The sequence below is a fragment of the Hydrogenophaga sp. genome, from assembly GCF_018780385.1.
In the GTDB taxonomy this organism is placed as follows: Bacteria; Pseudomonadota; Gammaproteobacteria; order Burkholderiales; family Burkholderiaceae_C; genus Hydrogenophaga.
The window spans coordinates 55080-109682 of record NZ_JADMJO010000003.1; the positions used below are offsets into that span (position 1 = coordinate 55080).

The window sequence follows — 54603 nt, forward strand, 5'->3', positions numbered from 1 at the left end:
TGGGCAACTCGGTGCTGATCATGTGTTTCGTGGTCGTCGTTATCGGTGGTATCGGTTCGGTGCGCGGCGCCCTCGTCGCGGCACTGCTCGTGGGCCTGGTGGACACGTTCGGCAAGGTGCTGGTGCCACAGATCGCTGGCATGGCGGTTTACATGCTGATGGCGGCGGTGCTGCTCTACAAGCCCGAAGGGCTCTTCAAACAATGAGCTCCCCCAAAGCCCAACTCGAAAAGCTGCCGCGCAGCATCCAGGCCATTTTGGTGCTGGGCGCCATCGCGCTCGCCGCGTTTCCGCTCATGCCGCTGACTGGGGTCGACTTCTACCTGCAGATGCTCTCGCAGATGATGATCCTGGCGATCTTCGCCATGAGCCTCGATCTGCTGCAGGGCGTGAGCGGCCTGGTGTCGCTCGGCCACGCAGCCTACTTTGGTCTGGCCGGTTATGCGCTGGCCTTCCTCACGCCGGCCGACACGCCCATCAGCCTGTGGTGGGCCCTGCCTGCATCTGCGCTGGGCGCGGGCCTGGCGGCGCTCATCATCGGCTTCTTCGTGGTGCGCACGCACGGCATCTACTTCATCATGGTCACCATGGCGTTCGCGCAGATGGTGTTCTTCCTGTTCTTCGACAACAAGGTGCTCGGTGGATCGGACGGCGTGTACGTGAACTTCCGGCCCACCGCCTCGGTATTCGGCTGGACCGGCATCGACCTGGAAAACAAAACCACCTTCTATTACTTCACGCTGCTGCTGCTCGTGCTGGTCTATGCCTTCCTGCGCCGCCTGCTGTTCTCGCCCTTCGGCCGCGTGCTCGCCGGCATCCGCGTGAACGAGCACCGCATGCGCGCGGTGGGCTATGGCACCTTTGGCTACAAGCTCGCGGCCTTCACGCTGGCCGGTGCGCTGGCCGGTGTGGCGGGCTTCCTGTGGGCCGCGCAAACGGGCTACGTGAACCCCGAGCTCATGGGTTTTCACATGAGCGCACACGCCATCATGATGGTCATCCTCGGCGGCATGGGCAACTTCGCCGGTGCCATCGTGGGGGCCTTTGCATTCGAGTACGTGATGCACTTCTTCAAGGACCTCACCAAACACTGGCAACTGCTCATGGGCAGCTTCATCGTGTTGGTGGTGGTGTTCGCGCCGCGCGGCCTGCTCGGTCTGGTTGGGCAGTTGTCGAAGAAGCGGGAGGCGCCATGAGCGAACTCATCCTCAGCGCCCGCAACCTCACCAAACGCTTCGGCGGACTGGCCGCCGTCAACGACGTGTCGGTGGATCTGCACCGCGACCGCATTCACGCCGTGATCGGCCCCAACGGCGCGGGCAAGTCCACCCTGACCAACCTGCTCTCGGGTGACCTGCCGCCCACCTCGGGCCGCATCTCGCTCAACGGCACCGAGACCGCCGGCAAGAGCCCCGAAAAAATCTCGCGCCTGGGGCTGGGACGCAGCTACCAGAAGACCAACATCTTCCTGCCCTTCACCGTGTGGGACAACGTGCGCCTGGCCGCGCAATCGCGCGAACGGCACGCGCCGTGGAACGTGCTGCGCTGGGTGTCATCGGCCAGCGCCATGGGTGCGGTGAACCAGCGCTGCGAACGTGCGCTGGAACTCGCCGGCCTCACAGCACGCGCCAACGTGGTGGCCGGCACCACCAGCCACGGCGAGCAGCGCCAGCTGGAAATCGCCATGACCCTGGCCACCGAACCCACCGTGCTGCTGCTCGACGAGCCCCTGGCCGGCATGGGCCAGGCCGAGGCCGAGAGCATGGTGGCGCTGTTGCTGCGCCTGAAGAAAGACCACGCGATGATGCTGGTGGAACACGACATGGATGCCGTCTTCACCCTGGCCGACCAGCTCACCGTGATGGTGAATGGCCAGGTGATCGCCAGCGGCACACCGACCGAGGTGCGGGCTGATGCATCGGTACAGGCCGCCTATCTGGGCGAGGAACACTGATGAGCACAACCGTATTGATCGAAGCGAAGGGCCTGAACACCCACTACGGCGCCAGCCACATCCTGCGCGGCATCGACTTCACGGTGGGCCAAGGCCAGACCATCGGTCTGATGGGCCGCAACGGCATGGGCAAGTCCACGTTGCTCAAATCCATCATGGGCATCGTCAAACCCAGTGGCGGCAAGGTGCACGTGAAGGGTCGCGACATGACCGGTGCACCCACCTTCGAGATCGCCCGCCTCGGCCTGGCCTACGTGCCCGAAGGTCGCGGCATTTTCGGCAACCTGAGCGTGAGGGAAAACCTGGTGATGTCTGCCCGCGCCGGAACCAAAGGCCAGCGCGACTGGACCTACGACCGCGTGCTGGAAACCTTCCCGCGCCTGGCCGAACGCCTGAACCACGGCGGGCAGCAACTCAGCGGCGGCGAACAGCAGATGCTCACCATCGGCCGTGCGCTCATGACCAACCCCGACCTGCTGATTCTCGACGAAGCCACCGAAGGCCTGGCGCCCCTGATCGCGCGCGAGATCTGGCGCATCTGCGGCTTGATCCGCGAAAGCGGCATCAGCAGCATCATCGTGGACAAGAACTGGAAACACGTGACCCAGATCACCGACCGCAACGTGATCCTGGTCAAGGGCGAAGTGGTGTTCGAAGGCAGCTCCGAGGAACTGCTCTCTCAGCCCGGTCTGCTGGAACAGCACCTGGGCGTCTGAGCGCTTAAAGCAGCGGCCGCAGCTCGCGCGCGGCATCCTGCAGCAACGGCAACATGTCGCGCTGGAACTGCGGCGAATCCATGCGCTCGGCGGACGACACCACGTTCAGCGCAGCCACCGCCTTGCCCTGCATGTTGCGCAGCGGCACCGCCAGCGCAAACACCCCCAGCTCGTGCTCCTCGCGTGCGATCGACACGTCGTTGCTGCGCACCTGAGCAATGACGGCCTTGAACGCTTTGTGGTCGACCGCGGTGTGCGGCGTCAACCGGGGCAGTTCGCGGCCTTTGAGCCAGGTCGCGAACTCGGATCTCGGCATGGCCGCGAGCAGCACCCGGCCGGTGGACGTGGCATGCGCGGGCAGCCGCGCACCCAGGTGCAGCCCATAGGCCATGAGCCGTTGCCCGCCGATGGACACGTTGCGCGCAACGATCACCACCTCGTCACCGTCGAGCACGGCCGCCGAAAAGGAGTCTCGCGTCAGGGCCGCGAGTCGGTTCAACGTGGGCTGCAGCAGCCGCGGCAGACGGGCCGAGGCCAGGTAGCTCCCGGAGAACCGCAGCACCTTGGCCGAGAGCCAGTAGTGGCTGCCATCGGTGTCGAGATACCCCAGGTGCGCCAGGGTGAGCAGGTGGCGCCGGGCCGCCGCGCGCGTGAGGCCGGCGCGTTCGGCCGCCTGCGTGGCGTTGAGCCGCTGGCGCTGGGTATCGAAGCTTTCCAGCACCGCCATGCCTTTGGCCATGCCTTCGATGAAATCTGCCTTGGCTATTGCGTGCTCGGGTGCGTTCATGGGCGGATTATGCGCCGGGCAACCCTTATTGCGCGGTGATCGCACAAGCTGTCCGATCATCGCGCAAGCTCGAGGGTGTGTGATTGTGTTGCAGGCACGAGGTTCCTACGCTTGGCGATTCCCATCAGGAGACAAGACATGCGAACCCAGGTCGCCATCATCGGCGCCGGCCCATCGGGCCTGCTGCTCGGTCAGTTGCTGCACAAGGCCGGCATCGACAACATCATCATCGAGCGGCAGAGCGGCGACTACGTGCTGGGCCGCATCCGCGCCGGCATCCTGGAGCAGATCACGGTGGACCTGCTGACCGAGGTGGGCGTGGGCGAGCGCGTGAAGGCCGAGGGCACGGTGCACCACAGCATCGAGCTGGTGTTTGCCAACGTCCGCCACGCGATCGACGTGCACGGCCTCACCGGCGGCAAGGTGGTCACGGCTTACGGCCAGACCGAGGTGACCCGCGACCTGATGGACGCGCGCAGCGCCGCCGGCCTGCCCACCATCTACAGCGCAGCCAACGTGACGGTGAACGACTACGACAGCGACCACCCGGTGGTGCGCTTTGAGAAAGATGGTCAGACCCACGAGCTGGCTTGCGACTTCATCGCCGGCTGCGACGGCTTTCACGGCGTGTGCCGCGCCAGCGTGCCCAAGGGCGCCATCACCGAGTACGAGAAGGTCTACCCCTTCGGCTGGCTCGGGGTGCTGGCCGACGTGCCGCCGGTGTCCACCCACGCCATCGTCTACGCCAACAGCGAGCGCGGTTTCGGCCTGTGTTCCATGCGCAGCCTCACGCGCAGCCGCTACTACGTGCAGTGCCCCATCGACGACAAGGTCGAGGCCTGGAGCGACGACCGCTTCTGGGACGAACTGCGTCGCCGGCTGGACCCCGAAATGGCCGAACGCATGATCACCGGCCCCAGCATCGAGAAGAGCATTGCGCCGCTGCGCAGCTTCGTGGCCGAGCCCATGCGTTTCGGACGTTTGTTCCTCGCAGGCGACGCGGCGCACATCGTGCCGCCCACCGGCGCCAAGGGTCTGAACCTGGCGGCCAGCGACGTGAAGTACCTCTCCAGCGCCTTCATCGACCACTACCTCGACAAGAGCAACGCCGGCATCGACAACTACTCGCAGCAGGCCCTGGCGCGCGTGTGGCGTGCCGAACGATTCTCGTGGTGGCTCACCTCGCTGATGCACCAGTTCCCCGACACCGCAGGCTTCGGCCAGAAGGTGCAGGAGGCCGAGCTTGACTACCTGGTGAATTCCGAAGCCCTGTCGCGCTCACTGGCCGAGAACTACGTCGGCCTGCCGCTGGACTTCGGGCGGCGTTGACATCGGGTCGACTCGATGGGGACGGGCGACGCTGTCGCCCGTTTGCGTTTCGGATGGCCCCTGCGGCGGTACATTGCAGCGACCTCACCCACCCGACGCGCCCATGACCGCCACCACCCGCCCTGCCCCTGCTCTCAAACCCCTGCGCGGCGTGCGCGTGCTCAGCCTTGCGCTCAACCTGCCGGGGCCGGCCGCGCTCATGCGCCTGAAAGCGATGGGTGCTACATGCCTCAAGGCCGAACCGCCCGTGCCCAAGAGCGCATCAAGCGGCGACCCCATGGGCCAGTACAACCCCAAGGCCTACGCCACGCTGCACGACGGCATCAAGACCATCACCATCGACCTCAAGACCGAGAAGGGCCAGGCCACGCTGCACAAGGCCCTGGCGCGCACCGACCTGCTGCTCACCTCGTTCCGCCCTTCCGCACTGACCAAGCTCAACCTGGGGTGGAAGGCGTTGCACAAGCAATACCCGGTGCTCAGCGTGGTGGCCATCGTGGGTGCACCGGGTGAGCGCGCGGAAGAACCCGGCCACGACCTCACCTACCTCGCCGATGCCGGCCTGGTGCCCGGCCTGGAGCTGCCCGCGACCCTGTTTGCCGACATGGGCGGCGCCCTCATGGCCAGCGAAGCGGCGCTCAAGGCGGTGATGGTGCAGAAGTCCACCGGCAAGGGCGTGTTTCAGGAGGTGGCCTTGTCGGATGCCGCAGCCTGGCTCGCCCTGCCCCGCACCTGGGGCCTGACGCAACCCACCGGCGCGGTGGGCGGTGCGCACGCGGGTTACCGCGTGTATCCCTGCAAGGACGGCCGCGTGGCTGTGGCTGCGCTGGAACCGCATTTCGCGGCCGCGCTGTGCAGCGCAGCCGGCCTGTCGGCGAGTGACATGCGCACACTGTTCAAGCCCGACACCCACGCGGCCATCGCCACCTTCCTCAAAGGCATGACGCGCAAGCAGCTCGATCAGTTGTCGGTGGCGAAAGACATTCCGCTGCACACGCTGGCCACCTGATCAAGCCGCCAGCACGGCGGCGGCCCACGCTGGCAGCTTGGCCGGAATCACGGGCGGCAAGCCTCGGCGGCAGCGAGCCACCAGCCGTGGCGGCTGGATGGCGGTGCCCGAGGTGTCGTAGAGCAAGGCCAGGTCGGCCAGGCGCACGGCGTCCTTCAAATGCCCCAGGGTGCGCGGGTAGCGCGCCAATATTCGGTCGGGTGGCACGGCGTGGCCGCCTTCGCGCACCCGCTGGGCCACACGGCGCACGAGTTGCTGCGCATCGTCCACGCACACCACCAGCAGCACCGTGCGAAACCCCGCGGCCCGGGCAGCGCCCATGAGTTGCAGTTTGGAGGGGTGGGAAAACACGGTTTCGCTCACGAACGAGTGGCCCGCGGCCAGCAGCGTGGCGCGGCGCTGGTCTGCCCATGCTCTGGCCTGTTCGGAGCGCGCTTTCGGGTCGATCACCTGCGCCAGGTGGGTCGCCTCAAACAGGTCGGCGTTGACGAATTCCAGTTGGGTCGGGATCAGCCCCTCTGTCACGGCGGCGCGATACAGCGTGGATTTGCCGGCTCCGTTGGGCCCGGCCAGCAGGTAAAAAACCGGTGGCGTCACGCAGCGCGGCGGGCGGCGGGTGCCTTGCTGCGGTTGTCCTGCACGGTCTGGCGCACGGCCTGGGCCAGACGGCCGCTGGATTCGGCGGCGAGAAAGCGGGCTTCGATGGCGTCCAGCGGATCGGCCGGCACCGCGTGCCGCGCAGCCGCGTCGTAGCGGGCAATGGCCTCGCGGGCTTCCTGCACCGTGAGGCCGGTTTCTTCGGCAATGCGCCCGAGCGTGGCCCAGTACTCGATTTGCCCGGCGACCGAGCGCCGCTGTGGCTGCGCAGCCTCACGCGCCTGCTGAACCAGCCCGGCGGGCAACTTGACAGAGGAAAATGCGGAAGCGGTGGCGGACATGAAACATCTCCTGTTTGGCGCATTTTGCGCCATTCGGGACAGCATGGCAAGCCACCCTCTCCGTCCATCGACCCATCACTCAACATCATGCGAAAACAGGGAATCGTGGTGCGCTGGGATCCAGCCAAGGCGTTCGGCTTCATCCGCAGCGAACAGACCGTTGCCGACATCTTTTTCCACATGCGGGATTTCAGCGGTCACCAGCCGCCCAGCGAAGGCCTGCCGGTCACGTTCCAGGAAATCCATGTGGGTGGCAAGGGGCCACGCGCCCTGTCGGTGGAGCCGCTGCGCAACGAGGTGAAAGCGCCGTTCGAGACGCCCAAGGCGGTCGTGCCGCCCGAGGCCGAGTTGTTGCCTCGCACCGCGCCCGCCAGACGATCTCCCTCTGCGCGCAAGAAGCGCCGCGAAGAGCTGCCGCTGTGGATCGGCCTGGGGCTGATCGCCTTCTGGTTGCTGCTGTGGCTGGTGGGCATCGGGCTGGGCCGCTTTCCGTGGGTGATCCTCACCGCAGTGGTGTTGATCAACCTGGGCACCTTCTACATGTACTGGCGCGACAAGGACGCCGCGATCAGCGAAACCCAGCGCACGCCCGAAGACCAGCTGCACGCGCTGGCGCTGGTGGGCGGCTGGCCGGGCGCCTGGTTTGCGCAGCAGATCCTGCGCCACAAGACGAGCAAGCAGCCGTTTCGGATGTACTACTGGATCACCGTGGCGGTAAACACCTCAGCCCTGCTTGGCTGGATTGCCTGGCCAGCTTTCGCGGGATGAGGCCAGCGATCAGCGCGGCTTGCGCTTGGGGCCGGGCGCGGAACCCGTGACACGCGGCGGCAAGCCGGTGTGCTGCGTGAGCAGGCGGCCCGCAACGGGTTGCACCGCCTTGCCCACGGGCGTGCTGTTCTTGCGGCGCGCACTCTGGTAACTGCCATCCGTCATCGGCTGGAAGGTGGGGATCAGGTGATGCTTGCCGTTGCCGATCAAATCCGCGCGGCCCATGGTTTTCAGCGCCTCGCGCAGCAGCGGCCAGTTGTTCGAATCGTGGTAACGCAGGAAGGCCTTGTGCAGGCGGCGGCGCTTGTCGCCGCGCACGATGTCCACCCGCTCGGCGCGCTGCGCGTCTCGGCTGATGCCCTTGAGCGGGTTCAGGTTGGTGTGGTACATCGCCGTGGCCGTGGCCATGGGGCTGGGGTAGAAGGTCTGCACCTGGTCGGCACGGAACCCGCTCTTCTTGAGCCAGATCGCCAGGTTCATCATGTCTTCGTCGCTGGTGCCTGGGTGGGCGGCAATGAAGTACGGAATGAGGTACTGCTTCTTGCCGGCTTCTTCGCTGTACTTCTCGAACAGCTGCTTGAACTTGTCGTAGCTGCCGATGCCCGGCTTCATCATCTTGGACAGCGGGCCGCCCTCGGTGTGCTCGGGCGCGATCTTCAAGTAACCACCCACGTGGTGCTGCACCAGTTCCTTCACGTACTCCGGGCTCTTGATGGCGAGGTCGTAGCGCAGGCCGGAACCGATCAGCACCTTCTTGATGCCGCGCAGTTCGCGTGCCCGCTTGTAGATCTTGATCAGCGGGCCGTGGTCGGTGGTGAGGTTGGAGCAGATGCCGGGGTAGACGCAGCTGGGCTTGCGGCACGCCGCTTCGATCTCGGGCGTCTTGCAGCCCAGGCGGTACATGTTGGCCGTGGGGCCGCCGAGGTCGGACACCACGCCGGTGAAACCTTCCACCTTGTCGCGGATGTCTTCCACTTCCTTGATGATGGATTCTTCCGAGCGGCTCTGGATGATGCGGCCCTCGTGCTCGGTGATCGAGCAGAAGGTGCAGCCGCCGAAGCAGCCGCGCATGATGTTCACGCTGAAGCGGATCATTTCCCAGGCCGGGATCTTGGTCGCGCCATCGTGCTTGCCGTGTTCGTCGGCGTAGACGGGATGCGGGCTGCGCGCATACGGCAAATCAAACACGAAATCCATCTCGGCCGTGGTCAGCGGGATCGGCGGCGGGTTGATCCACACATCGCGGGAGGTCGCGCCTTCGCCATGCGCCTGCACCAGCGCGCGGGCGTTGCCCGGGTTGGTTTCCAGATGCAGCACGCGGTTGGCATGGGCATACAGCACGGCGTCGCTCTTGACCTGCTCGTAGCTGGGCAAGCGGATCACGCTGCGGTCGCGTGCCGGTGGTTTGCGTTTGCTTTGCAGGGCGGGGTTGGGCATGAACTTCAGCGGCTGGATGGCTGGGTTGGCCGCCGCTGGCTCGGCATCGCCCTCTTCCTTCGAACAGGTTGCCCCCTGTGCCTGGGCCTGCTCGCTCGTGGTCAGGTAGGGGTTGATGTGGTCTTCCACCCGGCCCGGCATGTCGACCTCGGTCGAATCGATCTCGATCCAGCCCTCGGCCGTGGGATCGTGCGGGCGGCGCACGAAAGCGGTGCCGCGCACATCGGTGATGTGTTCGATCGGCTCGCGCGCCGCGATGCGGTGCGCCACCTCGACCAGCGCGCGCTCGGCGTTGCCGTAGAGCAGCAGGTCGCACTTGCTGTCCACCACGATCGAGCGGCGCACCTTGTCGCTCCAGTAGTCGTAGTGGGCAATGCGGCGCAGGCTGCCTTCGATGCCGCCGAGCACGATGGGCACCTCCTTGAAGGCTTCGCGGCAGCGCTGGCTGTAGACGATGGCCGCGCGGTCGGGCCGTTTGCCGCCCACGTCGCCCGGTGTGTAGGCGTCGTCGCTGCGGATCTTGCGGTCCGCGGTGTAGCGGTTGATCATCGAATCCATGTTCCCGGCGGTCACGCCCCAGAACAGGTTGGGCTTGCCCAGGGCCTTGAAGGCCTCGGCGCTTTGCCAGTCGGGCTGGGCGATGATGCCCACCCGAAAGCCCTGCGCTTCCAGCACACGCCCGACCACGGCCATGCCGAAGCTGGGGTGGTCCACATAGGCATCACCGGTCACCAGAATGATGTCGCAGCTGTCCCAGCCGAGCTTCTCCATCTCGGCGCGGCTCATCGGCAGCGTTGGGGCCACGCCGAACCGCTTGGCCCAGTACGGCCGGTAGCTGGTGATCGGCTTCGCGGCGCGCGCGAAGAAGGAGACGTCGATGGGGGCGTTCATGGGGTGACACGGACCCGGAGCGCGGGTGGGTGGAAAACCCTCGATTTTACGGGTTACCTCTGATTTCAGGGGTTTGCAGGGCTACTGGGCTCCTCCGCCCCCCAGACGGTCGTCCGCGTGGGCAATCAGGCGGTCGAACAGGCCCTCCAATTGGCGCTGCTCGGTGCTGGTGAGGCAACCAAATATGTCCGCGTTGCGCTGCTCGATCAGCCGCATCACCCGCTTCCACAACGGCCGGCCGGTGCGCGTGAGCGTGAGCACCACGCCGCGCGCATCGGTTTCGCTGGCCGACTTCAACACCAGAGCGCGGTCCACCAGCATCTGCGCGGCGCGGCTGGCCTGGGCCTTGTCCAGGTTGGCCCGGGCCGCGAGATCTTTCACCGACAGCGGGGCGAACTGCCCGATGGCGGCCAGACACCGCGCCTCGCCCACCCCCAACCCGAAGACCTGGGCGTAGGCGTCGATGCTTTGTCGGTCGGTGAGTTTGGCGAGCCGGTGCAGCCGGTAGGTCAGGAAGTCCTGCAACGCAGGCGGGGTGGTGTCAGTGGCCATCACCGGCTCCTGGCGCGCACTGGCGCTCGGCGTGGACCAACAAGGGCAGCACGTCTTCGGCCTGCTGCAGGTGGCTGATCAGCGAGAGGCACAGCATGGAAAGGAACAGCGGGGCCTTGTCTTCTCCCACGCGGGTAAGGGTTTCGCACAGGGCGCTGTAGCTGCGGTCCAGATCGGCGTCGGTCATGAGAGCACTCCTGTGGTAGCGAGGGCCTGGAATACGGGCGTTGGGTCGTGTCCGTGCCACCGGCCCATCACATAACCGTCGGGCCGCACGAGCACCAGGGCTTTGTCCTGTGCCCCAGGCAGACCGTAGCGTTGCCAGGCCTGTCCGTGGATATCCATGTCCGGATGGATGCTCAGCAGCTCCAGGTCAGGCAAGGCCGGCGTTTGCTGCCCCCCGGGACCCAACGCGAGCACGAGGAAATCCCGTCCGAAACGGCTGCTGAGGTGAAAGGCACCCCGCCCGTCCTGCAGCAAGGCTTCCGGTGCCGGGGCACCCGGCGCGGCCATGTCGTGGCTCCAGCCGCCGGTCGCGCCGGCATTCAACGGCGAGCCCACGTAGGTGATGGGCGTGGACTGGCGCGGGTTGATGAGCGATCGCACCTGCGCATCGCCCTCAGCCAGCCGCAGCGTGGCCTCGCGCATGAGCCGGTAGGCGAAGTTGGGCGGCGCCATGAATTCGGTGCTCTTGGCGCCATAGGCGATGTTCTCGCGCGCGGCGTGAACGCGCTCGATGGAGTACGAGTCCAGCAACGCTTCAGGCGATTGGCCCCGCACCACCCGGGCGAGTTTCCAGGCCAGGTTGCCGGCGTCGTCCAGCCCCGAATTGAGGCCGCGCACGCCGAAGATGGGCACCAGATGCGCCGCGTCACCCGCAAACATCACGCGCCCATGCCGGTAGCTGGGCAGCGTCAAACACTTGGCGTTGTAGATCGAAATCCACAGCGGCTCCCAGGGCTCGTCTTCGCCGATCATGGCCAGGTGGCTCTGCACGCGCGGCAACACGTTCTCGGGTTTCACCGCTTCCAGCGGATCCTCGTCGTCGCGGATCTGGTAGTCGATGCGCCAGACGTCGTCGGGCTGGCGGTGCATGAGGATGGTGGAGCCGGGGTTGGACGGTGGGTCGAACCAGGCCAGGCGCTCCACCGCGCGCCGCGTCTTCTGAACGATGTCAACGATCACGTACTTGCCGTCGTACTGCGTGCCTTCGAGTTGCAGGCCGAGCTGCTCGCGCACCGTGCTGCGGCCACCGTCACAGGCCACCAACCAGTCGGAGCGGACGGTCTGCCGCCCCTGGGGCGTGCTCACCTCCACTTCAACCCCGCCGGCCTGGGGTCTCACACCGGTCACGCGGCTGGCCCATTGCACCTGTGCCGGTTCAGCGGTGGCTTGCGCCGCCCGGTGCGCAAACTCTTCCACGTAGAACTGCTGGATGTTCACCATGGGTGCAAAGCGCTGCGTTGGCTCGCTCGGCATCTGGAAATGCAGCACTTCGTTGTGACGCCAGTAGCTGCGCCCGCCCACCCAGCTCAGCCCCTTGGCGACCAGCGCCTTGTCGGCACCCACCCAACCCAGGATCTCCTGCGAACGGCGCGACATGCAGATGGCGCGGCTGCCGCTGCAGTAGCCCTCGTCGTCCTCGATCACGAGGTTGGCAATGCCCTGGGCAGACAACAAGGCGGACAGGGTGAGACCGACGGGACCACCGCCGGCGATCAACACGGGAACATGGGAAGGCAAGGTCATGGGAGATGGCATCATTTTGGTTGCGTGCGCAACTGTATTACCAATTGGTTGTGCGCGCAACCTTTATTCAAACTGTCGAAAACGCCACTGGCTATCATCAAAAAAACAACCAGGAGACACGACATGCCCACCTACACCACTCTGCGCATCGACAAGGACGCCAACCAGCCCCGCGTGGCCCGCCTGCTGCTCAACCGCCCGGAGCGGCTCAATGCCATCAACGACGAGATGCCGCGCGAGATCCGCGCAGCGGTGGACTGGGCCAACGCGGACGACGAGGTGCACGTGATCGTGGTGGAAGGTGCCGGCAAGGGCTTCTGCGGTGGCTACGACCTCTCGCAGTTCGGCGAAGGCGAGATCGATCACCCCTGCCAGCAGGAGCGCTCACCCTGGGACCCGATGGTCGACTACGCCTACATGAAGCGCAACACCGAGGACTTCATGAGCCTGTGGCGCAGCCCCAAGCCCACCATCGCCAAGGTACATGGTGCGGCAGTAGCCGGTGGCAGCGACATCGCGCTGTGCTGCGACCTCCTGGTGATGGCCGATGACGCACGCATTGGCTACATGCCCACCCGCGTGTGGGGATGCCCCACCACGGCCATGTGGACCTACCGGCTGGGCGCCATGCGCGCCAAGGAAATGATGTTCACCGGCAATGTGATCGACGGCCGCACCGCCGCCGCCTGGGGCCTGGCCAACGAGGCGGTGCCATCGGACCGACTGGAAGCGGTCACCATGGCGCTGGCCGAACGCATCGCCGGTGTGCCGCGTTCGCATCTGGCCATGCACAAGATGGTGGTCAACCAGGTCATGCTCACCACGGGCCTGGAGCAAACCCAGATGATGGCCACGGTGTTCGACGGCATCACGCGACACAACCCCGAGGGCGTGTGGTTCCGTCGCCATGCGCAGGAAGCAGGCTTCAAGGACGCAGTGCAGTGGCGCGACAGCGGCAAACCGATTCCGGAGGGTGACGAGGCACGCGCCTTGATCCGCAAAATGGAATCGCGCAAGCCTTCCCCATCGGAGAAGTGAAACAGCGTGTACGGTTCATCTAGTTACCCCTCTTACGGAAGCTACCTGAATGTAAGCCGCACCGCACTTAGCATGACTGCTTCACTTTTTGAAGGAGCTGGCATGGCATTGCACTTTGGCAAACGCGACATCGATCAACCCAAACCCCTGAACACCGGGATGGCAACACCGCGCTACGGACAAGCCACCGGCGCTTCTGCCGCTCAGCCCCAGGCCCAGTCCACCCCTGCATCCCAGGTCACGCCCGACGTGGACCTGACGTCCAGCACCACGACCACCACGGCGAGCGCGCCGCCCGAAGGCGGCAGCAAGCTCACCGTGGGCCCGAACATCAAGCTCAAAGGCGTCGAGATCACCGATTGCGACACGTTGGTGGTCGAAGGCATGGTGGAGGCGACCATGGACTCGCGCGTGATCCAGATCGCCGAGCAGGGTGAATTCAAGGGCTCGGCCGAGATCGACATCGCAGAGATCCGCGGCGTGTTCGACGGCAACCTGACCGTGCGCAACAAGCTGGTGATCTATTCCACCGGCAAGGTGACCGGGCGCATCCGCTACGGCAAGGTGGTGATCGAGGAAGGCGGCCAACTCTCCGGCGACATCGAGTGCTCGGTGGGCGCGGGCAACAAGGTCAGCAGCAAACACGCGATGGCCCTGGCGGCCTGATTTCGCCAGCCGGCAAGGCGACGGGATCGGATGTCCCGCTGTCTTTGCCTGCGCATCGGGCGGCGGTATGCTCAAGGGCATGTACGCCGAGTTTTTCGGGCTCCAACAGAGCCCGTTTTCAATTGCTCCGGACCCGCGCTACCTCTTCATGAGCGAGCACCACCGGGAAGCCCTGGCGCATCTGCTCTACGGCGTTCGGGGCGATGGTGGTTTCGTGCTGCTCAGTGGCGAGATCGGCGCCGGCAAGACCACGGTTTGCCGCTGCTTTCTGGAGCAACTGCCCGAGAACTGCCGGGTTGCCTACATCTTCAACCCCAAGCTCACCGTCAACGACCTGCTCAAGACCATCTGCAGCGAGTTCCAGGTCGATGTGACCCACGAGGGCATCGGTTCGCCCACCATCAAGGATCACCTCGACCCGCTCAATGCCTACCTGCTGGCCAGCCACGCCCGCGGGGAGCGCAACGTGCTCATCATTGACGAAGCCCAGAACCTCACACCCCATGTGCTGGAGCAGTTGCGCCTGCTCACCAACCTGGAAACCAACGAACGCAAGCTGCTGCAGATCATCCTCATCGGCCAGCCCGAGTTGCGCACCATCCTGGCCACACCGGAGCTGGAACAGCTCGCCCAGCGGGTGATCGCGCGTTTTCATCTCGGCACCCTCGACAAGGCCGAGACCCGGAAGTACATCCAGCACCGCATGCAGGTGGCTGGACTGAGCGGGCCACTGCCCTTTTCCAAGCAGGCTGTGGCACGCATCCACGCGCTGGCCCGAGGCGTGCCCCGGCGCATCAATCTGCTCTGCGACCGCGCGCTGCTGGGCGCATACGCCAGTGGTGTGTCTCACCTGACGGCGGCCGTGGTCAACAAGGCCGCGCGCGAGGTGTTCGAGAGCGACGCGGCCCGCCCCGCTGCACTTGCCGCACTGCGGTGGCCGGCGTGGCTGGGCACGCTGGGCATGGGCGCGTTGGGCGGCGCCTTGGTGGCTGGCGCGTTGTTTTGGTGGTTGAGCATCACGCGGCCAACCACGCGACCCACCGCGCAGCCCACGGAGCCGCCCGCAGTCGCTGCGGTGGTTGCGCCTGCGCAAGTGCCCGCCCCTGCCCCTGTGGAACCACCAGCCTCGCCGCTGGCAACGGCCCTGATGGAGTCGGACGCCGTACCCGACCTCGAGACACTCATCGACAACGAGGCCTTGGCCTGGCGCGAACTCGGGCCCCTCTGGGGCCAACCGCTTGCCGACGGGGAAGCCTGCGCGACTGCCTTGCAACACCAACTCCAGTGTTATCGCACCGACCGCATGACGATCCACGGCCTGCGTCAGCTCAACCGCCCGGGCATCCTCACTCTGCGGCTGCGTGGGCAAGGCACTGCGCGGGCCCTGCTCACCGCCATGACGGACGACAGTGCCACGCTGCAGTCGGGTGAGCAGCGCTGGCGACTGCCGCTCTCGACCCTGAACGACATCTGGCAGGGTGAGTTCGCCACCCTGTGGCGAACACCACCGGGTCACGCAGGCAGACTGGTGGATGGGCGCGCGGGGCCCACAGCCGACTGGCTGGACAAGCGAATCGCCGAATTGCAGGACCATGGACACGTTCCAACGTCAGCCAGCAACCTCAACGCACGTATCCAGGCGTTTCAACGATCACGAGGTGTGGACGCTCTCGGCGTTGCCGGGCCGCTCACCTTCATGCAGGTGAACCTCGCCAGCGGCGTGAACGAGCCCCGGCTCGTGGCGTCACCACCCTGACGGCCGACCGCGCCCTCCCACTTCAACACCGCATGTCTTACATCCTCGACGCACTCCAACGGGCCGAAGCCGAGCGCGATCGCGGCCGCGTACCCGGGCTCACGAGTCAGCGCGTTCCGGCCCATCTGGTGGCGCGCGAGCGCGCCGCAGCCCCGCGCCTCTGGCGCACCGTGGTGGGACTGATCGTCACCCTCGCCGCCGTGGCGGCTTGGTGGTGGGCGGCTGGCCCTCGCGAGCCTCAGACCCGGCCCATCAGCGCGCCGGCGCCGCTGGCGGCGCCCCAGACAACCAGCCAGTTCGCGGCCGAGCCCCCGGTACCAGCGCGTGCGCCCGAACAAGCCGCCGCACCCGCACTGCCCATACTCGCACCCGTTCGACCGCCCACCACACCGCCCGCCGTCGAACCCGCCGTCCGCGCGGACGTTCCCACCTTCGGCGAACTCTCGCCCGAGGCCCGTGCACAACTCCCCGGCGTCAATGTGAGCGGTTCCACCTGGTCAAAAAACCCGGCGCTGCGCACCCTGATCGCCAACGGCAAGGTGGTGCAGGAAGGCCAGGACATCGCACCCGGTTTGCGCCTGGAGGCCATCGGCCCGCGCAACGCCGTGCTCAACCACCAGGGCCTGCGCTACAGCATCGGCTACTGAACAATGGCATTCACCACCAACGTCCCCGTGCTGGAAGTCACCGGCCTGCATTTCGGCTGGCCCGGCAATCCCCTGTTTCAAGACCTGAGCCTGCAGCTGCCCGCCGGCGTCTCGGTGGTGCACGGTGAAGAAAGCAGCGGCAAGACCACGCTCCTGAAACTGCTGGCAGGCGACCTGCGCGCCGACAGGGGGGCCTTCGTGCTGCGCAACACCCACCTGCAAACGCACGCTGATGCCTACCGGGCGCAGGTGTTTCGCACCGAGCCGCGCAGCGATGCGCTCGATGCCATCAGCGCGCAGGCGTGGTTCGCCACACTGGTATCGCGCTACCCCCGCTTCAACCTGGACACCGCGCAAGAACTCGCACGAGGCTTCGCGCTGGATGCCCACATCGACAAGCCGATGTACATGCTGTCGGCCGGCAGCAAACGCAAGGTGTGGCTGAGCGCAGCTTTTGCGGCAGGCACGCCCCTCACACTGATCGACGAGCCTTTCGCGGCACTGGACATGCGCTCCATCCGCTTTCTCCACGCGTTGCTGCAGGAGGCTTCGGAGCACACCGATCGCGCCTGGGTGCTGGCCGACCACGCACCTCCCGAGGGCCTTGCGCTGAAGATCCAACTGGCGCTCGGCGCCTCCTGATCCGGCTTTTTCGGGCTGCGCGATTGATTTTCGCTATTCATTTCTCCGAAAGCGCTAAGGTTATCTTCGAAATGGACGCCTGAGCCACACGCTCCTAAATTCCTCCCATCGACAACGCAGTCAACGGAGGAAGTTCATGACGCAGCAACACCAGGACCAACCGCGCGGCGCTCAACGCCTGCTCGCACAACCCTCTTTCTCGCATTTCGATCCACTCCCCGGCTCGGCAAGACAGGTCAACCACGCCCTCCACACCGGCTTTCGCGAATGGCTCAGAAAGATCACCTCCAGCGAGCACGGTTCGATGCAGCTGGCGTGCGAGCACATCCGGCTCGAACAACTCAAGAGGCTGCTGGGATCGATGTTCGGTGCGCACATCGCGGGCATGTCCCGCCGCGACCTTCGGCTCTACCTGAAGGTCATCTCAGCGTCGCAACTCGCCACCATTCGCGACATGCGCTTCGAGTGCTTTGACATGATGTGCAGAAAGATCAGTGAACCTGTCGCCGTGCAAAAACTGCGCGAGATGGATGCGCTTCTGGGGTGATGACGGCCCTTGCAAACCGCGCATTCGAAGCGCCTCACGGGGCGCGGGAGATGATCCCTCGGCTGGCGACAGGCGCGCCCTCCTCCGAACCACTCGCGAGGTACTCGCGCAACTGCAAGCGCATCCACCGATGGGGTTTGCTGTTGTGGGTGCGCTGGTGCCAGATCATGTTGACGGGCATGGTGGGCCAGTCGAAGTCGGTGGGCAGGGGAATGCACCGGATCTTCGGATTACCCCGCACCAGGTGCCGGGCCTGTTGCGGGCTGGTGGTCACCAGCCGGTCGGTGCGCCCCAGCAACTCCGAGCACAGGTGCCAGGAGTTCACGATGGTCGTCCTTCGTGCCGCATAACCCCGCGCTTCAAGTGCCAGGTCGATGGGACTGCGGCGCCCGCCGTGGCGCTTGAGGAAGGTGATCAACAGGTGCTCCTCGGCCTGGTATTGATCCAGCGTGAGCGCGTCACCGATGCGCGGATGGTCAACGTTGACGCAACAGTGCGTGATCTCGAAGTGCTTGACGGTTTCCACATACAGATCGCGCGCATCGCCAGGCGGCTCGTAGTGGCTGCAGACCACGTCCACATCGCCGGCGCGCAAGGCCTCCACGTCCTGAGGTCCGTTGGCGGGCGCGTGAATGTCCAGGCTCAGGCTGGGCGCCTTGCGCAGGATGCTTCGGTACAGCTCGGCCAGCTCGGTTTCACCGAAGGCGTCATAGCACGACATGATGATGTGCGCATCGCATTGCAACGGGTCAAACGCCCAGGCGCCGTTGCTCACGTCCTTCCACAGACCGACCATTTGCTGGAACACGGCAAATGCGCCATCGGCATAGGGCGTCAGCTGGTATCGGTTTTTTTCGCGCACGCACAAGTCGTCGTTGAGCACATTGCGCAGGCGGGTGAGCGCCTGGCTGGCGGCCGACGGCGTGATGTTCATGCGCGCGGCCGCCTCCGTCAGGCTCTGACTCTCGATGAGTTCGCAGAACAGCGCCAGTTGTTTGATGTCGACGTTTTTCACTTTCCACCCTCCCCAGTACAAAAACCGAAGCAATCATACTTTTTAACTACAAATCATGGGTTGGCGAGAGCAGATTCAGTGCGAAATATTTCCGACGATCGATGTAAGGAGCACGGTGAAGCGGCGACTACCGCACAGGTGGTTGCAAGGTGCACCACCGTTGTCACACACGCTGAAAGGCTCTCCACGATGAAACCCCTGTTTCTTGCCGCTGCCGCATCTGCCGCCCTGGGCAGCTCCTTCCTGGCGCCCGCTGCCTTCGCACAAACGTCGCTTGCCGAGTCCCAAGTCAACGCCCTTGAGGGACTTGCTGGCCCGCAACCGGGCTCACGCCGCTCAGGCGCCAAGGGCATCTGCGCCAGCGGCCACTTTGTCGGCAACGCTGCCGGCCGCGAGCTCACTCGCGCCGCGGTGTTCAAGGGCGACAGAATTCCCGTGGTGGCACGCTTCTCGGTCGGTGGCGGCAGCCCCAAGGCCAGCGACAAGGGCAAGACCGTGCGGGGTTTGGCGCTGGCTTTCCAGTTGCCCGGCGGCGAGCAGTGGCAGATGGCCAACATCTCGGCACCGGTGTTCTTCGTGAGCAAGCCGGAACAGTTCGTGCCCTTCGTGCAGGCCCGCACCGCCGACCCGGCCACCGGCAAGGCCGATCCCGAAAAGATCAAGGCCTTCAGCGCGGCCAACCCCGACACCACCCGCCAGGGCGCCTACCTCGCTCAAGCGCCGGTGCCGGCCAGCTACGGCACGGTGAACTACTGGGGCGTGAACGCGTTCGAGTTTGAATCGGCGCCCGGCAAGAGCCGCTTCGCGCGCTGGCAGTTCGTGCCCGAGACCGGTGTGCTGAGCCTGACCGAAGACCAGTTGAAGACCATGGGCGACGAGTTCCTGGCGGGCGAGTTGCGCGAGCGTGTGGCCAAGGCGCCAGTGTCGTTCGACTTCCGCCTGCAACTGGCCGAGGCTGGTGACAACCTGACCGACCCGACGCTGACCTGGCCCGATGCGCGCCAGGTGGTCTCGGCCGGCAAGCTCGTGATCGACAAGGTGGCCGACGGCATGGGTGGCGCCTGCGACGCGATGACCTTCAACCCGCTGGTGCTGCCCGCAGGCATCAAGCCCTCGGCCGACCCGGTGCTCAACGCGCGCGCCGCGCCTTACGCAATCTCACTGGGCCGCCGCCTGAGCGAAAAGGCCAAGCAATAAACCCGGTGGGCAGCGGGCGGGTGCTCAGCGCCCGCTCAAGCCCATCCCCCGAGAGATCACCTCTTTCATGATCTCGTTGGTGCCGCCATAGATGCGCTGCACGCGCGCATCGGCGTAGGCTCGGGTGATGGGGTATTCCCACATGTAGCCATAGCCACCGAACAGCTGCAGACACTCGTCCATCACCTTGCACTGCAGATCGGAGCACCAGTACTTGGCCATGCTGGCGGTGGCGGTGTCGAGCTTGTCCACGCTCACCAGTTCGCAGCATTTGTCGACGAACACACGCGCCACCTGCACCTCGGTTTGCAGCTCGGCGAGCTTGTAGCGCGTGTTCTGGAACGCGGCCACCGGCTGGCCAAACACCTTGCGGTCTTTCGTGTAGTCCACCGTCCAGTCGATCGCAGCCTGGGCGGCCGCCACCGCGCCAATGGCGATCTGCAGCCGCTCCCAGGGCAACTGCTCCATGAGGCAGATGAAGCCGCGGTTTTCATGCGCCGCACCGCCCAGCAGGTTCTCGGCCGGCACCTTCACGTTGTCGAAGAACAGCTCCGAGGTGTCCTGCGCTTTCATGCCCAGCTTCTTGAGGCGCTTGCCCTTTTCGAAGCCTGGCATGCCGCGCTCCACCAGCAGCAGGCTCGTGCCCTTGGCCCCGGCGCTCGGGTCGGTCTTGGCGACCACGATCACCAGATCCGCGTGCCAGCCGTTGGTGATGAAGGTCTTGCTGCCGTTGAGCAGGTAGCTGCCATCGGGCTGTTTGATGGCCGTGGACTTCACGCCCTGGAGGTCACTGCCGGCGGCGGGCTCGCTCATCGCGATGGCACCCAGCATCTCGCCGCTGGCCAGCTTGGGCAGGTATTTCTGCTTCTGCGCCTCGGTGCCGTAGTGCAGGATGTAGGGCGCCACGATCTCACTGTGCAGGCCGAAGCCGATGCCGCTGAAGCCGGTGCGCGCGATCTCCTCCATCTGCACCACCGAATACAGCTTGTCGGCTTCGGAGCCGCCGTAAACCTCGGGCAAGGTCATGCACAGAAAGCCGTTTTCGCCGGCCTTGCTCCACACCGCGCGGTCCACAAAGCCCTGCTCTTCCCAGGCCTCGTGGTGCGGTGCGATTTCTTTCTCGACGAACTTGCGGAAGCTGTCGCGGAAGGCCTCATGGTCGGCGTTGAACAGGGTGCGTTCGATCATGGTGTCACCTATCAGACTGGGGTCGAGAATTTGACAAAGCAAGTGCTTGGCAAAAGTCTATACTGATTCGCGGCATCCGCCTTCCCCCAGGAGACACCATGAGCGAAGCATTCCTTTTTGATGCCGTGCGCACCCCGCGCGGCAAGGGCAAGAAAGACGGCAGCCTGCACGAGGTCAAGCCGATCGATTTGCTCGCCGGCGTGTTGACCCACCTGCAGCAGCGCAACGGCTTCGACACCGCGGCGGTGGACGATGTGGTGATGGGCGTGGTCTCGCCCATCGGTGAGCAGGGCTCGGTGATCGCCAAGGTGGCCGCGCTCAAGGCCGGCTGGGACTGGCGCTGCTCGGGCGTGCAGCTCAACCGCTTCTGCGCCTCGGGCCTCGAAGCCGTGAACATGGCGGCCATGAAGGTTCGCAGCGGCTGGGAAGACCTGGTGGTGGCCGGCGGCGTGGAGAGCATGAGCCGCGTGCCCATCGGGTCGGATGGCGGCGCCTGGGCGCAGGACCCGCAAACCAACAGCGACACGCTGTTCGTGCCGCAAGGCATCGGCGCGGATTTGATCGCCACACTCGAAGGCTTCAGCCGCGACGACGTGGACGCCTTTGCGCTCGAATCGCAGAAGCGCGCGGCGGCGGCGCGCGCCGCGGGGTACTTCAATGGCTCGATCGTGCCGGTCACCGACTTCCTCGGCCAGACCATCCTGGATGAAGACGAGTTCATCAAACCGCACACCACCATGGACGGCCTGGCCGCGCTCAAGCCCGCGTTCGAGCAGCTCGGTGGCATGGGGTTTGATTCGGTGGCGCTGCAGCGCTACCCGCAGGTCGAACGCATCGACCATGTGCACCACGCGGGCAACTCCTCGGGCATCGTCGACGGCGCCACGGCCGTTCTGATCGGCAGCGAGGCCGCTGGCAAGACGCACAAGCTCACGCCGCGCGCGCGCATCGTCTCGGTGGCGCTCTCCGGCGCAGACCCCACCATCATGCTCACCGGCCCGATGCCGGCCGCGCGCAAGGCCCTGGCCAAGGCGGGCCTCACCATCGACCAGATCGACCTGTTTGAAGTGAACGAGGCCTTTGCCGCCGTGCCCATGAAGTTCATGAAGGAACTGGGCGTGCCGCACGAAAAAGTGAACGTCAACGGCGGCGCGATCGCCATGGGCCATCCACTCGGTGCCACCGGCGCCATGATCCTGGGCACGCTGGTGGACGAATTGCACCGCCGCCAGCTGCGTTATGGACTGGCCACGCTTTGTGTCGGCGGTGGCATGGGTATTGCCACGATCGTTGAACGAATCTGAACAGGACGCCGAACGCCACATGAAAACCATCCGCTACGAACTGCACGACGGCATCGCCACGCTCACCTTCGACGAGCCGGGTTCGCCGGTGAACACCATGTGCGCCGACTGGCAGCGCGACCTGACCACCGCCACCGGCCTGGTGGTGCGCGACAAAGCGCTGATCCAGGGCATCCTGCTGGCGTCGGCCAAAAGCACCTTCTTCGCCGGTGCCGACCTCAAGAGCACCATGCGCCTGACACCAGCCGATGCACCACGCGTCTTCGCCGAGATCGAGCAGACCAAAAAGAACTTCCGCACGCTGGAGACCCTGGGCGTGCCGGTGGTGAGCTGCATCAATGGCGCGGCGCTCGGCGGCGGATGGGAAGTGGCGCTGGTGGGCCACCACCGCGTGGTGGTGGACAACCCCAAGATCCAGCTCGGCCTGCCCGAGATCACGCTCGGCCTGATCCCCGGCGCCACCGGCATCACCAAGATGACGCGCCTGCTCGGCCTGATGGGCGCGCAGCCTTTCATTCTGGAGAGCAAGCTGTTCAATCCGCGCGAAGCCCTGGAACTGGGCCTGGTGCACCAGCTGGTACCCGCCAACGGCGACGATGTGGCAGCCTCCCTGCGCACCGCAGCTCTGTTGTGGATCACGGCCAACCCCAAGGCACAACACCCCTGGGACGCCAAGGACTACAAGATCCCCGGTGGCACGCCCGCCAATCCCAAGATCGCCGGCATGCTGACCGTGGCACCGGCCATGCTCAAGCAGAAGACACGCGGTCTGTACCCCGCGCCCGAAGCCGCGCTGGCGGCCATGGCCGAAGGCGCGATGGTGGACTACGACACCGCCACGCGCATCGAGAGCCGCTACCTCGCCAAGCTCATCGTGAGTCCAGTGGCGCGGAACATGATCAACACCTTCTTCTTCAACATGAACGCGATCAAGAGCGGGCAGTCGCGTCCGAAAGATGTGCCGCGCTACAGACCGAAGAAGGTCGGCATCCTCGGCGCCGGCATGATGGGCGCGGGCATCGCCTACACCCAGGCCAGCCGCGGCATCGACACCGTGCTGGAAGACGTGAGCCTGGAAAACGCCCAGCGCGGCAAGCTGTACAGCGCACGGCTCACACAGACGCGCGTGGACCAGGGGCGCATGAACCCGCAAGACCAGCAATCGCTGCTCGAACGCATCAGACCCACCGCGTACCCGTCCGACCTGCAGGGCTGCGACCTCATCATTGAAGCGGTGTTCGAGAACCGCGAACTCAAGGCCACCGTCACGCACGAAGCCGAGCCCTTGCTCGCCGAGGGTGGCTTCTTCGCCAGCAACACCTCCACACTGCCCATCTCGGGGCTGGCCCAGGCCAGCATCAACCCGGCCAAGTTCATCGGCATCCATTTCTTCAGCCCGGTGGACAAGATGAGACTGGTGGAGATCATCCGCGGAAAGGAAACGGACGACGAGACGGTGGCGCGCGCCTACGACTACGTGCAGGCGCTGGGCAAGCTGCCGATCGTGGTGAACGACTCGCGCGGTTTCTACACCAGCCGCACCTTCGGCACCTTCGTGATGGAGGGCGCGGCCATGTTGGGCGAAGGCATTCCCGCGCCGGTGATTGAAAACGCGTCCATGCAAGCCGGCATGCCGGTGGGGCCGCTGGCCGTGCTGGACGAGACCGCGCTCTCGCTCTCGGTCCACGTGCTGGACCAGACCCGCGCCGACTTTGCCGCGGAGGGCAAGGCCTACACCGCCACACCGGGCGAACTGCTGGTCGAGCGCATGGTCAAGGAACTCAACCGCGCAGGCCGCGCGGCCGGTGCTGGTTTTTACGATTACCCGGCAGGACAAAAGAAGACGCTCTGGCCGGAACTCAAGCCCCTGTTCGAAAAGCCCGGGCACGCCTGGGAGCTGCAGGACGTGAAAGACCGCCTGCTCTACCGCCAGGCCGTGGAAACCGCGCGCTGCCTGGCCGAAGGTGTGCTCACCTCCGTGCACGACGGCAACATCGGCTCCCTCTTCGGCATCGGTTTCCCGGCCTGGACCGGTGGGGCGCTGCAGTTCATCTACGGCATGGGCATCGACACCTTCGAGCGGCGCTGCGCCGGGCTGGCCGCCCGGCATGGCCCTGGCTTCGAGCTTGACGAGGCCACCCTGCGCGTCATCCGCCATCACCAACCCGTGTACTGAGCGCCCTCACCCCTCCCGCCGGCGGTGTACCCGCCGGCTTTTTTTTGACCCACCCCTCACCCATCCCACATGAAACGTCTCGAAGGAAAAATCAGCCTCATCACTGGCGCTGCGCAGGGCATCGGCCTGGCCACCGCGATCAAGTTCGCGCAGGAAGGCGCCGTGGTGATCGTGTGCGACTTGAAGCAGGTGGCGGTGGACGAAGCCGTGCGGCAGTGCGAAGCGCTCGGCGCCCAGGCGGCGGGTTTCGTGATGGACGTGACGCAGCGCGAGATGGTGGACGCAGTGGTGGCGCGGGTGGTGGCGCGATTCGGGCGCATCGACGTGTTGGTGAACAATGCCGGCATCACACAGGACGCGCGGCTGCAGAAGATGACGCTGGAGCAGTTCGACCGGGTGATCGACGTGAACCTGCGTGGCGTGTTCCATTGCGCCCAGGCCGTGACTGAGCAAATGACTGCACAGGGCGGCGGTGTGATCCTCAATGCCTCGTCGGTGGTGGGCATCTACGGCAACTTCGGCCAGACCAACTACGCTGCAGCCAAGTTCGGCGTGATCGGCTTCACCAAGACCTGGAGCCGCGAACTCGGCCCCAAGGGCATTCGCGTCAACGCCGTGGCACCCGGCTTCATCGTGACCCCCATCCTCAGCACGATTCCTGAGAAGGTCATTGCCGAGATGGAGCATCGCGTGCCCTTGCGCCGCCTCGGTCAGCCTGAAGAGATCGCCAACGTGTACGCCTTTCTCGCCAGCGACGAGGCTAGCTACGTCAACGGCGCCGTCATCGAGGTTTCGGGCGGCATGTCGGTTTAACCGGTGCGCACGGCTTGCCCGTGCGCGCCTGGGGTGCGTGTCGAAGTGGACGGGAGCCGCTGTATCGCTGCTCAAAACGCACGCTGCGCAGGGGGCTGTGTTACAAAATGACGTCACCCGAGACGTGCACCATGCAGACTTCCCCGATCCCCACCAATGAGGCACAACGCCTGGCCCGACTCCACGGTCTGGGCATCCTCGACACCCTGCCGCAAAAGGCATTCGACGACATCTCCGCGCTGGCCCAACTGATCTGCGGCACACCGGTGGCGCTCATCACGCTCATCGACCAGGACCGCCAGTGGTTCAAGTCGCGCATCGGTGTTGAAGAGCAGGAAACACCGCGGGAGGTCGCCTTTTGCTCATACGCCATCATGGATCCCGAGCAGGTGATGGTGGTCGAAGATCTGCAACAGGACCCTCGTTTCAGCAGCAACCCGTTTGTGACCGGCCCCACCAATGCGCGCTTTTATGCCGGCGCCCCCATCGTCACCCAGGACGGCTTCGCACTGGGCACGGTGTGCGTTATTGACCTGAAAGCCCGCTCGCTTCAACCCGACCAACTGGACGCCCTGCGCCGCCTCGGCAGCCTCGTCACCAGCTTGCTGGAACACGAGTCGGTGCGCCTCGAAGAAGCCCGGCTGCAGCACGAGCAGCTCACCGCCATGGCGATTTCCGGTCTGGACCTGCAGGTCTACATCGACACACAGCACGTCTATCAACACGTCAACGACACGTTCCTGGCGTACTGGGGTTGTACCCGCGAGCAGATCATCGGGCGCAGGGTCGCGGAGCACGTGGGTGAAGACGCGTTTCGCACGATCATCCAACCCCAGCTGGTCCGCGCACTGGCGGGGGAGCCCGGTTTCTACACCCGCAAGACCGATTTTCCCGCGCGCGGTCCCCGCCATGTCGAAGTGGCCTTGCTGCCGGTGCGCAACGCCCGGGGCGAGATCACCGGCGCCGTGATGCGGGCACAGGATGTGCACGAAACCAGGGCGCGCGAAGCGCAGTTGCAGCAAACGGTGGCACTGCTGGAACAAAAAACCCTGGAGCAGGACCGCTTCATCCACATCGTTTCTCACGATCTGCGCGAACCGATCAACACGGTCAACAACTTCACCTCGCTGCTGGTCACCGATCACGCGGAAGAACTCACACCCACGGCACAACGTTTCCTCTCCTTCGTGCAATCGGGCGGCCAGCGCATGCGTTTTTTGCTCGACGACCTGCTGCATTTCGTGCGGCTGGGCGGCCATGCCGTGCAGCTTCGCCCGGTGGACGTCTCCCGTTTGATGCACCAGCTTCAGGACGATCTGGCCCCACTGCTTCAACGCACCGGCGGGCGCGTCGAATGCGCACCACAAGCGCCCGTGATGGCCGACGAACCGCTGCTGCGCATCGTGCTGAAGAACCTCGCCTCCAACGGCTTGAAATTTTCTCGCCGAGACGTGCCGCCCGTGGTGCGCGTCACGGTCGAAGGGGACGATGGCGGTCACCGGATTCACGTGCACGACAACGGCATCGGCGTTGCGGACGAACACCAGCACGACATCTTTGACATGTTCAAGCGCTTGCACACGCGCAAGCACTTTGAAGGCTCCGGTCTGGGTCTGTCCGTCTGCCGCCGCGTCGCGCAGCTGCACGGCGGCAGCATCAGCGTGCAGTCCACACCCGGCGAAGGCAGTCGTTTCACGCTCCATCTGCCCCCAGCCCCCACGACACCCCACATCGAATGACCATGGCCGCACCCGAGCGTTTCATCCTGATCGACGACAACGAAGCCGACAACGTCTTCCACGAGATCATGATCCGGCGCGCCGGGTTCACGGGCGACATTCTGGTGTTCGAAAGCGGCATCGAGGCACTGAACTATCTCAGTACCGATCCCCTCGTCATTCCGACCTGCATCTATCTCGACATCAACATGCCGCTGATGGACGGCTTCGAGTTCGCGCTCCAAGCCACGCCCCTGCTGATGGGCAAGCCCGCTGTGGTGGTGATGATGCTGACCTCATCGGACGCGCCACAGGATCGCGAGAAGGCCTCGCAAACGCCGCTGATCCAAGGCTTCGTGACGAAGCCGCTCACGCGCGAAAGGGTGCGCGAAATTCTGCAACCGGGTCCAACTTTTAACTGACAACAGCAAGCATTTAATTGCCATAGTCAACAATATGCCCGACACTCGTGGGCATGCATGAAGTTGACCCCAGCCAGGTGCGTGCGCTGCGCGCCTTCAACCGCTTCTACACCCAGCGCACGGGCCTGCTCGACCCCTACCTGGGAAGTGCGTTCTCGCTCACCGAGGTCCGGGTGCTCTACGAGTTGGCGCACCACGCGCCCTGCACCGCCAGTGAGCTCGGACGCCGCCTGCTGCTCGATGCGGGCTACCTCAGCCGCATCGTGCGCCGCTTCACCGACGCGGGCTGGATCACGCGCACCCCCTCGCCCACCGACGCCCGCCAGCACGCGCTGAGCCTCACGCCCGAAGGCCGTGGCGCGTTCGACCCCCTGCAACAGCGTTCGCGCGACGAAGCTGCGCGTCTGCTGGCCCCGCTCCCGCCCGATCAGCGAGACACCCTGGTGGCCTCGCTGGCGCGCGTGCAGGCCCTGCTCGACCCGAACGCCGGCCAGCCCTCGCGCACCGCTGTGCTGCGCGACGTGCGCGCCGGCGACATGGGCTGGGTGGTGCAGCAGCACGGCGAGATCTACGCCCGCGAGTACGGCTGGAACAGCGAGTTCGAAGCCCTGGTGGCCGAGATCGTGGCCGGCATGATCCGCCGCCACGACCCGCAGTGGGAGCGCGGCTGGATCGCCGAGCTCGATGGCGAGCGCGTGGGCTCGGTGTTCGTGGTGCGCAAGAGCGAAACCGAAGCGCAGCTGCGGCTGTTGATCCTCAGCCCGGCCGCGCGCGGCCTCGGCCTGGGTGCGCGCCTCACGGACGAATGCCTGGCCTTCGCGCGCGCCAAGGGCTACCGCAAGATGGTGCTGTGGACCAACAGCGGCCTGACCGCCGCGCGCGCCATCTACGCGCAGCGCGGCTTTGCGCTGGTGCACAGCGAGGCTCATCACAGCTACGGGCACGATCTGGTGGGTGAGACCTGGGAACTGGCCTTGTGAGGGCCGGGGCACGCAACTCCGCAAGAAATGTCAGCCCGGGGCGGCTAGATTGAAGGCCTTGAACACCAACCTCAGGAGCCTTCCATGCAGATCGTCCAGCAAGACACCGCCCTGCACATCATGGGCATCGAACTCAGGACCTCCAACGACGAGGCCATGCACACCATTCCGCCGCACTGGCAGCGCTTCACCGAAGAGGGCGTGCTCGCGCGCATCCCGGGCAAGCTCTCCGATGAGGTCTACGCGATCTACACGCACTTCGAGCATGCCGGCGTGGACAACCACGGCATCTACTCGCTGATCATCGGCGCGCCGGTCTCCAGTACACAAGCCGTGCCGCCGGGCATGAGCCATGCCGTGCTGCCGGCCTCGCAGCGCGCGGTGTTTCCCGTGCCGCCGGGCCGCTTCGACCAGGTGGGCGCCGTGTGGCAGGACGTCTGGCAGCGCGACGACCTGCCCAAAACCTTCGTGGCCGATTGCGAGCGCTACCGCGCCAACGGCGAAATCGACATCCTGGTGGGCGTGCGGGACGGCGCCAGCACATGAACCCGGGCCACGGCTGGACCGACTACCAGCAGCGGCTGGGCCGCGTCATCGCCTACCTGCACGACCACCTGGACGAGCCGCTCGACCTGAACCGCCTGGCCGAGGTGGCGCACCTCTCGCCCTACCACTGGCACCGCGTTTACCACGCGCTGCACGGCGAGACCATCGCGGCCACGGTGCGCCGGTTGCGGCTGCACCGGGCCACGGGCTACCTGGCCAACACCGGCCTGCCGGTGGAACAGCTCGCGCGCCGCTGCGGCTACCCCAATGCCCAGTCCTTCGCGCGCGCCTTCCGCACGGCCTATGGCATGAGCCCGCTGCAGTACCGCCAGCAAGGCGGGCACGTCGCCTTCCGCTCGGCAGAGGCGGCGCAGGCCGCACCCGCGGGCCACGAGGTGCAGGTGCGCGAGGTGCCGCGCCTGCGGCTGGCCGGCCTGGAGCACAAGGGCTCGTACATGGCGATCGGCAAGGCCTTCGAGCGCAGCTTCGTGCAGCTCGCGGCGCTCGGCCATGTGCGCGCGGATTCGCGCTGGATCGCCGAGTACCTCGACGACCCGTCGGCGGTGCCGGAAAACCAGCTCTGCTCACGCGCCGGTCTGTCCGTGCCCACGCACGCCGAGGTGGCGCCGCCGCTGGTGGCTTTCGAGGTGGGCGGTGGCCCCTGCGCCGTGCTGCGCCACCGCGGACCCTACGCGACCATGCGCGCGGCCTACCAGTGGCTGTACGGCCACTGGCTGGTGAGCAGCGGCCACGAGGTGGGCGACGCCCCGGTTTTCGAGGAGTACCTGAGCAACCCGCGCGACACCGCGCCGGCCGATCTGCTGACCGACATCTGCCTGCCGCTGGCGCGGGCACCGGCGGCCTGACAAACCCCTGAAAGCCGGTCCCCGATAATTCCGGCATGCCGCAACCCGCCCAGACATCACCTGACGCAGCCGACCTGCTGCCCTTCAACCACCCGCAGTCGAAAACCGACCTGTTCCTCTCCTTCACCTGGCTCGCCCTGCAGGGCTTTGGCGGTGTGCTGGCGGTGGTGCAGCGCGAACTGGTGGAGAAAAAACGCTGGATGACGCGTGAGCAGTTCGTCGAGGACTGGGCCGTGGCGCAAATCATGCCGGGCCCCAATGTGGTCAACCTCTCCATGATGATCGGCGGGCGCTACTTTGGCCTGCCGGGCGCCATGGCCGCGCTGGCCGGCATGCTGGCCGCGCCGCTGGTGATCGTGCTGCTGCTGGCGGTGCTGTACGGCAGCGTGGCCGACAGCGCTGTCGCGCAGAACGCGCTGCGGGGCATGGGTGCGGTCGCGGCTGGCCTGATCACCGCCACCGGCATCAAGCTGATCGCCGCGCTCGACCGCAACGCCATGGGCATGGGCGTGTGCATCGCCCTGGCGGCGCTCACCTTCGTGGCGATTGCGCTGCTGCGCTGGCCGCTGCTGTGGGTGCTGCTGGGCATCGGCGGCGGCGCCTGCGTGTGGGCCTATCAGGTGCTCAAGCGCGCCGAGGAGATCCGCACATGATGGCCATGGCACCCACCGCCGCGAACTGGCTTGATCTCTTCACCCACTTCGCCTCGCTCTCGCTGCTCGGCGTGGGCGGCGCCATCACCACCGCGCCCGACATGCACCGCTATCTGGTCTTCCAGAATGGTTGGTTGAGCGACGCGCAGTTCAGCTCGTCGATCGCGCTGTCACAGGCCGCGCCGGGGCCCAACGTGCTGTTCGTTGCCCTGCTCGGCTGGAACGTGGGCTTGAACGCGGGCGGTGGCCCGGCCGCCGGCTGGATGGCCTGGGCACTGGCCTTTCTGGGCGTGCTGGTCACCATGGTGGCCATCATGCTGCCCTCTTCCGTGCTCACCTACACCGCCACGCGCTGGGCGCACCAGAACCGCGAGCTGCGCGCGGTGCGCGCCTTCAAGACCGGCATGGCCCCGATCGTGATCGCGCTGCTGATCGCCACCGGCTGGCTGCTCACCGGCTCGCACGAGCACCCTGCGCGCGACTGGCCGCTGTGGCTGCTCACAGTCTGCGCCACCTTGCTGGTGTGGCGCACGAAGATCCACCTGCTGTGGCTGATCGGCGCGGGCGCAGTGCTGGGGGCGCTGGGCTGGGTGTGAAGCGCGCTGCCGGCTACTGGTTGGCCTGCAGCATGGCCGCCATCTTCTGGTGGATCAGGTTGATGGCCTTGAGCGGGCGGATCATCACCTTGAAGTCAGTGATGCGGCCCTCGTCGTTCCAGCGGATCATGTCGACCCCGTTGACGGTGATGCCGTCGATCTCCACCTGGAACTCCAGCACCGCGTCGCGCGGCCCGATGACCTCACGCACGTAGCGGAACGAGGCGTTGAAAAACACATGGAACGCCGCGGCCAGGTATTGCGTGGTGACCGCCTTGCCCGCCTGCGGCGTGTGCACCACCGGCGAATGGAAGACGACGTCATCGGCCAGCAGGTCCCGCAGGCCCTTGGCGTTGCGGGTCTTGACCAGTTCGTGCCATGCATCGAGGGTGGCGATCGCCATGTGTCGTCTCCTGTGAATGCCAGCGGGTGTGGCAGGGGTTGCGACAGCTTACGCCAGCAACAGCGGCAGGCACAGCGCCGCAGGTTCCTTCACGCACAACTCGGCCACGGCATCCAGCGGCGTCGCCTCGGGGTTCAAGATCACCACGCGCGCGCCGCACTGGTGGGCGGTGAGCGCGAGGCCTGCGGCGGGATAGACCTCACCCGAGGTGCCGACCACCAGCATCAGATCGCAGGTGCGTGCGGCCTGCTCCGCCGCCTCAAGTGCGGCCGCGGGCAGGTGCTCGCCGAACCAGACCACCGCCGGCCGGCGCAGGTTGCCGCAGACCGGGCAGCGTGGCGGCCGTCCCGCCTCGATGGTTTCGACGCCGCAGCATGCGCGCGGCGCGTCCAGCCACCGGTCGTCGGCGATGTTGCCGTGCAGGGCCAGGGCATCGGTGTGGCCCGCGCGCTGGTGCAGGCCGTCCACGTTCTGGGTGATGAGGGTCAGGCGGCCCGGGTGTCGCGCGGCGAAGGCGGCGAGCGCCACGTGCCCCGCGTTGGGCGCCACGCCGGAGATCATTTCACGGCGGTGGGCGTACCAGTCCCACACGCGCTGAGGGTGGGCGCGGAAGGCGGCTTCGGTGGCGAGGTCCTGCGGATTGAACTGCGACCACAGTCCGGTCTGCGCGTCGCGGAAGGTGGGCACGCCGGACTCGGCGCTCATGCCCGCGCCGGTGAGCACGGCGATGTGGCGCGCTTCGCCGATCCAGCCGCGCACCGTGTCCTGCATGCTCAGCTGCGCTGGCGCAGCGCCTCGTACAAACACACGCCGCTGGCCACCGACACGTTGAGGCTCTCCACCGCGCCGTGCATGGGAATGCTCACCAGCTCGTCGCAGGTCTTGCGCGTGAGCTGCCGCATGCCCGCGCCTTCGGCGCCGAGCACGAGCGCCACCGGACCCTTGAGGTCCACCTGGTAGAGCGTCTTGGGCGCGTCGTCGCTGGTGCCGATGATCCAGATGTTGCGTTCCTTGAGTTCACCCAGCGTGCGCGCGAGGTTGGTCACCATGAAGTACGGCATGGTCTCGGCCGCACCGCTGGCCACCTTGGCCACGGTGGCGTTGATGCCCGCAGCGTGGTCCTTGGGCGCGATCACGGCGTGCGCGCCGGCGCCGTCGGCCACGCGCAGGCAGGCACCCAGGTTGTGCGGGTCGGTGATGCCGTCGAGCACCAACAGCAAAGGGGGCACGCCGGTGGCCTCCAGCTGCTCCAGCAACTCGTCGAGCGAATGCACCTGCTTGATCTCTTCCACGCGGGCGGCCACGCCCTGGTGGCCGTGGCTGCCCGCCAGCTTGGCGATGCGCAGGCCGTCGGCCTCGATCAGGCGGGCGTTGGCCTCGCGGGCCTTGTCGAGGAACTGGCGCATGCGCGCATCACGGCGCGTGGGCTCGTAGTAGATCTCGATGATGGATTGCGGCGCGGTTTTCAGGCGCACGCCCACGGCGTGAAAGCCGAAAAGCACTTTGGGGGAAGACATGCCCGGATTATCCCCTCCGGGCCAACGCAAGCTCAGGCGATGGCCACCGGCTCTTTGACTTCAGGCACCACCTGCCCGGCCTCGATGGTGATGCGCCGCTCGCAGCGTTGTGCGATCGCACGGTCGTGCGTGACCAGCACGAGCGTGGTGCCTTGTTCCCGGTTGAGGTCGAACATGAGTTCCATGATCTTGCCGCCGGTGGCGAAATCCAGGCTGCCGGTGGGTTCGTCGGCCAGCAACACGGCGGGCTGCACCACGAAGGCCCGTGCCAGCGCCACACGTTGCTGTTCTCCGCCCGAGAGCACCTTGGGGTAGCTCGAGAGGCGCTCGCCGAGGCCCACGCGCTGCAGCATCTGCGTGGCGGTTGCGCGCGCATCGCGCCTGCCGGCCAGCTCCAACGGCAGCATCACGTTTTCCAGTGCGGTGAGGTTGCCCAGCAACTGGAAGCTCTGGAACACGAAACCGACCTTTTGCGAACGCAGCGCGGCGCGCTGGTCTTCGTCCATCGCAAACAAATCGACGCCATCGATGTGAACTGTGCCGCTGGTGGGTGTATCCAAGCCCGCAACGATCGACAGCAGCGTGCTCTTGCCCGATCCGGAGGCGCCCACGATGGCGGCGGTTTCGCCCTTGTTCAGGGTGAAATCGATATCGCGCAGAATGGTCAGCGAACCGGTGGAGTCGGTGACCGACTTGAACACATGCTGGACCGCAATCATCACATCGGACATGGAAGGACTTCTCAAGTTGAAACGCCGACACTTTAACGCGCTGCTCTCAAGCGTGTGCGCGCTCGCCGCTACAGGGTCTTTGGGCAGTGCTCTCGCGCAAGTACCCGCGCAAGCCGCCAACAGCAATGCGCCGGTGATCCTGGTGGTGGGTGATTCGCTCAGCGCCGAGTACGGTCTCAAGCGTGGCACGGGCTGGGTGGCCTTGCTGAGCGAGTCGCTCGCCAAGGAGAAGATCAAGGCGCGCGTGGTGAACGCCAGCATCAGCGGCGACACCACATCCGGCGGACGTTCGCGCATGGCGGCGCTGCTCAAGCAGCACCAACCGAAGTGGGTGGTGATCGAGCTCGGCGGCAACGATGCGTTGCGCGGCCTGCCGTTGAACATGACGCGCGACAACCTCGCCACCATGGCGCGGCTCTCGCGCGAGGCAGGTGCGCAGGTGCTGCTGCTGGGCATGGAGATGCCGCCGAACTACGGCGCGAAGTACGCGCAGGAGTTTCGCGACCTGTACACCACCGTGGCCAAGGCCGAAAAGACCGAGCTCGTGCCGTTCTTTCTCAAGGGCGTGGCCGATACCGCCAACCCGACTGCGCTGTTCCAGAACGACCGTATTCACCCCAACGAGAAAGCACAGGCCACCATGCGCGACAACGTCTGGCCCGAACTGCGCAAACTCATCGCGCGCCGATAATCGGGCATGCCCGTACACACCCTGAATGCAGCGCAAGCGCTGAGCCGCCTCGCCGAGTTCGACCTCATCATCGACGCCCGCACCGAAGACGAGCACGCGCTCGACCATGTGCCGGGTGCGGTGAACTGGCCCACGCTCAACAACGAAGAGCGCATCACCATCGGCACGATGTACAAGCAGGTCAATCCCTTCGAAGCCAAGAAGCGGGGCGCTGCCCTGTCGGCGCGCAACATCGCCAGCCACATCGAGCGGGAAGTGATCGACAAACCACGCGACTGGAAGCCCTTGGTGTACTGCTGGCGCGGCGGCAACCGCAGCGGCGCGCTGGCCACCATCCTGGGTGCGATCGGTTTCCACGTCACCCTGATCGAGGGCGGCTACAAGGCCTGGCGCGCGGCGCTGGTCGACTCCCTGCCTTCGATCGCCGAGCGTTTGCAGTACCGCATCGTCTGCGGCCCCACCGGCAGCGGCAAGACGCGCCTGCTTCAGACCTTGGCAGAACAGGGTGCGCAGGTACTCGACCTGGAGGCCCTGGCCAGCCACCGCAGCTCGGTGCTGGGTCACATTCCTGGCCAGCCGCAGCCGAGCCAGAAGCGCTTTGATTCGATGGTTTGGGCAGCCCTGCGCAGCTTTGACCCGGCGCGTGTGGTCTACGTGGAGAGCGAAAGCAAGAAGGTGGGCAATGTGCGCGTGCCCGATGCGCTGATCGACGCGATGCGGGCGAGCCCCTGCATCGACCTGCGCCTGTCGGACGAAGAGCGTGTGGCACTGCTGCTGGAAGACTACGATTTCTTCGTGAAAGACCCCGCCTCGTTCTGCTCACGACTGGAGGCCCTGACGGAGCTGCGCGGCAAGGAGGTGGTGTCGAGCTGGATCGAAAGGGTCAAGAGTGGCAAGACACCCGAGGTGGTGTTGGAGTTGCTTACCCGTCACTACGACCCGATGTACGCCCAGTCGATCGGGCGCAACTTCAAACAATTCCCGCAGGCCCTGCCCTGTGAGCTGCGGGACCGCTCAGCCGAGTCGCTGAACGAGGCTGCGCGGTCGCTGCTGAAGTGCACATAACCGCCAGCGAAACCGAGGTCTGAGCTTAGACCTCGGTGGGGCGCCAAGTCAGTCCGCAGCCGCTGCGCCGTCGCCACTGGCTGCGGCATCGGGTGCGTCGGTGCCCGGTTCTTCAGGCGCGTCGGTGTCGTCGTGGCGGCGGCCTTCGGCCTTGGCCTTGAGCTTTTCCTCTTTCTTCTTCTTCTTGGCAAGCTCGCGCTGGCGCTTTTCGTATCCGTAGTTGGGAGTAGCCAAATCAGTCTTTCAGGTCTGTTGAAACAAAGGGGTCAGGCTTGCAGGGCCGCCAAGGCCTGTGCGAGGTCGGCACGCAGATCGTGCACGGATTCCAGACCGACCGCAAAGCGTACCAGACCACCGGCATGAGGCCAGCCCTTGGGTCGAATGGACGCTGTGTCGTAGGGAGCGCACAGGCTGATCGGCCCGGCCCAGCTCCAGCCCAGGCGGAACAGCTTCAGACTGTCGCAGAACGCATCAATACGCGACTGAGAAATGGAAGGGTCGAACACAGCGCTGAACAGGCAAGCCGCGGCGGTCGCGTCGCGCAGCCACGTGGTGTGTCCGGGCGAGCGCGGTAGCGCCGGGTGCAGCACCTGCACCACGCCCGGCTGTGCCTGCATCCAGGTGGCGAGCTCGCGAGTGCTGGCGTCTTGCGCCTGGTAGCGCAAGGTCATGCTGGGCAGACCGCGCAGCACGAGTTCGGCATCGTTGGCACCCACGCCCAGGCCCAGGCGCATGCGTGTGAGCAGTATCTTTCGGTGCAAGGCGAGATTGCGCGTGATCACCGATCCCATGAGCACGTCAGCACCACCACTGGGGTACTTGGTGAGGGCCTGCACCGACACGTCCACACCCTGCTCGAAAGGCTGGAAGGCAATGCCCGCGCCCCAGGTGTTGTCGAGCGCGGTGACGATGGTCTGCTCGTGACCTCGCTGTGCATTGGCTTGACGCACGCGCTCGACCAATGCCGGAATATCGGGGTACTCCAGCGTGATCGAGCCCGCAGCCTCCAGCCAGACCAGGCGCGTGGCCGGGCCGATCTGGCGCGCGAGGTCGTCGGGATCCATGGCGTCGTAATAGCGATGCGTGATGCCCCAGGCGGCCAGCTCCACCTCGGCGAACACCTTGCCCGGACCGTATGCGTTGTTGGGTATCAGCAACTCGTCGCCGCTGCGCAGCAAGGCCATGTCCACCAGCGTCATGGCTGCCAAGCCGCTGGGTGCAAGCATGCAGTGCTGGCCACCCTCGATCGTGGCCAGACGCTCTTCCAGCGTGAAGGTGGTCGGCGTGCCGTGCAGGCCGTAGGTGTAGCCGCTCTTGTCTTTCCAGTCCTTGGTGCGCAGCGCCTGGACGCTGGGAAAGAAGACGGTGGAGGCCTTGTGCACACCCGGCGCCATCGCCTCGAAGCCTTCGGGCGGCTTGTACGGGTGGTGGATCAGTCGGGTGGACAAGTCGGTCACAGCTTCCACTTCTCCAGCAGTTGTGCCGGGCGCATGCTGTCGTAGCCTTCGAACGGTTGGTGGATCCAGGGATTGGTGGGCAGGAATTCCACCGAATAGTCGGGCGTGAAAGCCGACAGCTGTTTGGTCCAGATCACCGCGCTGCGCATCTCGGTGATGGGCGCGTAGTTGTTCTTGAGCAGGTCGATCACGGCCTTGAGGGTGTGGCCGGAGTCGGCCAGGTCATCGACCAGCAGCACCTTGCCGGCGATCTCACCCTTCGGCGTGGTGATGTAGCGCGCAATGTCCAGGTTGCCCTGCTCGGTGCCGGCGGCGGCCCGGTAGGAGCTGGTGGACATGATGGCCAATGGCTTGTCGAAGATGCGCGAGAGGATGTCGCCGGGGCGCATGCCGCCGCGGGCCAGGCACAGGATGGTGTCGAACTCCCACCCCGACTGGTAGATCTTGAGCGCGAGCTTCTCGATCAGGTTGTGGTACTCGTCGTACGAAACGTAGAGGTGTTTGCCGTCTTCGGTGAGCATTCGGACTCCTGGGGGTATCGGTCGGGATTCTGCACGATGCACGGCCCCGGGGGCCATGCACGCGCCGCTCAGCCGTGGTACGGGTGGTGGATCAGGATGGTGTGGTCGCGATCGGGGCTGGTCGACACCACATGGATGGGCACACCGGTGGTGTCCGCGATGCGCTGCAGGTAAAGGCGCGCGTTCTCGGGCAGCTTGTCGTACTGCGTGACACCCACGGACGAATCGCTCCAGCCCGGCAGGGTTTCGTAGATCGGTTCGCAACGAGCAATGTCCTCGGCGCCCATGGGCAGGATGTCGATGACTTCTCCATCGAGCCGGTAGCCGGTGCACAGCTTGAGTTCCGTCAGGCCGTCGAGCACGTCGAGCTTGGTGATGCACAGGCCCGTGAGGCCGTTGACCTGGGCCGAACGCTTGAGCAGCGCGGCGTCGAACCAGCCGCAGCGGCGGCTGCGCCCGGTGGTCACGCCCTTCTCGGCGCCCACGGTGGCCATGTGCCAGCCTGGTGTGCCTTCCTTCTCCCACTCCAGCTCGGTCGGGAACGGGCCACCGCCTACGCGGGTGCAATAGGCCTTGGTGATGCCCAGCACATAGTGCAGCAGGCCAGGGCCCACGCCCGAGCCGGCAGCGGCGTTGCCGGCCACGCAGTTGCTGGAGGTGACGAAGGGGTAGGTGCCGTGGTCGACGTCGAGCAGCGTGCCTTGCGCGCCCTCAAACAGCAGGTTGGCGCCGGCCTGGTGGGCCTCGTTGAGTTCGCGCGAGACGTCGGCAATCATGGGCTTGAGCAGCTCGGCCTGTTGCATCGCCTCGGCGTAGACCGGCTCGAACTGGATTGCGCCGTCCTTCATGTAAGCGGCAATCTTCTCGTCCCAGGCCATGTCGGCGGAATGCAGGTAGCTGGTCAGCAGGTGGTTGTGCAGGTCGAGCAGTTCGCGCAGCTTGGCGGCGAAACGTTCGGGGTACTTCAGGTCCTGCACGCGCAGCGCGCGGCGAGCGATCTTGTCTTCGTAGGCCGGGCCGATGCCGCGGCCGGTGGTGCCGATCTTCTCGGTGCCGGCCTTGACCTTGGCGGCCTCGCGCGCGATGTCGATGGCGGCATGGAACGGCAGGATCAGCGGACAGCCTTCGCTCACGCGCAAGCGCGAACGCACTTCCACACCAGCCTTCTCCAGCCCGGCGATTTCTTCGAACAGCTTGCCCACCGACAGCACCACGCCGTTGCCGATGTAGCACTTCACACCGGCGCGCATGATGCCGCTGGGGATGAGGTGCAAAGCCGTCTTCACACCGTTGATGACCAGCGTATGGCCCGCGTTGTGGCCGCCCTGGAAACGCACCACGCCGGTGGCGGTTTCGGTCAGCCAGTCGACCAGCTTGCCCTTGCCCTCGTCGCCCCATTGGGTCCCTACCACCACCACATTGCGACCGGGTGTCACGGCGTTGCTGCTGTTCGTCATTGGCTGATTTCCGTTTGAATGTTCTTTACTGTCCATGCGCCCGCGCGTGCCGCATCGGGCACCAGTTCGCGGTCGCAATGAAATTCGTCGACTTCCTGTTCGTGGCCGGGCAGCACACACACCACCGTGTGGCCTTGTGCGCGCAGGTCGACAATGGCCCCGCGCAGACTGGCGTCCATGCCCCAGGGCGCGCGGATCGCGGCGACCAGAGGGCGAGGCGCCACCGCGGCCACCAGCTCTTTCAGGTCGAGGCTGAAACCCACGGCCGGTCGGTTGCGGCCGAACACGGCACCCACCTCGTCGTAGCGGCCACCGCGCGCCAATTCCAGCGACTGACCTGCACTGCCCTGCCCTGCCTGGGCAAACAAGGCAAAGCGCATGCCGGTGTAGTAGGCATAGCCGCGCAGATCGGCCAGATCGATCGATACCGTCATGTCCTGCGCATGAGAGGCAAGCCAGCGCAAGCTGTCGAGCGCGGCATGCAGCTCGGGCGAGGCTTGCAGCGTCTGCCGGGCTTCATCGAGCACAGCCACATCGCCGAAGAGGCGCGGGAGGGCGCAGAGATCGCGCCTCACGGCAGGCGGCAAGTCGCGCGCGAGCACGCTGAGCTCGGCCACATCCTTGGCGTTGAGTGCCGCATGGATGCAGGCTTCCTGCGCCGCGGTGAGCGCGACAGGTGCCAACACGGCATCAATCACGCGCACGTCGGCCATGTCGAGCTGCAGGCCCTTCACGCCGGCCACGCGCAGGCAGGCTTGCGCGAGTTCGATCACCTCCAGGTCGGCCTCCAGGCCGGCGTGGCCGTAGATCTCAGCACCGAACTGCAAGGGTTCACGGCTGGCCAGCGGACGGTCGATGCGCGTGTGCACCACCGGCCCGCAGTAACTCAGGCGCGCAACCCCCTGACGGTTGAGCAAATGCGCATCGATGCGCGCCACCTGCGGCGTGCTGTCAGCGCGCAGGCCGAGCGTGCGGCCAGAGAGCTGATCAACGAGTTTGAAGGTTTGCAGGTCGAGCGCTTCACCGGTACCGGTAAGCAGGGACTCGAGGTGTTCCAGCAGGGGAGGCGTGACCAACTCGTAGCCATGGCCACGGGCGGTATCAAGCAAGCTCCTGCGCAATTCTTCGATGTGGCGGGCCTCGGAAGGCAAGACATCGGCTATGTGATCCGGGAGGACCCAGGCAGACATGGGCATTTTCAGGAGCTGTTAAAACCGTGATTTTACCGGGGTGCGGCAGAGTATCCGCAGGCATGTCGCACGAGTGGGTGGGCAGGGGCGCTTGGAGCACCCCGCCACCCAGGGAAATCAGGCGAGCAGCCAGTACATCAGGGCGCCGCTGGCCACGCAGATTAGGCCGAAGAAGCGGAGCTGACCATCGCGCAGGCCGAGCATTTCAGAGAAGACCTGGCGCCACAACCGCGGCGCCACCAAAGGCAGGATGCCCTCGAACACGAGCACAAGTGCCAGTGCGGCCCAGATCAAATTCACGCCACCGAAGCCGCGTTGCCAGTGCGTACAAACGACCAACAACCGGCGGGCGTCATGGCAGTCACCGATTGGGCGCCAGATTGCTGCTGCGCAAGGACTTGAAGAAGTCGGACGAAGGATCGACCACCAGCACATCGGACTTGCTGGCGAAGCTCGACTTGTAGGCCTCCAGACTGCGGTAGAACTGGGCAAAGGCCGGGTCGCGACCGAAAGCATCGGAGAACGAAGCTGCGGCCTTGGCGTCGCCCTCGCCCTTGATGAGCTGGGCATCGCGATACGCCTCGGAAACGATCACCTCACGCTGACGATCGGCATCGGCGCGGATCTTTTCGCCTTCGGCAAAACCGGTGGATCGCAGTTCGTTGGCCACGCGCTTGCGCTCCGCTTCCATGCGTTGGTACACCGACGCCGTGATGCTCTCGGCGTAGTCGACGCGCGTGATGCGCACGTCTACCACGTCCATGCCCCAGGGCTTGTCGGCACTGCGCACCGCAGCCAGCACTTCGCGCTTCACATCGGCCATCAGCTCTTCGCGCCGGGTCGACAGCAATTCGTTGACGGTGCGCTTGTTCACTTCCTGCTGAAACGAGTTTCGCACCACGCGGTTGAGTTGCAACGCGCCGGCGCGCTCGGTGATGCCGACGTTGCGGATGTACTCCTGTGGCTCGGCGATGCGCCAGCGAACGTACCAGTCAATGACAACACGTTGCTTCTCGGCCGTGAGGGTCGGCTCGGTGTCGGTGCTTTCGAGCGTGAGAAGGCGCTTGTCGATGTACGACACATTCTGGAACGGTGGCGGCAGTTTGAAGTTCAGTCCCGGCTCGGTCACGACCCGCTTGATCTGGCCCAACTGGAAGACCACGCCGAACTGGCGCTGGTCAACCACGAACAGCATGGAGCTGGCGATGGCCAACGCCACGACGAGGCTGGTGAGGATGAAACCCAATTTGTTCATGTGCGTTGCTCTTTGGTCTCGTGTGCTGCGTTCAACGGCTTTCGCGCTCGCGCGAACGAGCTGCGTTGTCGAGGCTTCGGCTGGCCGGGGTGGTCGCAGCGCCTGCGGTGGGCGGTGGCAGCGGTGTCGCAGGTGCAGTCGCAGGGGATTGCGCCGTCATCTGCATGATTTTGTCCAGCGGCAGGTACAGCAGGTTGTTGCCCGCCTTGGAGTCCACGAGCACCTTGGTCACGTTGCTGTAGATCTCCTGCATGGCGTCGGTGTACATACGCTCACGGGTGACCTGCGGCGCCTTCTGGTATTCGGTCAACACCGAGCGGAAGCGCTGCGAATCACCCTCTGCCTGAGCGACGATACGGGCCCGGTAGCCTTCGGCCTCTTCGGTCAGGCGCGACGCGGCACCGCGAGCCCGGGGCACCACGTCGTTGGCGTAGGCCTCAGCCTCGTTCTTGGCGCGCTCGCGCTCCTGACCAGCCTTGAGCACATCGTCAAATGAAGCCTGCACCTGCTCGGGCGGGCGGACACCGCCCTGCTGCATGTTGATGCCCACGACCTCGATGCCCACCTTGTAGCGATCCAGGATGGTCTGCATGAGAGCGCGCACGCGCGGTGCGATCTGGTCACGCTCTTCGGCAAGCGCGGCGTCCATCTTCATCTTGCCCACCACCTCGCGCACAGCCGTTTCAGCGGCCTGGACCACCGAGGCGTCCGGGTCGCGGCTTTCGAACAGGAAGGCTCGGGCGTCGTTGAGACGGTATTGAACGGCGAACTTGATCTCGACAATGTTCTCGTCTTCCGTCAACATGGCCGATTCGCGCAGGCCGGTGGCAGGCACGAGGTTGTCACGGCCCACGTCCACCGAACGGATCTGGGTCACGAACACAGTCTCATGGCGTTGCACGGGGTACGGCAGGCGCCAGTTGAAACCGGCACCCACGGTGCTGTTGTATTTGCCGAACTGCGTGATGACGGCCTGTTGGCCCTCCTGCACGATGAAGAAGCCGGTGCCCAGCCAGATCAGTGCGGCCACACCGACGATGAGGCCAGCACCGATGCCGGTGGTCTTGGGACTTGGATTGAAGTTGGGCATGCCGCCGCCCCCGGATCCGTTGCCGCCACCCTGACCACCGCCCTTTTTGCCCAGCAGGCCGCCGAGTTTGCGGTTGAAGTCGCGCCACAACTCGTCGAGATCGGGAGGACCCTGGTTGGGCCCCTGACCCCGCGGACGCTGCGGCGAACGGTTGTCGTCGTTGTGCTCGGGCTCATGACCGTCCTTCGATCCCTCGTTGCGGGATGCGTCATCGCCCCGACCCCAGCGCGGATCGTTCAGGTTGAACATGCCCAGCAGCTTGCTCAAAACCAGACGAGGCTTCGCGCTCGAGGCTGGCTGATCAGCGCGGGCGGGGGTTTGCAGATTCACATCCATGTGTTGCCAACTCTTTGTCGATTCAAAAACCATCACATTGTGCCCAATCAGGACACCGGACTTTCAATTTCAGGGAACGCCCCGGGGGTCATGGGGCCTTGCCCACCATTGAGGTTCGTCACCTGGGCGGCCAGACGCGCTCGCAAGGCCGGCAATCCTTCGCCTGTTTTCGCACTCACGTAGATTCGAGACATCGGTTGGCCGTCCAGTTCCATTTGATCACTCAGAACATGGGGAAGGTGGGCCTCGTCCATCGCGTCAAGTTTGTTGAACACCAGAATCTGAGGGACCTGATCGGCGCCGATATCCTTGAGCACCCCCATCACGGAAGCAATCTGCTCGAGATGCGAGGGATTGGAAGCATCCACGATATGCAGCAGCAGATCGGCATCGGCCGCTTCTTGCAAAGTCGCCGCGAAGGCGTCCACCAGCCCGTGCGGGAGATCGCGGATGAACCCCACCGTGTCGGACAGAGACACCGATCGGCCCGCCTCGCCCAGGTACAGCTGGCGAGTTGTGGTGTCCAGCGTGGCAAAAAGCTGATCGGCGGCATAAGCACGCGCCTTGACCAAGCCGTTGAACAGGGAAGACTTGCCTGCGTTGGTGTAGCCCACCAGCGAGATGGAGAAGGTATCGCGGCGCTCGCGCTGGCGGCGCTGGGTGGCCCGCTGCTTCTTCACCTTCTCAAGACGCTCTTTGGTCCGCTTGATCGAATCGCCGATCATGCGGCGATCGAGTTCGATCTGCGTTTCACCAGGGCCGCCCCGCATGCCGATGCCACCGCTTTGTCGCTCCAAGTGCGACCAGCGCCGCACGAGCCGGGTCGAGAGGTATTGCAGCCTCGCCAATTCAACCTGCAGTTTGCCTTCGTGGCTGCGCGCTCGCTGCGCAAAGATTTCCAGAATCAACAGCGTGCGGTCATTGACCGGCATGCCCAGATGGCGCTCCAGATTGCGCTGCTGCGCCGGGCTGAGCGATTGATCGAACAGGACCTCCGATGCACCGGTCGATTGGGCCAGCAACTTGATCTCATCAGCCTTGCCGGAACCCACGAACAGGGCAGGATCGGGCGCGCGCCGCTTGCAAGTGACCCGGTCGGCCACAGCATAGCCCGCAGTCTGTGCCAGCAAGCCCAACTCCTCCAACGGGGCGTCGAAATGGGGCATGCCGAAATCCACCCCCACCAGGATGACCGATGGTGTGGGCGAGGGCGAGCTATCAGGAGATTTCAAATCGGTTCAGCAACAGCGCTTTGGGCGCCGTGAGCCGGGTGGCACAGTATGGCCGACCCGGCGTTCAAAAGGCGCGCTTCAAGACGCGGCAGGTTCATCCGCAGTCGCCGCGGTGAACTGCACGGGACGACCTGGAACGATGGTGGAGATGGCATGCTTGTAGACCATCTGAGTCACTGTGTTCCGCAGAAGAACCACGTACTGGTCAAAAGACTCGATTTGCCCCTGCAGTTTGATGCCATTGACCAGATAGATCGACACGGGAACGTGCTCCCGGCGCAGCTGGTTCAGGAAAGGGTCTTGCAAGAGTTGGCCTTTGTTATTGCTCACGATATGCTCCGTGTTCAGAAAAAAGTTGATAGGACGAGAACCATACCACAGGGTTTGTACTGCTCATGCCTGCAGGGAAAATCCTATTCCTTGAAGGGATTGGTTGAGGTCTTGAATTCAATCCGCAAGGGCGTGCCCACGAGGTCGAATGCCTTGCGGAAGCGCCCTTCCAGAAAGCGCTTGTACGAATCGGGCACGTGCTCGAGCGAATTGCCGTGGATCACGATCACCGGCGGGTTCATGCCACCTTGGTGGGCATAGCGCATCTTGGGGCGAAACATGCCGCCGCGCGTGGGGGCCTGAAACTGCACGGCTTCGGCCAGAAGACGGGTCAGCACTGGCGTGGACATCTTGCGCATGGCAGAAGCCTGGGCCTGGATGATCGATTTCCAGACCGGCGCCAGTCCTTGACGCTTCTGCGCCGAGATCATGTGCATCGAGGCAAATTTCAGGAAAGCCAGCCGGGTCTCGATCTGCCGCTCGATCTGCTCGCGCTGGTACGCATCCACTGCGTCCCATTTGTTGAGGGCCAGCACCACGGCGCGGCCGCTCTCCAGGATGTAGCCCGCAATGTGGGCATCCTGGTCGGTCACGCCTTGCGTAGCATCAAGCAACAGCAGCACGACGTGGGCGTTTTCGATCGCTTGCAGCGTCTTCACCACCGAGAACTTCTCGATGGCCTCGAACACGCGCCCCTTGCGACGAATGCCTGCCGTGTCGATCAGCTCGAACTTCTGGCCGTTGCGCTCGAACGGCACGGAGATGGTGTCCCGCGTGGTGCCGGGGAGGTCGAACGCGACCAGGCGCTCCTCACCCAGCCAAGCGTTGATCAAGGTCGACTTGCCCACATTGGGTCGACCCGCGACCGCCAGGCGAATCACGCCGGCAGGCGCTGGCTCTTCTTCCTCGTCTTCCGGGGGCAGGCCCGGGATGCTTTCAAGCGCGATTTCGACCATGGAACGCACGCCCTGGCCGTGTGCGCCCGAGACCGGCAGCACCTCACCGAGACCGAGCTCGAAGAATTCCACAAGCTGCAGACCCTGGGTCATGCCTTCGGCCTTGTTGGCCACCAGCACGCAGGGCTTGCCCAAGCGGCGCAGGTAGCTCGCAATCTCGTGGTCTTGTGCGCTGATGCCCGCACGGGCGTCCACCACGAACAGCACCACGTCGGACTCCGCCACGGCTTGGCGGGTTTGCTTCGCCATCTCCTTGTAGATGCCCTCGGTGGCATCGGGCTCGAAGCCGCCGGTGTCGATGACGATGTATTCGCGTGCACCGAGTCGGCCGTTGCCGTAGTGGCGATCGCGGGTGAGGCCGGCAAAGTCGGCCACGATGGCATCGCGAGAACTCGTCAAGCGGTTGAACAGGGTGGACTTGCCCACATTGGGGCGGCCCACCAGGGCGATGACGGGTTTCAAGGAATGCTGCTTTCGTTCAGGAGGCGGTTCGGCTCAGCCGTTATTGGGGGCGCCAGGCGTACACGCCGCCGTTGCGAGTCTGCACCACGAGCGCGTCGCCCGCGAGCACAGGGGCCACAAGGATCGGCGAGCCGTCAGTGCTCAGACGGGTCATTTCGCTACCGTCTTCGCGCGAGATCAGGTGCACCAAGCCGGTGTTGTCACCCACCGCGAGCACGCGGCCCAATGCCAGCGGCGCGCTCAAGCCGCGGTATTTCAGCCGCTGGGTGTTCCACGCTGGCTCACCGGAGGCGCGTTGCCACGCCTGGAAACGGCCTTCGCTGTCAGAGCCGAACACCAAACGGTCGTCTCCATGAACGCCCGTGGTGCCCTGCGTTGCGCGCGACCACACCACCGTGCCACGGCTGGCGTCCACGCACCCGACGGCGGCCGAGTAGGCGCGCGCGCACACGCTGTCACCGATCCTGCTGACCGGGCCAACGATATCCACCAAACGCTCCACCTCGTTGGTGCCGCGCGACGTGGCCACTGGCGCTTCCCAGCGCACGGAGCCATTGGCGGGGTTGAGGCCCACCAGGCGACCCGACAAGCCGGCCACGAGCATGTCGCCCACGGCCAGCAAGGCGCCACTCTGGCTCAGCACCAACGGCTCGCTGGTGCGCGACTGGGCCCACAGGCGAGCGCCGTTCTGGGCGTCGAAAGCGGTGACAGTGCGGTCGGCCGTGAGAACGAACACGCGCGCGCCAGCCACCAGCGGCGCCGTGAACGCGCGCGCCGGCAGACGCACACGCCACACCTCACGGCCGTTGGCCAGCGCCACCAATTGGTTGGACTGCGTGACCACCGCGGCGGTCTGCCCATCCGAACCCACGCCGGCGGCGATGGGGGTTCCCACGTTCAGGCGCCAGACATCCTGGCCGGTGTTGCCATCCAGCGCGGCCACCGTGCCTGAGGTGCTGGCCACAAACACACGTCCCGATGCCACCATCGGCGTGATGGACTCCGTGCCGGGGCCTACCTGGGCCGTCCAGGCCGCGCGGGTGCCCATGAGCGCAGCCACGGGGGGCAGCTCCGTGGGTTGCGGTTTCTTGGAACCGGATGAGCAAGCCGTCAGACCCGCCAGGACAAGCACGCCAACACAGGCGGTTCGCAGGCTGCGCGGCCATGAAATCAGAAATGGGTTCAACGGACCACCTCGGTTGTTGGAGTCAGGCTGGCCACATCCACGCCCAGTGAAGCCAACTTCACCTCGACGAGACGGCGGTATTCGGTGCGGCTGCTCAAACCACGCCAGGCTGTCTGGTACTGCGCCTTGGCTTCGTCGGGCTTGCCCTGCGCCATGAGCACATCGCCACGGCGATCGGCCACGAGCGGTTCGAACGATTTGGGCACCGGCACTTCCAGCGTTTTGAGGGCCTGGTCATAAGCTTGAGCCTCGATGTCCAGGGCAGCCAGGCGCAGGCGGGCAACCGCCTTGTAGGAATCATCGGACGATTTTTCAGCAGCCCAGGCCAACGCCGCACGTGCTTCGGGCAACTTGCCGGCGTCGAACAGCGTCTTGCCCGCTTGCAACGCCGCCTGACTGGCAAACGTGGTGCTGGCAAATTGGGACTGCATGTCGGCCAGCGCACGCTGCATGCGATCGGCATCCTTGGCGACAGCCGCGCGGTCCACCTCGTCATACAGGGCGGCGGCCTTGGCAGCCTGGGTCCGCTGCCAGTAGTTCCAGCCGTTCCAGGCGGCGAACGAACCAAAAATGACGATCAACACCCAGCTGATGAGGTTGCCGTATTGATTCCAGAAGTGTTTGATCTGGTCGAGCTGTTCTTGCTCTTCAAGGTCGAGGTGTTTGGCCATGTTGCAGTTCAGTTCGGGTTCGCGCGCTGAAGGCGCAACGCTCGATTGTAGGCGGGCGGCTCTGGCATCACTGCCTAAGCCGCACGGAGGAAAGCAGACTGGATTCAGGCGTTGCGCAAACTGGCCGCCCAATCGGCCACGGCGGTGAGCGGCAACAGCCTTTGGGCGGCTTCCGGCGGCGATGATTCACCGTCGGGCCGTGGTCCGCGCAGCGGCTTCACGGCCACGCTGGCTTGCTGCAACTCCTGCTCGCCAAAGATCAGCGCGAAGCGCGCACCACTGGCGTCGGCCTTCTTGAACTGCGATTTCATGCTGCCCATGCCGTCTGCGCCCCCCGCGTGCATCTGCACGTTGACGCCATGCTGGCGCAGCGCCCGCAACACCGGCATAACCTGCGACACATGGGCTGCGTCGGGCACCACCGCGTAGGCGTCGGGCACCGGCTGCTCGGGCAGCCTGCCCTGCTCTTTCAGCAACTCCAGAATGCGCTCCATGCCCAGTGCCCAACCCACCGCCGGCGCGACCTTGCCACCGATCTGCTCGAACAGGCCGTCGTAGCGGCCACCAGCGCACACCGTGCCCTGCGAGCCCAGCTGGGTGGTGACGAACTCGAACACCGAAAGGTTGTAGTAGTCCATGCCGCGCACCAGGCGCGGGTTGATGCGGTAGGCGATGCCATGCGCATCGAGCAGCCCGCGCAGGCGGTTGAAATGATCCAGCGACTCGGCGCCCAAGTGGTCCATCAGGCGCGGCGCTGCATTCACCAATGCCTGCATCGCCGGGTTCTTGGTGTCCAGGATGCGCAGCGGGTTGCTGTGCAAGCGGCGCTTGGCCTCTTCGTCGAGCTGGTCGGCATGGGCTTCGAGGTAGGCGATGAGCGCTTGGCGGTGCGCCAGCCGCTCGGGTGGCTGGCCCAGGCTGTTGATCTCGAGCTCGATGCCGGTCAGGCCCAACTCGGCCCAGAGGTCGCAGGCCAGCACGATGAGTTCGGCGTCGACGTCCGGCCCGGCAAAGCCCAGGGCTTCGGCGCCGAACTGGTGAAACTGCCGGTAGCGCCCGCGCTGGGGCCGCTCGTGGCGGAACATCGGGCCCATGTAATACAGGCGCTTGCCACCGTCGTAGAGCAGTGAGTGCTCGAGCGCGGCGCGCACCACGCCGGCGGTGTTCTCCGGGCGCAGCGTGAGCTGCTCGCCATTGAGCCGGTCCTCGAAGGAGTACATCTCCTTCTCGACGATGTCGGTCACCTCACCCAGGCCGCGCACGAAGAGTGCCGTAGGTTCCACGATGGGCGTGCGCAGGTTGCGGTAGCCGTAGCGACGCATCAGGCGACGCAAGGTGTCTTCGAGCCACTCCCAGTGCGCGGACGCAGGAGGGGCGATGTCGTTCATGCCTTTGACGGCGTTCAGTTTTTCTGCCATGTGCTGGAAGCCTGTGCGGTCAGCGGAAGCCGGGTCTGAACCCGACCTCAAGCGGTGACGCCAAACTTTTTCTCGATGTAGTTGTCCACGATCACCTGGAACTCGCGGACGATGTCGTCGCCGCGCAAGGTCAGTGCTTTTTGTCCGTCGATGAAGACCGGCGCTGCCGGTGCTTCGCCGGTGCCCGGCAGGCTGATGCCGATGTCGGCGTGTTTGCTTTCGCCCGGGCCGTTGACGATGCAGCCCATCACCGCCACCTTGAGGTTTTCCACACCGGGGTAGCGCGTGCGCCAGACGGGCATGGAATTGCGCAGGTAGTCGTCGATCTGCTTGGCCAGCTCCTGGAAGGTGGTGCTGGTGGTGCGACCGCAACCCGGGCAGGCGGTGACCGAGGGTACGAAAGCCCGCATGCCCAACGCCTGCAGGATCTCCAACGCGATCACCACCTCTTGGGTGCGGGACTCACCCGGTTGCGGTGTCAGCGAGATGCGGATGGTGTCGCCGATGCCTTGCTGCAGCAGCACCGAGAGCGCCGCTGCCGACGCCACCGCGCCCTTGGTGCCCATACCGGCTTCGGTCAGACCCAGATGCAGGGCGTAGTCACAGCGCTGCGCCAGCGCCTGATACACAGCGATCAGGTCCTGCACTGCGCTGACCTTGCACGACAGAAAAATGTTGTTGCCATTGAGGCCGATCTCCTCGGCGCGTTTGGCCGAGTCGAGCGCGGAGGTGATTAGCGCTTCGTACATCACCTGACGAGCCTCCCAGGGCTGGACGCGGCTGGCGTTCTCGTCCATCAGGCGGGCGAGCAGATCCTGGTCCAGGCTGCCCCAGTTCACGCCGATGCGGATGGCTTTGTCGTGGCGCGCGGCGATCTCCACCATCTGGGCAAACTGCCGGTCGCCCTTGTCGCCACGGCCCACGTTGCCCGGGTTGATCCGGTACTTGGAGAGCGCCTCGGCGCAAGCCGGGTGGTCGGTGAGCAGGCGGTGGCCGTTGTAGTGGAAGTCACCGATCAAGGGCACATCGACACCCATGCGATCAAGCTGCTCGCGGATGTAGGGCACAGCCTTTGCGGCCTCGTCGTTGTTGACGGTGATGCGCACCAACTCGGAGCCGGCAAACGCGAGCTCTTTCACCTGGATCGCGGTGCCCACGGCGTCCGCGGTGTCGGTGTTGGTCATGGACTGCACGCGCACGGGCGCGTCGCCACCCACGGTCACGCGGTGGTTGCCCCAAGCCACCACGCCTTGCCGGGTTCGGCGCGAACGGGCGGCAGCCAAGGCGATCGGCTGGTCGGCCGACCCAGAAGACAACAGAGATGGTCGGGACACGGTGTCCATGCTCATTTCACCTCGAATCGGGCCACGTTGTTGCGAGCAAATGGCGCCGTGTCAAAAGACTTTCCGCGCACGCTCACCTGCGTGGCGTCGACCTTGCCGAGCACCACCGTGTAGGGCGGTGCAGCTGAAAAATCGATCACGTCACCCGACTGCAGCAGCCGTTTGGCCACCACCGTGCCGGAACCATTGACCACCTCGACCCAGGCTTCACCGGTGGCGGCAATGCTCAGGAGGCTGGTCGAACTGGGGGCGGCAACCGCCTCGGCCGTGGCCCCAGGGCTGACAACCACACCGGGCGTTGGCGTGAATGCTGAATCGTCTGGCGGTGCCGTGGTCGTGCCACCGGGCGTGGCTGCAGGATCAACCGCAGGCGCAGCCAAAACACTGGCGGCAGGCCCGGCGACATCTTGCAAACCAGGCCCCTGGGCGGCCACCGGCTCGGTTGCAGGCACCGGCTCCGAAATAGTCCCGGTGGCACTGGACGGGGCTGGCGGGTTCTCGGCCTTCGGCAGGAAAACGATCACCAGCGCACCCAGCAGCAAGGCAATGGCCGCCAGCAGCGCAGGACGCGACAGCCAGCTCAGTGGATTGAAGGGCGCTTCATCGTGGCCGGGGTTGAACGGGGCGTTGAGCGCATGACCTCGCTCGCCGAGCTTGGTCAATGCCCCTTGCGGAATCTGTTGCAGGATCGGCGCGGGGTCGACCTTGAGTTGCCGGCAGGCACTGGAAGCCAGGGCACGGGCAAAGGTGAGATCGGGCAGCTCGCTGTAGCGCCCTGCTTCGAGAGCTTCCAGCTTCTTGACCGGTACCTTCAGGGCAGCGGCCAGTGCGGCAATGTGCAACCCGGCGGCTTCTCGAGCTTCCTTGAGGCGAATCGGCCGCGAAACCGTCTCTGCGGAGGCCTCGGTCCCTGGATGCGCCATCGCCTCACTCATTGAAAGCTCCCCGCTGGTAGTGCGCCCACTGGGCGGACTCGGGATAGCGACGGCCCAGTTGCTGGGCGAGTTGCGTCATGGCCTGGGTGTTTTGCAGCTGCCGCTCCACCTTGATGCCCAACCACAGCGTCTCGGCGTTCGCCAGATCGGTGTTGTTCAGTCGGCGGATGGTGAACTGCGCTTTGCTGGCTTCACCCCGGCGGAACTGCAGCGAAGCGAGGTTGTACGCGACGATGGGGTTGCCCGCGTCAAGCTCATACGAGCGCGCCAGACTGGCCTCGGCTTCCGCAAGCTGGCCGGCACGGATCTGGCAGATACCCATGGCCAACAGCGACCTGGCCTGGCCGCCATACACCGGGCTGGCCAGCGCACGCCGAAACAAGTCGGTGGACTGCGCGTAGCGGCCCGCCTGACACTCGAACCAACCATAGTTGTGCAGCGCGTCCGGGTCGCGCGGGTTGAGCTGTATGGCGCGCTTGAAACTGTCTTCAGCCAGCGCGTTGTTGTTCAGCTGCATGTACACCAGTCCGCGCAGCGCATAGGCTGGGGCGTAGGTGGGGTCGGCCTGCAGGGCGAGCTTGATTTCATCCAGCGCCACGGTGGTCTGGCCTTCAGCAAAGTAGCCTGCAGCCAGCTCGATGCGGATGCGTGCGCGCTTGCGCACTTCGGGCTCATCCGAATCGGTGATCGGCTCCTGCATGGAAGTCGTACCGGGCGCTGCGGCCGTCTGGGCGCAGCCCGCCAACAGCGCCAGGCAACACAACATGAACGCCAGCAACCCCACCGAGGCGCCTGAGAACCGGGCTGGGAATCGAGTGGCTGAAGTCATGCCTGCCTTTGCTTGTGAACGATGCGGATGGGATGCTCGACCGCGCTGCGGCGTTTGGCGAGGCGACTTGCGGCATTGGTGCGATCAAGCACGTCGCCGGCGAGTTGACCACAGGCTGCGTCGATGTCATCGCCTCGGGTCTTGCGCACCGTTGTCACCAGCCCGCCTTCGCTGAGTATCCGGGCAAACTGCTGCACCACCGGCCGCGGCGAACAGAGCAAGCCCGAGCTGGGGAAAGGATTGAAAGGAATGAGGTTGATCTTGCACGGAACGCCCCGGCCCGCATGCCCCTTGAGCAAGGTGAGCAACTCCTGGGCGTGGTGCGGCTGATCGTTCACGCCGTCAAGCATGCAGTACTCGAAAGTGATGAAGTCGCGCGGTGCAGCCGGCAAGTAGCGCAGGCAAGCATCGAGAAGTTCAGCGATCGGATACTTGCGATTGAGCGGGACCAGATCGCTGCGCAGCGCATCGACGGGCGCGTGCAGTGACACGGCGAGCGCCACGGGACAATCCTGCGCCAGGCGGTCCATCATGGGAACAACGCCCGAGGTGGACACGGTGACGCGGCGGCGCGAGAGACCATAGCCGTGGTCGTCAAGCATGACGCGCAGCGCAGGCACCAGTGCGCTGTAGTTCTGCAAAGGCTCCCCCATGCCCATCATGACCACGTTGGTGATCACGCGTTCTCCGCGCTTCAAGTGCTTGCGCAGGAAAAACTCGGCCTGCCAGAGTTGGGCCAGTATTTCGCCGGTGGTGAGGTTGCGTGAGAAGCCCTGATGCCCGGTCGAGCAAAAGCGGCAGCCCACCGCGCAACCCGCCTGGGACGAGATGCACAAGGTGCCGCGGTCTTCTTCGGGAATGAACACGGTCTCCACCGCGTTGCCACCGCCCACATCGAACAGCCACTTGATGGTGCCGTCGGCAGACTCCTGGCGCGAGAGCACAGGCAGGTCCGTGATGGTGCAAGCACCGGGGAGTTTCTCGCGCAGGCTGCGCGCGAGGTCGGTCATCTCGGTGAAGTCCGACGCTCCTTTTTGATGAATCCAGCGAAACAGCTGGACGGCGCGGAAACGCTTCTCGCCCAGCTGCTCGCACCAAGCGGCCAAACCCTCAAGATCGAAGTCGAGCAGGTTGGCCGTCATGGCATGGTCGGCGCGCTGGCTCAGCGCGAGTAAACGTTGAGGCCGGCGAAGAAGAACGCGATTTCAGCAGCCGCGGTCTCGGGTGCGTCGGAGCCGTGCACGGCGTTGGCGTCGATACTGTCGGCAAAGTCGGCGCGAATCGTGCCGGCGTCGGCCTTCTTGGGATCGGTGGCGCCCATCAGGTCGCGGTTCTTGGCAATGGCGCCTTCGCCTTCGAGGGCCTGGATCATCACCGGGCCGGAGATCATGAAATCGACCAGATCCTTGAAGAAGGGACGGGCCTTGTGCACAGCGTAGAAGGCCTCGGCTTCGCCACGCGAGAGGTGCGCCATGCGAGCGGCCACGACCTTCAGGCCGGCGGCTTCAAAGCGAGCGTAGATCTGACCGATCACGTTCTTGGCAACGGCGTCGGGCTTGATGATGGAGAGGGTGCGTTCGATGGCCATGGAAATCCTGAGGTTTTGTGGGTCAATTTGCCGAAGTATCTGCCGGGGTGTGAGGCACCCCGCAAAGCCCATGATTCTACATTGGTCGTGTCACGTTGCAGTGACGGCGGGCCGTGGGCTGAGCGCTCTCAACGGCTACCCGATCGACCACCACCCCCGCCGCCCCCGCCCCGGCGGCGAGTCCCACCAGGCGCGCTGCCACGACCAGCCTCCTGCTCACGGCGGCGTTGGAGTGCGTCCTGCCCGATATAGCCGAACGAGGTCTTCATGGGATCGGGTTGCGAGGCACCGCCACCCGGTCCTCGCCCACCAGCTCCGCTGCCAGGCTTGCTGCCACGGCCTTTGCCGCCGGGCCCCGTGGGTGCACCACCCATGCCGTATCCGCCACTGCGGCGGTCCCCGAAACCCGGGCCTTCACTGCGGCTGCCAGGCGGATTGCCTTGAGTGCGACCAGGCCGGGGGCCCTGTTTTCCACGCTGCGCTGGATGGCGGCCGCCGGGACGGGGCGGGCGGGCGCCCTCCTCGTCTGCACTGGGCATGCCGGCGGCGGCGGTCAGGCGGGCGATATCGCGTTCGTCCAGCTCCAGCCAGGCGCCCCGTTTGAGGCCGCGCGGCAACATCATGGCGCCGTAGCGGATGCGGATCAGGCGGCTGACCGCGTGGCCCACGGCTTCGAACATGCGGCGCACCTCGCGGTTGCGACCTTCGCCGATGGTCACGCGGTACCAGCAGTTGGCGCCCTCGCCGCCGCCGTCTTCGATGGAGGCGAACTGGGCCATGCCGTCGTCCAGGCGCACGCCGTCGAGCAGGCGTGCCTTTTCTTCATTCGACAGCGCGCCAAGCACTCGCACCGCGTACTCGCGTTGCAAGCCAAAGCGCGGGTGCATCAGGCGGTTGGCCAGTTCACCCGAGCTGGTGAGCAGCAGCAGGCCTTCGGTGTTGAGATCAAGTCGGCCAACCGACTGCCATTTGCCCTGCATCAGCTTGGGCAGCCGGCGGAACACGGTGGGCCGGTTTTGCGGATCGTCGTGCGACACCACT

The 54603-nt window shown here is 65.4% G+C and carries 59 protein-coding genes (2 of these 59 running past the window's edge); 26 read left to right on the plus strand and 33 right to left on the minus strand.

The features are described 5' to 3' along the window. The 4 genes in view from IV113_RS00815 to IV113_RS00830 are tightly spaced (each overlapping or abutting the next) and all read left to right on the plus strand, a layout consistent with a single transcriptional unit that may run on beyond the window. Positions 1-206, plus strand: the 3' end of a protein-coding gene (locus IV113_RS00815; RefSeq protein WP_291079863.1) for a branched-chain amino acid ABC transporter permease. The gene continues 658 nt to the left of window position 1, outside the view; the window shows 206 of its 864 coding nt (coding positions 659-864); its start codon lies off the left edge, out of view; it ends in the stop codon at positions 204-206. Further along, on the plus strand, positions 203-1195 hold the full coding sequence (locus IV113_RS00820; RefSeq protein ID WP_291079865.1) for a branched-chain amino acid ABC transporter permease: 993 nt from the start codon (positions 203-205) through the stop codon (positions 1193-1195). Before IV113_RS00815 ends, IV113_RS00820 begins: the two co-directional genes overlap by 4 nt. Beyond that, on the plus strand, positions 1192-1953 hold the full coding sequence (locus IV113_RS00825; protein WP_291079867.1) for an ABC transporter ATP-binding protein: 762 nt from the start codon (positions 1192-1194) through the stop codon (positions 1951-1953). Before IV113_RS00820 ends, IV113_RS00825 begins: the two co-directional genes overlap by 4 nt. Then, positions 1953-2669 (plus strand): ABC transporter ATP-binding protein, encoded by a 717-nt coding sequence (locus IV113_RS00830; RefSeq protein ID WP_291079869.1) that lies wholly within the window; start codon positions 1953-1955, stop codon positions 2667-2669. The genes IV113_RS00825 and IV113_RS00830 overlap by 1 nt, the downstream gene beginning before the upstream one ends. A gap of 4 nt (positions 2670-2673) precedes the next feature. Here the strand turns inward: IV113_RS00830 and IV113_RS00835 are convergent, their stop codons facing one another. Further along, complete coding sequence (locus IV113_RS00835; RefSeq protein ID WP_291079871.1) at positions 2674-3456, minus strand: IclR family transcriptional regulator C-terminal domain-containing protein; 783 nt, start codon at positions 3454-3456, stop codon at positions 2674-2676. Between the two features lie 138 nt (positions 3457-3594). Between IV113_RS00835 and pobA the strand changes: the two genes are divergently transcribed. Continuing rightward, positions 3595-4785: a 4-hydroxybenzoate 3-monooxygenase gene (gene pobA / locus IV113_RS00840; protein WP_291079873.1), complete on the plus strand. Its 1191-nt coding sequence runs from the start codon at positions 3595-3597 to the stop codon at positions 4783-4785. A gap of 103 nt (positions 4786-4888) precedes the next feature. Further along, positions 4889-5794, plus strand: coding sequence for a CoA transferase (locus IV113_RS00845; RefSeq protein ID WP_291079875.1), 906 nt, complete (start codon positions 4889-4891; stop codon positions 5792-5794). Here the strand turns inward: IV113_RS00845 and IV113_RS00850 are convergent, their stop codons facing one another. Both IV113_RS00850 and IV113_RS00855 read right to left on the minus strand, forming a co-directional pair. Further along, the gene (locus tag IV113_RS00850) at positions 5795-6391 is read right to left on the minus strand and encodes an AAA family ATPase (RefSeq protein WP_291079877.1); all 597 of its coding nucleotides are present in this window, start codon (positions 6389-6391) and stop codon (positions 5795-5797) included. Next, positions 6388-6732: a hypothetical protein gene (locus IV113_RS00855; protein ID WP_291079879.1), complete on the minus strand. Its 345-nt coding sequence runs from the start codon at positions 6730-6732 to the stop codon at positions 6388-6390. The genes IV113_RS00850 and IV113_RS00855 overlap by 4 nt, the downstream gene beginning before the upstream one ends. An 87-nt stretch (positions 6733-6819) precedes the next feature. Here IV113_RS00855 and IV113_RS00860 point away from each other — a divergent pair, with 87 nt between their 5' ends. Further along, positions 6820-7500 (plus strand): cold shock and DUF1294 domain-containing protein, encoded by a 681-nt coding sequence (locus IV113_RS00860; protein WP_291079881.1) that lies wholly within the window; start codon positions 6820-6822, stop codon positions 7498-7500. 9 nt (positions 7501-7509) lie between these two features. Here IV113_RS00860 and IV113_RS00865 read toward each other — a convergent pair whose 3' ends face one another. The 4 genes from IV113_RS00865 to IV113_RS00880 all read right to left on the minus strand — a co-directional run bounded on the left by IV113_RS00865 (position 7510) and on the right by IV113_RS00880 (position 12129). Beyond that, positions 7510-9828: a YgiQ family radical SAM protein gene (locus tag IV113_RS00865; RefSeq protein WP_291079883.1), complete on the minus strand. Its 2319-nt coding sequence runs from the start codon at positions 9826-9828 to the stop codon at positions 7510-7512. 81 nt (positions 9829-9909) lie between these two features. Next, the gene (locus IV113_RS00870; protein ID WP_291079885.1) at positions 9910-10380 is read right to left on the minus strand and encodes a MarR family winged helix-turn-helix transcriptional regulator; all 471 of its coding nucleotides are present in this window, start codon (positions 10378-10380) and stop codon (positions 9910-9912) included. Then, positions 10370-10567 carry a hypothetical protein gene (locus tag IV113_RS00875; RefSeq protein ID WP_291079887.1) on the minus strand — a complete coding sequence of 66 codons (198 nt, stop codon included), beginning with the start codon at positions 10565-10567 and terminating at the stop codon, positions 10370-10372. Before IV113_RS00875 ends, IV113_RS00870 begins: the two co-directional genes overlap by 11 nt. Beyond that, positions 10564-12129 (minus strand): FAD-dependent monooxygenase, encoded by a 1566-nt coding sequence (locus IV113_RS00880; protein ID WP_291079888.1) that lies wholly within the window; start codon positions 12127-12129, stop codon positions 10564-10566. The genes IV113_RS00875 and IV113_RS00880 overlap by 4 nt, the downstream gene beginning before the upstream one ends. Here IV113_RS00880 and IV113_RS00885 point away from each other — a divergent pair. The 6 genes from IV113_RS00885 (at position 12112) to IV113_RS00910 (ending at position 17425) form a co-directional block, all read left to right on the plus strand. Further along, entirely contained in the window at positions 12112-13167 is a 1056-nt protein-coding gene (locus IV113_RS00885; RefSeq protein WP_291079890.1) for a crotonase/enoyl-CoA hydratase family protein, read from the plus strand. The two genes, IV113_RS00880 and IV113_RS00885, sit on opposite strands and share 18 nt — an antisense overlap. Positions 13168-13269: 102 nt before the next feature. Then, entirely contained in the window at positions 13270-13833 is a 564-nt protein-coding gene (locus IV113_RS00890) for a polymer-forming cytoskeletal protein (RefSeq protein WP_291079892.1), read from the plus strand. 148 nt (positions 13834-13981) lie between these two features. Continuing rightward, entirely contained in the window at positions 13982-15589 is a 1608-nt protein-coding gene (locus IV113_RS00895) for an AAA family ATPase (protein ID WP_363318574.1), read from the plus strand. 32 nt (positions 15590-15621) lie between these two features. Then, the gene (locus IV113_RS00900) at positions 15622-16236 is read left to right on the plus strand and encodes a general secretion pathway protein GspB (RefSeq protein ID WP_291079894.1); all 615 of its coding nucleotides are present in this window, start codon (positions 15622-15624) and stop codon (positions 16234-16236) included. Positions 16237-16239: 3 nt separating this feature from the next. Continuing rightward, positions 16240-16878 carry an ABC transporter ATP-binding protein gene (locus tag IV113_RS00905; protein WP_291079896.1) on the plus strand — a complete coding sequence of 213 codons (639 nt, stop codon included), beginning with the start codon at positions 16240-16242 and terminating at the stop codon, positions 16876-16878. Positions 16879-17014: 136 nt separating this feature from the next. Continuing rightward, positions 17015-17425, plus strand: a complete 411-nt coding sequence (locus tag IV113_RS00910; protein WP_291079898.1) for a hypothetical protein — start codon at positions 17015-17017, stop codon at positions 17423-17425. 34 nt (positions 17426-17459) lie between these two features. On the opposite strand, the gene IV113_RS00915 is transcribed toward IV113_RS00910, so the two are convergent. After that, positions 17460-18440, minus strand: a complete 981-nt coding sequence (locus IV113_RS00915; protein ID WP_291079900.1) for a LysR family transcriptional regulator — start codon at positions 18438-18440, stop codon at positions 17460-17462. A gap of 189 nt (positions 18441-18629) precedes the next feature. Between IV113_RS00915 and IV113_RS00920 the strand changes: the two genes are divergently transcribed. Continuing rightward, entirely contained in the window at positions 18630-19637 is a 1008-nt protein-coding gene (locus tag IV113_RS00920) for a catalase family peroxidase (protein WP_291079902.1), read from the plus strand. Positions 19638-19661: 24 nt separating this feature from the next. Here the strand turns inward: IV113_RS00920 and IV113_RS00925 are convergent, their stop codons facing one another. After that, positions 19662-20825 (minus strand): acyl-CoA dehydrogenase family protein, encoded by a 1164-nt coding sequence (locus IV113_RS00925; RefSeq protein WP_291079904.1) that lies wholly within the window; start codon positions 20823-20825, stop codon positions 19662-19664. 98 nt (positions 20826-20923) lie between these two features. Between IV113_RS00925 and IV113_RS00930 the strand changes: the two genes are divergently transcribed. The 10 genes from IV113_RS00930 (at position 20924) to IV113_RS00975 (ending at position 30899) form a co-directional block, all read left to right on the plus strand. Continuing rightward, the gene (locus IV113_RS00930) at positions 20924-22129 is read left to right on the plus strand and encodes an acetyl-CoA C-acetyltransferase (RefSeq protein WP_291079906.1); all 1206 of its coding nucleotides are present in this window, start codon (positions 20924-20926) and stop codon (positions 22127-22129) included. 19 nt (positions 22130-22148) lie between these two features. Then, positions 22149-24305, plus strand: coding sequence for a 3-hydroxyacyl-CoA dehydrogenase NAD-binding domain-containing protein (locus IV113_RS00935; protein ID WP_291079908.1), 2157 nt, complete (start codon positions 22149-22151; stop codon positions 24303-24305). A 69-nt stretch (positions 24306-24374) separates the two neighbouring features. After that, on the plus strand, positions 24375-25118 hold the full coding sequence (fabG, locus tag IV113_RS00940) for a 3-oxoacyl-ACP reductase FabG (protein WP_291079910.1): 744 nt from the start codon (positions 24375-24377) through the stop codon (positions 25116-25118). Between the two features lie 131 nt (positions 25119-25249). Then, positions 25250-26857: an ATP-binding protein gene (locus IV113_RS00945; protein ID WP_291079912.1), complete on the plus strand. Its 1608-nt coding sequence runs from the start codon at positions 25250-25252 to the stop codon at positions 26855-26857. Positions 26858-26859: 2 nt separating this feature from the next. Next, entirely contained in the window at positions 26860-27258 is a 399-nt protein-coding gene (locus tag IV113_RS00950) for a response regulator (protein ID WP_291079914.1), read from the plus strand. Positions 27259-27311: 53 nt separating this feature from the next. After that, positions 27312-28238, plus strand: a complete 927-nt coding sequence (locus IV113_RS00955; protein ID WP_291079916.1) for a helix-turn-helix domain-containing GNAT family N-acetyltransferase — start codon at positions 27312-27314, stop codon at positions 28236-28238. 84 nt (positions 28239-28322) lie between these two features. Next, positions 28323-28784 carry an effector binding domain-containing protein gene (locus IV113_RS00960; RefSeq protein ID WP_291079918.1) on the plus strand — a complete coding sequence of 154 codons (462 nt, stop codon included), beginning with the start codon at positions 28323-28325 and terminating at the stop codon, positions 28782-28784. After that, positions 28781-29650 carry an AraC family transcriptional regulator gene (locus IV113_RS00965; protein WP_291079920.1) on the plus strand — a complete coding sequence of 290 codons (870 nt, stop codon included), beginning with the start codon at positions 28781-28783 and terminating at the stop codon, positions 29648-29650. Before IV113_RS00960 ends, IV113_RS00965 begins: the two co-directional genes overlap by 4 nt. 35 nt (positions 29651-29685) lie before the next feature. Continuing rightward, entirely contained in the window at positions 29686-30303 is a 618-nt protein-coding gene (locus IV113_RS00970) for a chromate transporter (protein WP_291079922.1), read from the plus strand. After that, entirely contained in the window at positions 30303-30899 is a 597-nt protein-coding gene (locus IV113_RS00975) for a chromate transporter (RefSeq protein WP_291081136.1), read from the plus strand. Before IV113_RS00970 ends, IV113_RS00975 begins: the two co-directional genes overlap by 1 nt. Positions 30900-30912: 13 nt before the next feature. Here IV113_RS00975 and IV113_RS00980 read toward each other — a convergent pair whose 3' ends face one another. Genes IV113_RS00980 through IV113_RS00995 form a run of 4 tightly spaced genes read right to left on the minus strand, consistent with a single transcriptional unit; the run spans position 30913 to position 33550 of the window. After that, positions 30913-31302, minus strand: a complete 390-nt coding sequence (locus IV113_RS00980) for a nuclear transport factor 2 family protein (protein WP_291079924.1) — start codon at positions 31300-31302, stop codon at positions 30913-30915. A 48-nt stretch (positions 31303-31350) separates the two neighbouring features. Next, complete coding sequence (locus IV113_RS00985; RefSeq protein ID WP_291079926.1) at positions 31351-32073, minus strand: NAD-dependent protein deacylase; 723 nt, start codon at positions 32071-32073, stop codon at positions 31351-31353. 2 nt (positions 32074-32075) lie between these two features. Next, positions 32076-32819 (minus strand): 23S rRNA (guanosine(2251)-2'-O)-methyltransferase RlmB, encoded by a 744-nt coding sequence (gene rlmB, locus IV113_RS00990; protein WP_291079928.1) that lies wholly within the window; start codon positions 32817-32819, stop codon positions 32076-32078. A gap of 32 nt (positions 32820-32851) precedes the next feature. Continuing rightward, entirely contained in the window at positions 32852-33550 is a 699-nt protein-coding gene (locus IV113_RS00995; protein ID WP_291079930.1) for an ABC transporter ATP-binding protein, read from the minus strand. Here IV113_RS00995 and IV113_RS01000 point away from each other — a divergent pair. Together IV113_RS01000 and mnmH are read left to right on the plus strand one after the other, a co-directional pair. Continuing rightward, the gene (locus IV113_RS01000) at positions 33549-34241 is read left to right on the plus strand and encodes an arylesterase (protein WP_291079932.1); all 693 of its coding nucleotides are present in this window, start codon (positions 33549-33551) and stop codon (positions 34239-34241) included. The two genes, IV113_RS00995 and IV113_RS01000, sit on opposite strands and share 2 nt — an antisense overlap. Before the next feature lie 6 nt (positions 34242-34247). Next, entirely contained in the window at positions 34248-35306 is a 1059-nt protein-coding gene (gene mnmH / locus IV113_RS01005) for a tRNA 2-selenouridine(34) synthase MnmH (RefSeq protein ID WP_291079934.1), read from the plus strand. A 48-nt stretch (positions 35307-35354) separates the two neighbouring features. On the opposite strand, the gene IV113_RS01010 is transcribed toward mnmH, so the two are convergent. The 20 genes from IV113_RS01010 to IV113_RS01105 all read right to left on the minus strand — a co-directional run. Then, positions 35355-35540, minus strand: coding sequence for a hypothetical protein (locus tag IV113_RS01010; protein ID WP_291079936.1), 186 nt, complete (start codon positions 35538-35540; stop codon positions 35355-35357). A gap of 32 nt (positions 35541-35572) precedes the next feature. After that, the gene (locus tag IV113_RS01015) at positions 35573-36763 is read right to left on the minus strand and encodes a PLP-dependent transferase (RefSeq protein ID WP_291079938.1); all 1191 of its coding nucleotides are present in this window, start codon (positions 36761-36763) and stop codon (positions 35573-35575) included. Beyond that, positions 36760-37284: a phosphoribosyltransferase gene (locus IV113_RS01020; RefSeq protein WP_291079940.1), complete on the minus strand. Its 525-nt coding sequence runs from the start codon at positions 37282-37284 to the stop codon at positions 36760-36762. Before IV113_RS01020 ends, IV113_RS01015 begins: the two co-directional genes overlap by 4 nt. A 68-nt stretch (positions 37285-37352) precedes the next feature. Next, positions 37353-38741, minus strand: coding sequence for an adenylosuccinate synthase (locus tag IV113_RS01025; RefSeq protein WP_291079942.1), 1389 nt, complete (start codon positions 38739-38741; stop codon positions 37353-37355). After that, positions 38738-39931 carry an ATP phosphoribosyltransferase regulatory subunit gene (locus IV113_RS01030; protein ID WP_291079944.1) on the minus strand — a complete coding sequence of 398 codons (1194 nt, stop codon included), beginning with the start codon at positions 39929-39931 and terminating at the stop codon, positions 38738-38740. The genes IV113_RS01025 and IV113_RS01030 overlap by 4 nt, the downstream gene beginning before the upstream one ends. Positions 39932-40048: 117 nt before the next feature. After that, positions 40049-40231 carry a DUF2065 domain-containing protein gene (locus tag IV113_RS01035; RefSeq protein WP_291079945.1) on the minus strand — a complete coding sequence of 61 codons (183 nt, stop codon included), beginning with the start codon at positions 40229-40231 and terminating at the stop codon, positions 40049-40051. Positions 40232-40292: 61 nt separating this feature from the next. Next, positions 40293-41186 carry a protease modulator HflC gene (hflC, locus tag IV113_RS01040; protein ID WP_291079947.1) on the minus strand — a complete coding sequence of 298 codons (894 nt, stop codon included), beginning with the start codon at positions 41184-41186 and terminating at the stop codon, positions 40293-40295. 31 nt (positions 41187-41217) lie between these two features. After that, positions 41218-42525, minus strand: a complete 1308-nt coding sequence (hflK, locus tag IV113_RS01045) for an FtsH protease activity modulator HflK (protein WP_291079949.1) — start codon at positions 42523-42525, stop codon at positions 41218-41220. Positions 42526-42659: 134 nt separating this feature from the next. Next, entirely contained in the window at positions 42660-43796 is a 1137-nt protein-coding gene (gene hflX, locus IV113_RS01050; RefSeq protein WP_291081138.1) for a GTPase HflX, read from the minus strand. 126 nt (positions 43797-43922) lie between these two features. Then, on the minus strand, positions 43923-44192 hold the full coding sequence (gene hfq, locus IV113_RS01055; protein ID WP_056277693.1) for an RNA chaperone Hfq: 270 nt from the start codon (positions 44190-44192) through the stop codon (positions 43923-43925). Between the two features lie 65 nt (positions 44193-44257). Then, positions 44258-45592, minus strand: a complete 1335-nt coding sequence (gene der, locus IV113_RS01060) for a ribosome biogenesis GTPase Der (protein WP_291079951.1) — start codon at positions 45590-45592, stop codon at positions 44258-44260. Positions 45593-45632: 40 nt separating this feature from the next. Continuing rightward, positions 45633-46745, minus strand: coding sequence for an outer membrane protein assembly factor BamB (gene bamB, locus IV113_RS01065; protein WP_291081141.1), 1113 nt, complete (start codon positions 46743-46745; stop codon positions 45633-45635). Positions 46746-46774: 29 nt separating this feature from the next. Continuing rightward, positions 46775-47449 (minus strand): tetratricopeptide repeat protein, encoded by a 675-nt coding sequence (locus IV113_RS01070; RefSeq protein WP_291079953.1) that lies wholly within the window; start codon positions 47447-47449, stop codon positions 46775-46777. A gap of 104 nt (positions 47450-47553) precedes the next feature. Further along, positions 47554-48867, minus strand: coding sequence for a histidine--tRNA ligase (hisS, locus tag IV113_RS01075; protein WP_291079954.1), 1314 nt, complete (start codon positions 48865-48867; stop codon positions 47554-47556). Between the two features lie 47 nt (positions 48868-48914). Next, positions 48915-50210: a flavodoxin-dependent (E)-4-hydroxy-3-methylbut-2-enyl-diphosphate synthase gene (gene ispG, locus IV113_RS01080; RefSeq protein WP_291079956.1), complete on the minus strand. Its 1296-nt coding sequence runs from the start codon at positions 50208-50210 to the stop codon at positions 48915-48917. 2 nt (positions 50211-50212) lie between these two features. Then, positions 50213-51145: a RodZ domain-containing protein gene (locus IV113_RS01085; protein ID WP_291079958.1), complete on the minus strand. Its 933-nt coding sequence runs from the start codon at positions 51143-51145 to the stop codon at positions 50213-50215. Continuing rightward, positions 51138-51974: a type IV pilus biogenesis/stability protein PilW gene (gene pilW / locus IV113_RS01090; protein ID WP_291079960.1), complete on the minus strand. Its 837-nt coding sequence runs from the start codon at positions 51972-51974 to the stop codon at positions 51138-51140. Before pilW ends, IV113_RS01085 begins: the two co-directional genes overlap by 8 nt. Next, positions 51971-53116, minus strand: coding sequence for a 23S rRNA (adenine(2503)-C(2))-methyltransferase RlmN (rlmN, locus tag IV113_RS01095; RefSeq protein WP_291079962.1), 1146 nt, complete (start codon positions 53114-53116; stop codon positions 51971-51973). Before rlmN ends, pilW begins: the two co-directional genes overlap by 4 nt. Positions 53117-53136: 20 nt before the next feature. After that, complete coding sequence (gene ndk, locus IV113_RS01100; RefSeq protein WP_056277714.1) at positions 53137-53562, minus strand: nucleoside-diphosphate kinase; 426 nt, start codon at positions 53560-53562, stop codon at positions 53137-53139. 128 nt (positions 53563-53690) lie between these two features. Further along, positions 53691-54603, minus strand: partial view of a pseudouridine synthase gene (locus IV113_RS01105; RefSeq protein WP_291079966.1) — the 3' portion only. It continues 437 nt past the right edge of the window; 913 of the gene's 1350 nt are visible here — the last part of the coding sequence; the start codon falls outside the window, past its right edge; the stop codon is at positions 53691-53693.

What these genes read in the sequence shown, in the direction of transcription:
- IV113_RS00855 (WP_291079879.1), bottom strand. Translation starts at nt 6,732, where the DNA reads ATGTCCGCCACCGCTTCCGCATTTTCCTCTGTCAAGTTGCCCGCCGGG.
- IV113_RS00880 (WP_291079888.1), bottom strand. Translation starts at nt 12,129, where the DNA reads ATGACCTTGCCTTCCCATGTTCCCGTGTTGATCGCCGGCGGTGGTCCC.
- fabG (WP_291079910.1), top strand. Translation starts at nt 24,375, where the DNA reads ATGAAACGTCTCGAAGGAAAAATCAGCCTCATCACTGGCGCTGCGCAG.
- hflC (WP_291079947.1), bottom strand. Translation starts at nt 41,186, where the DNA reads ATGAACAAATTGGGTTTCATCCTCACCAGCCTCGTCGTGGCGTTGGCC.
- IV113_RS00950 (WP_291079914.1), top strand. Translation starts at nt 26,860, where the DNA reads ATGGCCGCACCCGAGCGTTTCATCCTGATCGACGACAACGAAGCCGAC.
- IV113_RS00870 (WP_291079885.1), bottom strand. Translation starts at nt 10,380, where the DNA reads ATGGCCACTGACACCACCCCGCCTGCGTTGCAGGACTTCCTGACCTAC.
- IV113_RS00965 (WP_291079920.1), top strand. Translation starts at nt 28,781, where the DNA reads ATGAACCCGGGCCACGGCTGGACCGACTACCAGCAGCGGCTGGGCCGC.
- IV113_RS00970 (WP_291079922.1), top strand. Translation starts at nt 29,686, where the DNA reads ATGCCGCAACCCGCCCAGACATCACCTGACGCAGCCGACCTGCTGCCC.
- IV113_RS00945 (WP_291079912.1), top strand. Translation starts at nt 25,250, where the DNA reads ATGCAGACTTCCCCGATCCCCACCAATGAGGCACAACGCCTGGCCCGA.
- IV113_RS00905 (WP_291079896.1), top strand. Translation starts at nt 16,240, where the DNA reads ATGGCATTCACCACCAACGTCCCCGTGCTGGAAGTCACCGGCCTGCAT.
- ndk (WP_056277714.1), bottom strand. Translation starts at nt 53,562, where the DNA reads ATGGCCATCGAACGCACCCTCTCCATCATCAAGCCCGACGCCGTTGCC.
- IV113_RS00910 (WP_291079898.1), top strand. Translation starts at nt 17,015, where the DNA reads ATGACGCAGCAACACCAGGACCAACCGCGCGGCGCTCAACGCCTGCTC.
- IV113_RS00935 (WP_291079908.1), top strand. Translation starts at nt 22,149, where the DNA reads ATGAAAACCATCCGCTACGAACTGCACGACGGCATCGCCACGCTCACC.
- pilW (WP_291079960.1), bottom strand. Translation starts at nt 51,974, where the DNA reads ATGACTTCAGCCACTCGATTCCCAGCCCGGTTCTCAGGCGCCTCGGTG.
- hisS (WP_291079954.1), bottom strand. Translation starts at nt 48,867, where the DNA reads ATGGCAGAAAAACTGAACGCCGTCAAAGGCATGAACGACATCGCCCCT.
- IV113_RS00860 (WP_291079881.1), top strand. Translation starts at nt 6,820, where the DNA reads ATGCGAAAACAGGGAATCGTGGTGCGCTGGGATCCAGCCAAGGCGTTC.
- IV113_RS00835 (WP_291079871.1), bottom strand. Translation starts at nt 3,456, where the DNA reads ATGAACGCACCCGAGCACGCAATAGCCAAGGCAGATTTCATCGAAGGC.
- IV113_RS01025 (WP_291079942.1), bottom strand. Translation starts at nt 38,741, where the DNA reads ATGACGAACAGCAGCAACGCCGTGACACCCGGTCGCAATGTGGTGGTG.
- IV113_RS00960 (WP_291079918.1), top strand. Translation starts at nt 28,323, where the DNA reads ATGCAGATCGTCCAGCAAGACACCGCCCTGCACATCATGGGCATCGAA.
- IV113_RS01000 (WP_291079932.1), top strand. Translation starts at nt 33,549, where the DNA reads ATGGAAGGACTTCTCAAGTTGAAACGCCGACACTTTAACGCGCTGCTC.
- IV113_RS01085 (WP_291079958.1), bottom strand. Translation starts at nt 51,145, where the DNA reads ATGAGTGAGGCGATGGCGCATCCAGGGACCGAGGCCTCCGCAGAGACG.
- IV113_RS01030 (WP_291079944.1), bottom strand. Translation starts at nt 39,931, where the DNA reads ATGTCTGCCTGGGTCCTCCCGGATCACATAGCCGATGTCTTGCCTTCC.
- IV113_RS00925 (WP_291079904.1), bottom strand. Translation starts at nt 20,825, where the DNA reads ATGATCGAACGCACCCTGTTCAACGCCGACCATGAGGCCTTCCGCGAC.
- IV113_RS00830 (WP_291079869.1), top strand. Translation starts at nt 1,953, where the DNA reads ATGAGCACAACCGTATTGATCGAAGCGAAGGGCCTGAACACCCACTAC.
- IV113_RS00875 (WP_291079887.1), bottom strand. Translation starts at nt 10,567, where the DNA reads ATGACCGACGCCGATCTGGACCGCAGCTACAGCGCCCTGTGCGAAACC.
- hflK (WP_291079949.1), bottom strand. Translation starts at nt 42,525, where the DNA reads ATGTTCAACCTGAACGATCCGCGCTGGGGTCGGGGCGATGACGCATCC.
- IV113_RS00975 (WP_291081136.1), top strand. Translation starts at nt 30,303, where the DNA reads ATGGCCATGGCACCCACCGCCGCGAACTGGCTTGATCTCTTCACCCAC.
- IV113_RS00980 (WP_291079924.1), bottom strand. Translation starts at nt 31,302, where the DNA reads ATGGCGATCGCCACCCTCGATGCATGGCACGAACTGGTCAAGACCCGC.
- IV113_RS00845 (WP_291079875.1), top strand. Translation starts at nt 4,889, where the DNA reads ATGACCGCCACCACCCGCCCTGCCCCTGCTCTCAAACCCCTGCGCGGC.
- IV113_RS00955 (WP_291079916.1), top strand. Translation starts at nt 27,312, where the DNA reads ATGCATGAAGTTGACCCCAGCCAGGTGCGTGCGCTGCGCGCCTTCAAC.
- IV113_RS01070 (WP_291079953.1), bottom strand. Translation starts at nt 47,449, where the DNA reads ATGGCCAAACACCTCGACCTTGAAGAGCAAGAACAGCTCGACCAGATC.
- IV113_RS00890 (WP_291079892.1), top strand. Translation starts at nt 13,270, where the DNA reads ATGGCATTGCACTTTGGCAAACGCGACATCGATCAACCCAAACCCCTG.
- rlmN (WP_291079962.1), bottom strand. Translation starts at nt 53,116, where the DNA reads ATGACGGCCAACCTGCTCGACTTCGATCTTGAGGGTTTGGCCGCTTGG.
- mnmH (WP_291079934.1), top strand. Translation starts at nt 34,248, where the DNA reads ATGCCCGTACACACCCTGAATGCAGCGCAAGCGCTGAGCCGCCTCGCC.
- IV113_RS00995 (WP_291079930.1), bottom strand. Translation starts at nt 33,550, where the DNA reads ATGTCCGATGTGATGATTGCGGTCCAGCATGTGTTCAAGTCGGTCACC.
- IV113_RS00985 (WP_291079926.1), bottom strand. Translation starts at nt 32,073, where the DNA reads ATGCAGGACACGGTGCGCGGCTGGATCGGCGAAGCGCGCCACATCGCC.
- IV113_RS00920 (WP_291079902.1), top strand. Translation starts at nt 18,630, where the DNA reads ATGAAACCCCTGTTTCTTGCCGCTGCCGCATCTGCCGCCCTGGGCAGC.
- IV113_RS00900 (WP_291079894.1), top strand. Translation starts at nt 15,622, where the DNA reads ATGTCTTACATCCTCGACGCACTCCAACGGGCCGAAGCCGAGCGCGAT.
- IV113_RS00820 (WP_291079865.1), top strand. Translation starts at nt 203, where the DNA reads ATGAGCTCCCCCAAAGCCCAACTCGAAAAGCTGCCGCGCAGCATCCAG.
- rlmB (WP_291079928.1), bottom strand. Translation starts at nt 32,819, where the DNA reads ATGTCTTCCCCCAAAGTGCTTTTCGGCTTTCACGCCGTGGGCGTGCGC.
- IV113_RS00865 (WP_291079883.1), bottom strand. Translation starts at nt 9,828, where the DNA reads ATGAACGCCCCCATCGACGTCTCCTTCTTCGCGCGCGCCGCGAAGCCG.
- IV113_RS01020 (WP_291079940.1), bottom strand. Translation starts at nt 37,284, where the DNA reads ATGCTCACCGAAGACGGCAAACACCTCTACGTTTCGTACGACGAGTAC.
- IV113_RS00825 (WP_291079867.1), top strand. Translation starts at nt 1,192, where the DNA reads ATGAGCGAACTCATCCTCAGCGCCCGCAACCTCACCAAACGCTTCGGC.
- pobA (WP_291079873.1), top strand. Translation starts at nt 3,595, where the DNA reads ATGCGAACCCAGGTCGCCATCATCGGCGCCGGCCCATCGGGCCTGCTG.
- IV113_RS00930 (WP_291079906.1), top strand. Translation starts at nt 20,924, where the DNA reads ATGAGCGAAGCATTCCTTTTTGATGCCGTGCGCACCCCGCGCGGCAAG.
- IV113_RS00885 (WP_291079890.1), top strand. Translation starts at nt 12,112, where the DNA reads ATGGGAAGGCAAGGTCATGGGAGATGGCATCATTTTGGTTGCGTGCGC.
- ispG (WP_291079956.1), bottom strand. Translation starts at nt 50,210, where the DNA reads ATGGACACCGTGTCCCGACCATCTCTGTTGTCTTCTGGGTCGGCCGAC.
- IV113_RS00895 (WP_363318574.1), top strand. Translation starts at nt 13,982, where the DNA reads ATGAGCGAGCACCACCGGGAAGCCCTGGCGCATCTGCTCTACGGCGTT.